At 63.5% G+C, this 57,671-nt stretch carries 38 protein-coding genes, 1 tRNA gene and 1 pseudogene (1 of these 40 cut by a window edge); 19 read left to right on the top strand and 21 right to left on the bottom strand.

Going from position 1 to position 57,671, the window contains the following annotated elements; translation table 11 throughout:
- Positions 1-1,803, top strand: the 3' portion of a protein-coding gene (locus I4X03_RS09025) for a Mur ligase family protein (RefSeq protein WP_223467881.1). Its footprint begins 498 nt before the window's first position; the window shows 1,803 of its 2,301 coding nt (coding positions 499-2,301); the start codon falls outside the window, past its left edge; its stop codon occupies positions 1,801-1,803.
- 20 nt (positions 1,804-1,823) lie between these two features.
- Here the strand turns inward: I4X03_RS09025 and I4X03_RS09020 are convergent, their stop codons facing one another.
- Positions 1,824-2,723: a cyanophycinase gene (locus I4X03_RS09020; protein ID WP_223467880.1), complete on the bottom strand. Its 900-nt coding sequence runs from the start codon at positions 2,721-2,723 to the stop codon at positions 1,824-1,826.
- A 664-nt stretch (positions 2,724-3,387) separates the two neighbouring features.
- Entirely contained in the window at positions 3,388-6,684 is a 3,297-nt protein-coding gene (locus tag I4X03_RS09015; RefSeq protein WP_223467879.1) for an amidohydrolase family protein, read from the bottom strand.
- Between the two features lie 247 nt (positions 6,685-6,931).
- Here I4X03_RS09015 and I4X03_RS09010 point away from each other — a divergent pair, with 247 nt between their 5' ends.
- Positions 6,932-7,828, top strand: coding sequence for a PilZ domain-containing protein (locus tag I4X03_RS09010; protein WP_223467878.1), 897 nt, complete (start codon positions 6,932-6,934; stop codon positions 7,826-7,828).
- 12 nt (positions 7,829-7,840) lie between these two features.
- Here the strand turns inward: I4X03_RS09010 and yiaA are convergent, their stop codons facing one another.
- Complete coding sequence (gene yiaA / locus I4X03_RS09005) at positions 7,841-8,269, bottom strand: inner membrane protein YiaA (RefSeq protein WP_223467877.1); 429 nt, start codon at positions 8,267-8,269, stop codon at positions 7,841-7,843.
- 45 nt (positions 8,270-8,314) lie between these two features.
- The gene (locus tag I4X03_RS09000; protein ID WP_223467876.1) at positions 8,315-9,364 is read right to left on the bottom strand and encodes a zinc ribbon domain-containing protein; all 1,050 of its coding nucleotides are present in this window, start codon (positions 9,362-9,364) and stop codon (positions 8,315-8,317) included.
- A 337-nt stretch (positions 9,365-9,701) separates the two neighbouring features.
- On the opposite strand from I4X03_RS09000, the gene I4X03_RS08995 reads away from it, so the two are divergent.
- Together I4X03_RS08995 and I4X03_RS08990 are read left to right on the top strand one after the other, a co-directional pair.
- Entirely contained in the window at positions 9,702-12,821 is a 3,120-nt protein-coding gene (locus I4X03_RS08995) for an alpha-1,6-glucosidase domain-containing protein (protein ID WP_223467875.1), read from the top strand.
- A gap of 64 nt (positions 12,822-12,885) precedes the next feature.
- Positions 12,886-14,928, top strand: a complete 2,043-nt coding sequence (locus tag I4X03_RS08990) for a glycoside hydrolase family 97 protein (RefSeq protein ID WP_223467874.1) — start codon at positions 12,886-12,888, stop codon at positions 14,926-14,928.
- A 43-nt stretch (positions 14,929-14,971) separates the two neighbouring features.
- Here I4X03_RS08990 and I4X03_RS08985 read toward each other — a convergent pair whose 3' ends face one another.
- Positions 14,972-16,054, bottom strand: a complete 1,083-nt coding sequence (locus tag I4X03_RS08985; RefSeq protein ID WP_223467873.1) for a porin — start codon at positions 16,052-16,054, stop codon at positions 14,972-14,974.
- Between the two features lie 159 nt (positions 16,055-16,213).
- Positions 16,214-18,406, bottom strand: a complete 2,193-nt coding sequence (locus tag I4X03_RS08980; RefSeq protein ID WP_223467872.1) for a GAF domain-containing protein — start codon at positions 18,404-18,406, stop codon at positions 16,214-16,216.
- Positions 18,407-18,658: 252 nt separating this feature from the next.
- On the opposite strand from I4X03_RS08980, the gene I4X03_RS23195 reads away from it, so the two are divergent.
- The gene (locus tag I4X03_RS23195) at positions 18,659-22,165 is read left to right on the top strand and encodes a bifunctional diguanylate cyclase/phosphodiesterase (RefSeq protein WP_307735351.1); all 3,507 of its coding nucleotides are present in this window, start codon (positions 18,659-18,661) and stop codon (positions 22,163-22,165) included.
- 40 nt (positions 22,166-22,205) lie between these two features.
- Here I4X03_RS23195 and I4X03_RS08960 read toward each other — a convergent pair.
- The 4 genes and pseudogenes from I4X03_RS08960 to I4X03_RS08945 form a co-directional block, all read right to left on the bottom strand.
- A pseudogene (locus I4X03_RS08960) lies at positions 22,206-23,084 on the bottom strand (sulfurtransferase); the annotation flags it as partial.
- On the bottom strand, positions 23,081-25,315 hold the full coding sequence (locus I4X03_RS08955) for a TonB-dependent receptor domain-containing protein (protein ID WP_223467871.1): 2,235 nt from the start codon (positions 25,313-25,315) through the stop codon (positions 23,081-23,083). The gene I4X03_RS08955 and the pseudogene I4X03_RS08960, both read right to left, overlap by 4 nt.
- 48 nt (positions 25,316-25,363) lie before the next feature.
- The gene (locus tag I4X03_RS08950) at positions 25,364-27,565 is read right to left on the bottom strand and encodes an NADP-dependent malic enzyme (protein ID WP_223467870.1); all 2,202 of its coding nucleotides are present in this window, start codon (positions 27,563-27,565) and stop codon (positions 25,364-25,366) included.
- Between the two features lie 77 nt (positions 27,566-27,642).
- Complete coding sequence (locus I4X03_RS08945) at positions 27,643-29,922, bottom strand: sensor domain-containing diguanylate cyclase (protein WP_223467869.1); 2,280 nt, start codon at positions 29,920-29,922, stop codon at positions 27,643-27,645.
- A gap of 351 nt (positions 29,923-30,273) precedes the next feature.
- On the opposite strand from I4X03_RS08945, the gene I4X03_RS08940 reads away from it, so the two are divergent.
- Positions 30,274-32,304 carry a hybrid sensor histidine kinase/response regulator gene (locus I4X03_RS08940; protein ID WP_223467868.1) on the top strand — a complete coding sequence of 677 codons (2,031 nt, stop codon included), beginning with the start codon at positions 30,274-30,276 and terminating at the stop codon, positions 32,302-32,304.
- Between the two features lie 115 nt (positions 32,305-32,419).
- Positions 32,420-33,127, top strand: coding sequence for a hypothetical protein (locus I4X03_RS08935; protein WP_223467867.1), 708 nt, complete (start codon positions 32,420-32,422; stop codon positions 33,125-33,127).
- 29 nt (positions 33,128-33,156) lie between these two features.
- Here the strand turns inward: I4X03_RS08935 and I4X03_RS08930 are convergent, their stop codons facing one another.
- From I4X03_RS08930 to I4X03_RS08920, 3 genes are read right to left on the bottom strand one after another with little or no spacing between them, the layout of a single operon-like run.
- Complete coding sequence (locus I4X03_RS08930) at positions 33,157-35,523, bottom strand: heavy metal translocating P-type ATPase (protein ID WP_223467866.1); 2,367 nt, start codon at positions 35,521-35,523, stop codon at positions 33,157-33,159.
- Between the two features lie 59 nt (positions 35,524-35,582).
- A complete protein-coding gene (fdx, locus tag I4X03_RS08925) occupies positions 35,583-35,921 on the bottom strand; it encodes an ISC system 2Fe-2S type ferredoxin (RefSeq protein ID WP_223467865.1) in 339 nt (112 codons plus the stop codon).
- Entirely contained in the window at positions 35,914-36,153 is a 240-nt protein-coding gene (locus tag I4X03_RS08920; RefSeq protein ID WP_223467864.1) for a hypothetical protein, read from the bottom strand. Before I4X03_RS08920 ends, fdx begins: the two co-directional genes overlap by 8 nt.
- 349 nt (positions 36,154-36,502) lie before the next feature.
- Between I4X03_RS08920 and I4X03_RS08915 the strand changes: the two genes are divergently transcribed.
- The 3 genes from I4X03_RS08915 to I4X03_RS08905 all read left to right on the top strand — a co-directional run bounded on the left by I4X03_RS08915 (position 36,503) and on the right by I4X03_RS08905 (position 40,704).
- Complete coding sequence (locus I4X03_RS08915; protein ID WP_223467863.1) at positions 36,503-38,128, top strand: methyl-accepting chemotaxis protein; 1,626 nt, start codon at positions 36,503-36,505, stop codon at positions 38,126-38,128.
- A 410-nt stretch (positions 38,129-38,538) separates the two neighbouring features.
- The gene (locus I4X03_RS08910) at positions 38,539-40,095 is read left to right on the top strand and encodes a DUF4331 domain-containing protein (protein WP_370660499.1); all 1,557 of its coding nucleotides are present in this window, start codon (positions 38,539-38,541) and stop codon (positions 40,093-40,095) included.
- A gap of 24 nt (positions 40,096-40,119) precedes the next feature.
- A complete protein-coding gene (locus I4X03_RS08905) occupies positions 40,120-40,704 on the top strand; it encodes a PEP-CTERM sorting domain-containing protein (RefSeq protein WP_223467862.1) in 585 nt (194 codons plus the stop codon).
- A 283-nt stretch (positions 40,705-40,987) separates the two neighbouring features.
- Here I4X03_RS08905 and I4X03_RS08900 read toward each other — a convergent pair whose 3' ends face one another.
- Entirely contained in the window at positions 40,988-41,959 is a 972-nt protein-coding gene (locus I4X03_RS08900) for a MerR family transcriptional regulator (RefSeq protein ID WP_223467861.1), read from the bottom strand.
- 199 nt (positions 41,960-42,158) lie between these two features.
- On the opposite strand from I4X03_RS08900, the gene I4X03_RS08895 reads away from it, so the two are divergent.
- Positions 42,159-42,626 carry a glycoside hydrolase domain-containing protein gene (locus tag I4X03_RS08895; protein ID WP_223467860.1) on the top strand — a complete coding sequence of 156 codons (468 nt, stop codon included), beginning with the start codon at positions 42,159-42,161 and terminating at the stop codon, positions 42,624-42,626.
- 241 nt (positions 42,627-42,867) lie between these two features.
- On the opposite strand, the gene I4X03_RS08890 is transcribed toward I4X03_RS08895, so the two are convergent.
- The 6 genes from I4X03_RS08890 to cysS form a co-directional block, all read right to left on the bottom strand.
- A tRNA-Ser gene (locus tag I4X03_RS08890) sits at positions 42,868-42,960 on the bottom strand.
- Between the two features lie 94 nt (positions 42,961-43,054).
- On the bottom strand, positions 43,055-44,302 hold the full coding sequence (locus tag I4X03_RS08885; protein WP_223467859.1) for an aspartate kinase: 1,248 nt from the start codon (positions 44,300-44,302) through the stop codon (positions 43,055-43,057).
- A 130-nt stretch (positions 44,303-44,432) separates the two neighbouring features.
- Entirely contained in the window at positions 44,433-45,839 is a 1,407-nt protein-coding gene (tilS, locus tag I4X03_RS08880; RefSeq protein WP_223467858.1) for a tRNA lysidine(34) synthetase TilS, read from the bottom strand.
- Positions 45,836-46,813, bottom strand: coding sequence for an acetyl-CoA carboxylase carboxyltransferase subunit alpha (locus I4X03_RS08875; RefSeq protein WP_223467857.1), 978 nt, complete (start codon positions 46,811-46,813; stop codon positions 45,836-45,838). Before I4X03_RS08875 ends, tilS begins: the two co-directional genes overlap by 4 nt.
- Before the next feature lie 56 nt (positions 46,814-46,869).
- The gene (locus I4X03_RS08870) at positions 46,870-47,529 is read right to left on the bottom strand and encodes a DNA-3-methyladenine glycosylase family protein (RefSeq protein ID WP_223468110.1); all 660 of its coding nucleotides are present in this window, start codon (positions 47,527-47,529) and stop codon (positions 46,870-46,872) included.
- A complete protein-coding gene (gene cysS / locus I4X03_RS08865; RefSeq protein WP_223467856.1) occupies positions 47,529-48,926 on the bottom strand; it encodes a cysteine--tRNA ligase in 1,398 nt (465 codons plus the stop codon). The genes I4X03_RS08870 and cysS overlap by 1 nt, the downstream gene beginning before the upstream one ends.
- 283 nt (positions 48,927-49,209) lie before the next feature.
- Between cysS and I4X03_RS08860 the strand changes: the two genes are divergently transcribed.
- From I4X03_RS08860 to I4X03_RS08845, 4 genes are all read left to right on the top strand, one after another.
- Complete coding sequence (locus I4X03_RS08860; protein ID WP_370660498.1) at positions 49,210-49,809, top strand: peptidylprolyl isomerase; 600 nt, start codon at positions 49,210-49,212, stop codon at positions 49,807-49,809.
- 50 nt (positions 49,810-49,859) lie between these two features.
- Positions 49,860-50,348: a peptidylprolyl isomerase gene (locus tag I4X03_RS08855; protein WP_223467855.1), complete on the top strand. Its 489-nt coding sequence runs from the start codon at positions 49,860-49,862 to the stop codon at positions 50,346-50,348.
- A gap of 35 nt (positions 50,349-50,383) precedes the next feature.
- Positions 50,384-51,142: a UDP-2,3-diacylglucosamine diphosphatase gene (locus tag I4X03_RS08850; protein ID WP_370660497.1), complete on the top strand. Its 759-nt coding sequence runs from the start codon at positions 50,384-50,386 to the stop codon at positions 51,140-51,142.
- Between the two features lie 79 nt (positions 51,143-51,221).
- Positions 51,222-52,241, top strand: a complete 1,020-nt coding sequence (locus I4X03_RS08845; protein ID WP_370660496.1) for a Fe(3+) ABC transporter substrate-binding protein — start codon at positions 51,222-51,224, stop codon at positions 52,239-52,241.
- A 97-nt stretch (positions 52,242-52,338) separates the two neighbouring features.
- Here the strand turns inward: I4X03_RS08845 and I4X03_RS08840 are convergent, their stop codons facing one another.
- The gene (locus I4X03_RS08840) at positions 52,339-53,985 is read right to left on the bottom strand and encodes an ABC transporter permease (protein WP_223467853.1); all 1,647 of its coding nucleotides are present in this window, start codon (positions 53,983-53,985) and stop codon (positions 52,339-52,341) included.
- Positions 53,986-54,064: 79 nt separating this feature from the next.
- Between I4X03_RS08840 and I4X03_RS08835 the strand changes: the two genes are divergently transcribed.
- The 4 genes from I4X03_RS08835 to I4X03_RS08820 all read left to right on the top strand — a co-directional run bounded on the left by I4X03_RS08835 (position 54,065) and on the right by I4X03_RS08820 (position 57,488).
- Complete coding sequence (locus tag I4X03_RS08835; protein WP_223467852.1) at positions 54,065-55,114, top strand: ABC transporter ATP-binding protein; 1,050 nt, start codon at positions 54,065-54,067, stop codon at positions 55,112-55,114.
- A gap of 183 nt (positions 55,115-55,297) precedes the next feature.
- Entirely contained in the window at positions 55,298-55,666 is a 369-nt protein-coding gene (locus tag I4X03_RS08830) for a GntR family transcriptional regulator (RefSeq protein ID WP_223467851.1), read from the top strand.
- Entirely contained in the window at positions 55,663-56,520 is an 858-nt protein-coding gene (locus tag I4X03_RS08825; protein WP_223467850.1) for an ABC transporter ATP-binding protein, read from the top strand. Before I4X03_RS08830 ends, I4X03_RS08825 begins: the two co-directional genes overlap by 4 nt.
- Positions 56,517-57,488 (top strand): hypothetical protein, encoded by a 972-nt coding sequence (locus I4X03_RS08820; protein WP_223467849.1) that lies wholly within the window; start codon positions 56,517-56,519, stop codon positions 57,486-57,488. Before I4X03_RS08825 ends, I4X03_RS08820 begins: the two co-directional genes overlap by 4 nt.
- Positions 57,489-57,671: the final 183 nt, after the last annotated feature.

The raw sequence follows: 57,671 nt of genomic DNA, 5'->3' as shown, positions 1-57,671 counted from the left end.
CCCGCCAACCGGATCACCGAACACGATGCGCTGTACCAGCTCGGCACCGGCAGCCGCCAGCGCCGCTACCATCCGCGCCTGCCAAACGATACCCCGTTGATGGGGCCATGGATCGCACAGGACAGGCAGCTCACGCGTGCGCTGCTCGATGAGGCATGCATACCGATACCGCAGGGAGGCACGGTCGACAACCTCGACGACGCGCTGCGGGTGGCACGCCGCCTCGGCGAACGCGTGCTCGTGATGCCAGGCGATGCCGGGGCCGGCGATGGCGGCATCAGCGAATGCAGCGGCGACCGGGAACTGGCGCAGGCGTTCGCCGCCGCACGCCAGTTCGGACGCCGCGTCACCATCGAACGGCTGGTGGCAGGCGCGCGCTACGTCGGCGAAGCCGGCGCATCCTCCGCCGGCGATGGCCTGGCCGCCCTGTGCGCGCGCGCCAGCGCCAAACTGGGCCTCGAGCAAGGCGCGATTGAGCTGGCCTACGATGAAGCCGACCCCGGTGCGGCATCGGTGATTGCCGTCAAGGCGCCGCCGCCGCTGCGCGGGCATGCGCGCGACATCGAGGTCGACGAATTCCTGGACATGGCCGGCGCCGGCGACGCCGCCCGCATTCCGGTTATCGCCGTTACCGGCACCAACGGCAAAACGACCACCACCCTGATGATCGCGCACGCCGCCGCGCTGGCCGGCCGCCGCACCGGGCACGCCTCGACGCACGGCATCTTCATCGGCGGCAGCATGGTTGCCGAGGACGACTGCACCGGCTACTGGTCGCACCGCGCGGTGCTCAGCGCGCCGGAGGTCGACATGGCCGTGCTGGAAACCGCACGCGGCGGCATCCTCAAGCGCGGCCTGGCCTATGACCAGTGCACAGTCGGGGTGGTGCTCAACGTCTCCGACGACCATCTGGGCATGGAAGGGGTTGATACGCTCGAACAGCTTGCCCGGGTCAAGGAGCTGATTGTCGCCTGCGCCAGCGGCGCGGCCGTGCTGAACGCCGACGATGAGCACTGCGTCGCAATGGCGCGCCGCATCGGCCACGGCGCCGAGCTGATCTACTTCTCGCTCGACCCCGCCAACCCGGCGCTGCGCGATCACCTGGGCGGCGGCGGCCGCGCGCTGGTCCTTGACGGCGCCAGCATGGTGGTGGCCGACGGCGCCGGCAAGCGCATCCTGATCGGCGTCGCCGACATACCGTGCACCCTCGGCGGACGCGCGCGCTACAACATCGCCAACAGCCTTGCCGCCGCGGCGGCGCTGCTGGGCGCCGGGTTCCACGACGCCGAGATCGTCGCGGGACTGGCCAGCTTTGTCTCGGACATCCAGTCCAATCCGCTGCGCACCAACCTGTTCCACGTGCGCGGCATGACGGTGATCGCCGACTACGCGCACAATGCCGCGGCATACGCAGCGCTTGCCGAAGCCGCGCGCGCCATGACCCGGGGCGCCGTGGTCGGCGTGGTGACGTCGCCTGGCGACCGGCGCGACGAAGAGCTGCACCGCACCGGCCGCATTTGCGGCATGGGCTTCGATAAACTGGTGGTGTACGAGTCGGCCAGCCGCGGACGGGTGTACGGCCAGGCGGCCGCGATCATCCGCCAGGGCGCGCTGTCCGCGCGCGCCAGCGCGGATGCGGTGGAAGGCGTCGACGACCGCGTGCTGGCCCTGCGCCGCGCGTTCGCACTGTGTTCGCCGGGCGACGTGCTGGTCTACTGCGGCACCTCGGTCGGCGCGCTGGTTGAAGCGCTCGAGCCGATCGACCCGCAAGCGGCACGCGCGATCGCCGGCCAGGCCAGCTGAGTACATCGCGCTGCGGCCCGCTAGGCGTGCGGATGCGGATTGATTACCTTGCGCAGGAAATCCAGCATCGACGCCGGCAGCGCATCGGCGCGGCCGCCGGTGGGCAGCGCATAGCGCGAGCCGGCCGGCAGCACGTGCAGGCGCACATCGATCATCTCGGGGTTTTCCCGGTCGGCGATGTGCGCGAGATTCGAGTGCATGTGGCGGCCGTCGACAACCGTCACCGCGCCCTCGCCCACCACCTCGATGCCAACCCCGCGTTCGATGACCAGGGCGGTATCCTCATCGATGCCGACGCCGTGCAGGCAGGGATTCTGCGCGACCGCCGTCAGCAGGCGGCCGAGCCGATGCCGCTCGGAGAAATGCTGGTCGATCAGGATGTGCTGGAGCAGGCCAAGGCCGGCCGCCATGCTGACCGCGCCCTTCTCGGGCTGGGGAACGGCTGCGCCGCTTGCCAGCATCTGGCCTGACATCGCCGACGCGCCGGCGGACGTGCCGCCAATGATGGCGCCGCGCTGCCTGAACGCCGCGTGCAGCGCGCGGTCGGCCTCGGTGCCTCCGATCAGCGCCAGCAGGCGCTTCTGGTCGCCGCCGGTCATGAAGATGCCGTCCGCGCGGGATAACATGCCGACCGTGCGTTCACTGTTGGCGTCAGCGCGCGAACTGATCTCCACATGGCTGACGTTGATGACGCCAAGCTCGCCGAACGCCTGCCGGTAGACCTCCCACATCTGGTCGGACAGCCCGCTGGCAGCGGTGATGACGACGATGTCCGCTTGCGAACCGCCCGCCAGTTCGGTAAACCGGGCAAGGATCTTTTTGCCGTAGATGCGGTCTTCAGCGCCGCCGATAATCACCAGGTGGCCGTTGCGCTCACCCATCGCAATGGCCTGCGCGAATGCGCGAAGGTGCACGGTCATTCATTGCCAGCATTGGTCGTCCCCTGGTTGTTGTCACGCGTCGCACTGCTCGGCCAGGCGACACCAGAAAATTACGGGAAGGGCCGACAAATTGCCATATGCGCACGGAAATAAAATGACAATATTCCCGGTTCGATCGCCTCGTCACGGTGACAATGCCAAAAAAAACGCTAAACCAAGGCCACCGTCACGTCGTGCCCGCGCAGGCGGGCACCCATGCCACGGATGCTGAAACCGCGAGAACCCGATCCGCTACCCGGCGTCGTTAGGATTTCCGCCTGCGCGCATACTGTCCGCGACATGCTGCTTGACACGAATCGCTCGGCAGCCAAGCGTCGTTTTAGAAGCTACGGCCGCAACGAAATCGGCAATGCAGGCCAACGTCGCCCCTGCGAAAGCAGGGGTCCATACGAAACATGCCGAGTAGCGACCCCTGCCTTCGCACGGGCGACGTTGAATCTTGCATTCCAAGTTTCCATGTCCCGATTTCTGTGAGTGCCCCGGCTCCGATTGATGCAGCGGCATTGTCAACATGATTATTCCGGACAGCAGTGCGCCTGCGCAGGAAGGACGGAGTGAATTCCATACTTCACGGTGACAGCGCCAAAAAAAACGGCCCGGACGAGAAACTCGTACCGGGCCGCCTTGCCGCTAACGACTGCGGTTAGTGCTGGTCGGTGCCGTGGCCGTGGCTGTGGCTGTTCGTCTGCACCGGCGCATTGGCGCCTTCCGCGCCTTCGAAGAAGAACGGCTTGCGCTGCTTCGGCGTGGCGCCGACTTCGTTCATCGTCGCCGACTCGTACAGGCGGCCGTTGATCATCACGTGGGTGATGCGGTCGGACTGGCGGATGTCCTTGACGACATCGCCGTCGATGATGGCCAGGTCGGCCAGCTTGCCCACTTCGAGCGAGCCGACATCCTTGTCCAGGCCCAAGTACTGGGCGCCGTTCAGGGTTGCCGAGCGGATCGCCTCCAGCGAAGTCATGCCGCCGCCAACCAGCGACCACATTTCCCAGTGCGCGCCGAGGCCTTCACGCTGGCCGTGGGCGCCGATGTTGACCGGCACGCCGACCCTCTGCAGTTCGGTCGCCGTGCGGGCCACGCGGAACACGTTGAAGTCCTCTTCCGGCGCGGTTTCGCGGCGGATGCTGCGCGGCTCGAGCACCGACTTCGGCACGTATTTCGACAGGATCGGATGCTTCCACACATCGGTACGGGCGTACCAGTAGTGCTCGCCGTCCAGGCCGCCGTAGGACACCACCAGCGTCGGCGTGTAGCCCACCTTGGTTTGCGACCACAGCTGCTTGACGTCGTCGTAGGCTTTCTCGACCGGGATCGAGTGCTCGATGCCGGTGTGGCCGTCGACCACCATCGTCATGTTGTGCTGGAACAGCGAACCGCCCTCGGGCACCACCATCATGCCGGTCTGGCGCGCAGCTTCGAGAATCTGCTGGCGCTGTTCGCGGCGCGGCTGGTTGTAGCTCTTGACACTGATGGCGCCGCCGGCCTTGAGGCGGCGCACGTGCGTCATCGCATCGTCCAGGCTGTTGACCGGCGCGGCAAAGTTGCCCTTGGCGCCGTACAGGATGGTGCCGGTCGAGTAGATGCGCGGGCCGACCAGCTGGCCGGTACGCTGCATTTCGCTGTGCGTGAAGATGGTGCCGGTGTCGTTGGATGGATCGTGCACGGTGGTGACGCCGAACGCGAGGCCGGCGTAGTCGACCCAGCTCTGCTGCGGAACGATGCCGTCTTCGCCCATGGCGCCGTGCCAGTGCGCGTCGACCAGGCCCGGGATCACCGTCTTGCCGGCGGCATCGATGCGGGTGGCGCCAGCAGGCGCTGCCACGTCGGAGGCCTTGCCGATGGCGGCGATGCGGTTGTCCTTGATGACGATGCGGCCGTTGTCGATGACTTCGTCGCCCTTCATCGTGACGATGCGTGCGCCGTCGATCACGACCGTGCCGCGCGGTACCGATGCCTTGGCCGCGAAACCGATCTTGACGCCGGCCTGCTTCATCACCGCTTCCGCACGCAGCTTTTCCTTCTTGGCGTCGGAGTCGCTCGGCGCGAACGCCAGCTTCATGTCGCGCGTGAACAGCTGGTCGCCCAGGGTGAAGTGCAGCGCGCTGCTGTTGCCGTTCCAGTGCAGGTATTCACCGGCGTCGACGTCGAGCTGGCGCACCGGCAGCGATTCGGTCTTCTCGCCGATGGTGACGGCCTTGCCGGCCATTGGCAGCGGCGTGACCCAGGTGTGGAAGCGTTCGCCGTAGGCGAGCCACTGGCCGTCCGGCGACACCGCGAAATTGGTCACGAATTCGCCCTTGGCGACCGCGTGCTCTTCGTACTTGTCGAGACGGATGCGTACCAGCGAGGTCATCGAATCGACTTCGTTCGAGCGCGCCACGCGGGTGACGTAGACGTGGTTGCTGTCGCTGGCGAACTGCGGCGCACGGCCTTCCTCGGTGATCAGCACCGGCTTGGCCTTGCCATCGGCCGGCGCCTTGTACACGCCTGGCTCGAGGCTGTGCCATGGCGTCATCAGGTGGCGGCCCTCGCTCTTGACGTAGACCACGTCCTTGCCGTCAGGCGAAAACGCCGGCTCGATGTATTTGCCCGGCACGTCGCTGACGATGGTTTCCTTGCCGCTGCGCAGGTCGATCGTGCGCACCGAGCCGAGCTTGTCGTCGTTCCAGGTGGTGAAGACGATGCGCTGCCCGTCACGCGAGAACTTGGGGAAGTATTCCAGGTGATCGGACTGCTTGGTCAGGCGCTTTGGCTCGCCGTTCGGCAGGTCGCGCACGTATAGGTGGCCCAGTGCCGAGTAGACGACCTTGTTGCCTTGTGGGGCAACATTGGTCCAGCGCAGCTGGCGCACGTCGAACGATTCCGGCGCGACCGCGTGGCTGAAACGCACCGCTTCGCGGATGTCGCGGGTGTCCTTGACGTGGAAGGCGATTTCCTTGGCCGTCTTGGCGAAAGGATCGAGGCGCCAGATCTTGCCCTTGGCCCAGACCACGATCTCTTTGCTGCCCGGCATCCAGCTGAAGGCCGGATACACGCCGTGGATCGCCCAGGCTTCCTGCATGTCACGCTCGAGTTCGCCCCACACCGGCGTTTCCTTACCAGTGGTCAGGTCTTTCAGGAACAGGGTCGACTGGTTGCGCACGCGGCGCACGAATGCCAGGTATTTGCCGTCAGGCGAAGGCGTCGGACGCACCGCGCCGCCGGCGCCGCTGACGAAGGCTTTGGTCTTTTCGCTCTTCAGGTCGCGGCGGAAAATCTTGTAGATCTCGCCGTTCGAGTTCTTGTTGTATTCAAAGACGTTGCCTGGCGTGGTGTCCTGCGAGTAGTACACATAGCGGCCGTCCGGCGAGAACGCCGGTTCGCCCAGGTCTTTCTGCCAGTTCGGTTTTTCGTTCAGCTGGACACCGCCGCCGCCCTGCACGTGGTACATCCAGATTTCGCCCGAGCCCAGCGAACGGGTGCCCGAGTAATGCTTACGCGCGGCAATGTAATTGCCGTTCGGGTGCCACACTGGGTTGTTCAGCAGGCGGAACTTTTCCTTGCTTACTTCGCGCGCGCCGCTGCCGTCGACATTCATCACCCAGATGTTGTCGCCGCCCGCCGCGTCAGACATGAAGGCCAGCTGCTTGCCGTCCGGCGAGAAGCGCGCTTGCATCTCCCACGCCATCGAATGCGTCAGCGGTTTCGCTTCGCCGCCGCCGATCGGCAGCAGGTACAGGTCGCCCAGGAGATCGAACACGATGTTCTTGCCGTCAGGGCTGACGTCGACACTCATCCAGGTGCCGGTGCGGGTATCGATGTTGACCTTGCCCGCCGCGCCAGGCGGATTGTTGACGTCCCATTTTTTCTTGTCGTCCGCTGGCGCATCGGCCGCGAACGCAACGGATGCGGAGGACGCGAGGAATGCAGCGATGGCCGCTGCGCGCAATGTAAACATAGGGCTCCCTAAACTCGTTTTTATGGCGGCAATACTTGCCGATCCACATTCTACTGCTGTAGAGGAAGGGAATCGAGCGATTGCGGACGATGGCATCAAAAATCGACCGAAGCGGGTCTTTTGGGCGTACGTACAGTGCGTTGCGATGACGGTCAAGCGGATCGCGGCGGCCAAAAGCCATTGAGAAATTGCATAAAAGCTATTTACTCGGTAACATCCGGCGCACTTGATCCTTAGGCTCACACCAATGGCAGTCACCCAGCTGGTCTATCTGTTCGAAAGCGATATCCCGGTTGGCAGCGCCCTATCGTGGCCGATTTTCCTCGCCTCGGGCGACTTGCTGGCGCCGGCGGGCTTCATGGTCGCGGACGAGTTCGTGCAAGACCGGCTCATCATGGCCACGCCGGTGCGCATCGGCACAGCCGACGACCGCGGCCGGCCGTCGATCGAGATGGACTCGGACCAACTCAGCACGATGATGGCCTCGCAGGCGAACGACCCGCTGAAGTATTTCCGGCAAAACGCCGAAACCGTCGTGCTCACTTTCAAGTTGCCCGCCGAGACCGCCACACGCAGCGTCAATGCGGACTTCTACGGCCGCATTGGCATGTCGTCGATCATCGTGTCGGCGCCGGCGCTCGGCCTCGGCGACGACAATAAGTGGAAAAATTTCGAAGGCATGCCCATCACGGTGCAGGTGCTGTTCGGCCGCACCCTGTGCATGTTCAAAACCACGCTGCTGCGCTATGCGGTGGTGCCGAACGGCCATTTATTTTTGCGCTATCCGCAAAAGGTCGTCACCAAGGTATTCCGCCAGGCGCTAAGGGTCACCGCGCGCCTGCCGGCATCGATCACCATCGACAAAGGCTATGTGCTGCCTGCCCTGATTACGAACCTGTCCGATTCTGGCTGCGCGCTGGAAACCGGATTGCTGCTCGGCCAGCCCGGTGCGCCCGTGACCGTGACATTCCAGGCCAGGATCGCCGAAGCAAACCAGACGATCTCGGTGCCATGCGTTATCCGCAGCGTCAAAGGCAAGCCGTCCGAACAGATGCGCTACGGCGTCGAATTCGCCGACACCATCTCAGAGCCGGTGTCGCAGGCGCTGAAGGCGTTCATCTACGAGCAGCTTGCCGAAGCCTGAGGAAGGATTTCCTTACTCGGCAACTGCGCCGCTCAATCCCGGCCCGGCGGACGCCGTATCGCGCACGTTCTTCTGGACCGCCACCGACGCGAACAAGCTCAGCACAAATGACATCGCATAGAAGCCTTTCTCGCTGCTGGCGATCGACGCATTCCACAGGCCCGTGGTGATCAGCACCAGGCACAAGATCAGCGAGAACCAGCACAAGCCGTAGTAGATGCCGGTCACCCTGGCGCCCTCGATTCGGTCGCGCACCGCCTTCTGCACCGAGATCGCGGCAAACAAGCCATACATCAGGATGATGAAGTAGTAGCCTTTCTCATTCAAGGCCATGCTGGCATTCCACAGGAAGGCCAGATACGCGCCCATGCCGGCGACCAGGGCGGCCCAGGATGCGCCTACAAATGCGCTTGAAGGTGGTTGGATCTGAGGTGCAGCCATGTTTAATCTCCTTGATGGAAAAGCGACGAGACCGGATGCGCGCTGTCAGGCCAGGGCGTTACGCTGGTCGGGACAACCGCAAGCAAGACAGAACGGCGCAAATACGCTTTTGCGCCCGTGGCAACTGGTGCAGTCGGTGGCGATGCCCATGCCGCAGTGCGGGCAAAAGCTCAGCTCTTTCATTTTCACGTCGATCGACCGCTCGCATCCCGGGCACACCGACTTCGCCAGCCTCGCCAACGCCTTGTCGTACGACAGCGTGGCGCGGCGTTCGGTATCGGGAAGCGCTTCGGCGGCCTGCTGCCGTTCGCGGAAGCGCTGCAGGTAGCGGATCGCATAACGGCCCGCCACGATGGTGAGCACGATGCCGACACCGTAACGGACATAGCCACCGAAGCTTGGCAGGTAAGGCACCAGCTCGACGAAGAAGGCGAACAGCGCGAACAGGATGAAGCCCCAGGCAAATGGCCAGTATGATCCCTTGCGCTGGCGCGCGAACAGCCATCCGGCCACGCCCAGCAAAGGCAGCGTCAACGCCAGGCGGTACCCAAATACGCGCAGCGCGCGCATTTCGTCGGCATGGTAAGCGGCCTCGATGGCAGGGCGCTCCAGCGCGGACCACTCAGCACTGGCCCTTTCCAGCGCCTGCGAGGCATTCAGCTTCGCTTGCTGCTGCGCCTCGACGGCCCCGAGCGCGGCACGTTCAGCCGCTTTCAGAGCGTCGAGGTCGCGGGTCCGGTCCAGCAGTTGGCCGTCGTGCTCCTTGCCCGCCGTTGCCATCCGTGTCTTGACCCAGTTGTTGAACGTGTCCTCGGCGGTGCTGGAGTTCGCTGCCGCCTTTTGATGGGCCAGCCTGGCCTGATCCAGCGCATCGTCGGCATCGGTATGCGCCTGCTTCGCGGCGCGGTAGGCTGCCAGCACCTTCGGACCGCGAACAGGATCGATGAAATCCGATACCGACGCCGGGTCCTCGGCAAAGTCCAGGTTATCGACCACCTTGCCGCCCAGGCCGATCAGGAAACCCGCGAAGGCCAGCGCGACCAGCCAAAGACACAGGTGCATCCACCGCTCGGTCAGTCTCATTCCTTTGCTCATGGCGCCTCCCAATGAAACAGAAAAGCTGCAGGGTATCTTCGAACACTACAACGGACAAAGCGATGCGGAGGAAGTATTGGTTGGCGCTACCGGCCGTAGCGCCGTCGAAAGATTGCTACTGTAGCCCGGCAAAAACGCACGGCTTTGCGCCAGATTCAGTTGACGCTAAGAAACCATCGAATCCGGGCACGACTTTTCCTCGAATATATGTAAATTTCTACAATTTCCTGTAGTAATATTACAGCCAGCACCACCCATTCATGGCCACCCGGCGCCGCAATAACCAATATTAAGGACAAGGCGTCGTGTGCCGCACTCACTCCAAAGGAGTATCAACATGAAGTCTCTTGGTAGTATTACTTCGCGCCTGACGCAGATTCTGACTGCTGGCGCGACCGGCATCCTGCTTTCCGCTTGCGGCGGCAACAGCGCAGAACCGGCCGCACAGACAACACAGCTTTTCACCCAGTCCGCCACCCGTGGCGCCGTCTCCGCGCCAGCGCCCGGCACCATCCGCATGCACTTTCACCGCGCGCAAGGCGATGAGAGCGACTGGGGCGTGTACTCCTGGTCCGGCCCGGCGAACCCGAGTTCGGCGTGGATCACCGACCGCTTCATGATGACCGGCAGCGATGACTTTGGCGGCTACGTCGACATCCCGCTCAATACCAGCAAGACCGCCATCGACTTCCTCGTCACCGACGGCTACGGCAACAAGAACTGCGGCAACGACCAGCGCACCGACTTGCGTTCGGACATTGCAACCGCGGGCCAGGAAATCTGGCTGCTGGAAGGCGACTGCACGATCTACGCATCCGCTCCCCCGCTCAGCTTCGGCAACCTGGCCAACGCGTCGGCGCACTGGCTCTCGGCCGAGACGCTTGCCTGGCCGGGCGCCCCTGCAACCGGCAGCTACAAGCTGTACTACGCCGCCAACGGCGGCCTCGGTTCATCGACCGAAGGCGTTACCGGCGCCGACAGCGGCATGGACCTCGCCATCAGCGGCGAGCTGTCGGCCGCGCTGAAAGCGCAGTATCCGCACCTGGCCGGCCTCACCGCGCTCAAGCTGTCGCCGGCCGACGCCGCCGGCCTCGCCGCGAAAGCCAGCGGCCAGTTCGCCATCGCACAATTTAGCGCGGCCGGCAAGCTGGTGCAGGTCACCTCGCTGCAGGCCAGCGGCATGCTGGACTCGCTGTTCGCGGCAGCGGCAGCCGATGCAAAACTTGGCGCAACCTTCACGGCATCGGGCGTGCCGACTTTCCGCGTCTGGGCGCCGACCGCCAAATCGGTGTCGCTCAATGTATATGCGGACGCCACCAGCGCAAGCGCAAGCACCGTCGCAATGTCCAAGGACGCCGCCAGCGGCGTGTGGCAGTACACCGCGCCCGACGCGCGCTGGACCAACCGCGCCTACTACACCTACACCGTCAGCGTGCTGTCGCGCTGGGCTGGCAACCAGCTGGTCAGCAATGTCGTCACCGATCCTTACTCGCTCAGCCTGAACGCCAACGGCCAGCGCAGCTTTGTCGCGGATCTCGACAGCCCGCTGCTCAAGCCGGCCGGCTGGGACGACCAGCGCATCCCGCGCCTGGACAGCCCTGCCGATATCGCCTTGTACGAACTGCAGGTGCGCGACTTCAGCGCCAATGACCTGTCAGTCCCAAGCGCGCACCGCGGCAAGTTCATGGCGTTCACCGATACCGGCTCGAACGGCATGCAGCACTTGCGCATGCTGCAGCGCGCGGGCCTGACCCACATCCACCTGCTGCCAACCTTCGACATCGCCAGCGTCAACGAAACCGGCTGCGCCACCCCGGTCATTCCGGCCGCCGGTCCAAACTCCGATGCGCAGCAAGCCGCAGTAGCGGCGACCGAGAACAGCGACTGCTTCAACTGGGGTTACGATCCGGTCCACTACACCGCGCCTGACGGCAGCTACGCCACCAATGCGCAGGACGGCGCGGTGCGCGTGCGCGAGTTCCGCGCGATGGTCAAGTCGCTGCACGAACAAGGCCTGCGCGTGACGATGGACGTCGTCTACAACCACACCAGCGGCTCGCAGCAGGGGCCGACGTCGGTACTCGACCGCATCGTGCCGGCCTACTACTACCGTTTGAACGCCAAGGGCGACATCACCAACGACAGCTGCTGCGCCGACACCGCCGCCGAAAACGCGATGATGGAAAAGCTGATGATCGATTCGGCCGTTACCTGGACCAGCCAGTACAAGGTCGACAGCATCCGCTTCGACATCATGGGCATGCACCCGCTGCCGGTGGTCAAGCGCCTGCAGGCTGCCGTCAACAAGGCTGCCGGCCGCGAGATCTACCTGTATGGCGAAGCCTGGAACTTCGGCAACGTCGCCAACGACGCCCGCTTCGTGCAGGCGCGCCAGTCGAACATGGCCGGCACCGGCATCGGCTCGTTCAACGACCGCCTGCGCGACGCGGTGCGCGGCGGCGGCTGCTGCGACGGCGGACAAGCGCTGATCAACCAGCAAGGCTTCATCAACGGCGTGTTCTACGATCCGAATGCGGCCAGCACCCAGACCAAGGATGACCTGCTGCGCCTGGGCGACCTGGTCAAGGTCGGCTTGTCGGGCACCCTGCGCGACTTCAGCTTTACCGACCGTTTCGGCCAGCTGCGCAAGAACGCGCAGATCGACTATTTCGGCCAGCAAGCCGGCTTCGCGGCCAGCCCCACCGAGACCATCAACTACGTCGAAGCGCACGACAACCAGACCCTGTTCGACCTGAACGCCTACAAGCTGCCGCAGGCGACCAGCCTGGCCGACCGCGTGCGCGTGCAGAACCTTGGCGCGGCCATCAACATGCTCTCGCAAGGCATCCCGTTCTTCCATGCGGGCCAGGAGCTGCTGCGCTCGAAATCGATGGACCGCGACAGCTACAACGCTGGCGACTGGTTCAACCGCCTCGACTTCACCTACCAGGACAATAACTTCGGCGTCGGCTTGCCGATGGCCGGCCCCAACAGCGGCAACTGGGAGCTGATGTCGCCGATCCTGGCGAACCCGATGATCAAGCCGACCCAGGCCGCCATCATCGGCGCGCGCGACTACTTCATCGACATGCTTGAAATCCGCAACGACACGCCGCTGTTCCGCCTTCGCACCGCGCAGGACGTGATGGAGCGCGTCCGCTTCCACAACACCGGGCCGCAGCAGGTCGCCGGCGTAATTGCGATGAGCATTGACGGTCAGCGCTACCCTGGTGCAAAGTACAAAGGTGTGACGGCATTCTTCAACGTCGACAAGGTGGCCAGAGACGTCACCATCGCCGAGATGAAGGGCCGCAAGCTGTCGGTACACAAAACGCACCGCAAGTCGTCCAGCGATGCGCTGGCCAGGACCGCCGGCTTCGATGCGGCCAGCGGCACCTTCCGCATTCCGCCGCGGACCACCGTGGTCTTCGTCGAGAATGGCGGCGGCAACGATTAATGAAATACAGACGTCGCTCCCGCGAACGCGGGAACGACGTGCTTACGTCAACGAGAAAACATCAATGCATATCAAAGCCGGCCTCATTATGGCCATTCTTGCCGCCTCCTGCGCCGCACCGGCAGTGTGGGCGGACGAGCTCATCGCAAGTGCCGCCTCACCCAATAAAATACTCAACGTCGATGTCCGCATCGAGACCGGCGGCAAACTCTCGTATGCGGTCAAGCGGCGCGGCGAAGATGTCATCAGCTGGTCGCGACTGGGCTTCATCCTGACCAACGCGCCCAAGTTCGATGGCGGCTTTTCGCTCGACAAAAAAACCCTGAGCGCGCACGACGACACCTGGGAGCAGCCGTGGGGCGAACGCCAGTTCGTGCGCAACCATTATCAGGAACTGCGACTCGACCTGGTTCAGAAGGATTACAAGAATCGCCGCATTGCGGTAGTGTTTCGCGTCTACGACGACGGCGTCGGTTTCCGCTACGAGTTCCCGAAACAGGAGCAGCTCAAGGACGTCAAGATCAGCGACGAGCTGACCGAGTTCGTCGTCGCCAAGCCGGGCAGCGCGTGGTGGCAGGTCGCCGGCGAAGTGACCGCGCTCGAACACCCGGTCATCAACACCCCGGTGCGCGAAGTGGGCACCGCCAACACGCCGATGACCGTCAAGCTCGATGGCGGCACCCACATCGCCTTCCATGAAGCGGCGCTGGTCGACTACGCGTCGATGTGGCTGCGCCGTGTGGAAGGCCGGAAGTTCCGCGCGCACCTGGCGCCATCGGCCATCGGGCCGGCGGTCGAGCGCCGCGCGCCCTTCACCACGCCGTGGCGCACCATGCAGATCGCCAGCGACGCGGCTGGCCTGTACATGTCCGACCTGATCCTGAACCTGAACGAGCCAAACAAGCTTGGCGACGTTTCCTGGGTCAAGCCATCGAAGTTCGTCGGCGTGTGGTGGGAAATGCACCTCAATAAAAGCACCTGGGGCAGCGGCGCAAAGCACGGCGCCAACAACGCCAACACCCGCCGCTGGATCGACTTCGCGGCCGCCAATGGCTTCCGCGGCGTGCTGGTCGAAGGCTGGAACCTGGGCTGGGACAGCAACTGGGCCGGCGGCGGCGCCGACTTCAGCTTCACTAAATCGACTCCCGATTTCGACCTGCCCGCGCTCAGCGCCTACGCGATTGCCAAGGGCGTGCGCCTGATCGGCCACCACGAGACCGGCGGCAACGTCGCCCACTACGAAAAGCAGATGGATGCCGCCTACAAGCTGTATGCGCGCCACGGCGTCGACAGCATCAAGTCAGGCTATGTGACCGATGCCGGCGCCGCGCTGTTCGCAGGTCCCGGCAAGAGCACCCATTTCGCATTCACCGATTCGCAGGAAGCGTCGCGCCACTTTTTGAAAGCGGTGCAGGAGGCGGCCCGCTATCGCATCGCCATCGACACCCACGAGCCGATCAAGGACACGGGCCTGCGCCGCACCTATCCCAACTGGGTCACCCGTGAAGGGGCGCGCGGCATGGAATGGAACGCCTGGGGCAACCCTATCAACAGCGTCGACCACGAGGCGAACCTGGTCTTCACGCGCATGCTGAGCGGCCCGATGGACTACACGCCGGGCATCCTTAGCCTGGAAGGCGTGGACGGCAAGCCGATCCACTCCACCCAGGCCAAGCAGCTGGCCAACTTTGTCGTGATCTATTCGCCGCTCGTGATGGCGGCGGACCTGATCGAGAACTATGAAAAGCACCCGGTGCCCTTCAAGTTCATCAAGGATGTGCCGACCGACTGGGCCGACACCCGCGTGATCCACGGCGCGGTGGGCGAATACGCCACCATCGCCCGCAAGGACCGCCGCTCGGACGACTGGTACGTGGGTTCGGTGACCGACGGCGAAGCGCGCACCCTCGCGCTGCCGCTCGGCTTCCTCGACCCCGGCAAGCGCTATGTCGCCGAGATCTACCGCGACGGCGACCAGGCCGACTACCGCACCGCGCGCCGCTTCGACCTGGTGGCCGAACAGCGCACGGTGGCGTCGAAGGATGTCCTGCAGCTCAAGCTGGCGCCGGGCGGCGGGCAGGCGATTCGGTTCAGTCCTGTGCGCTGACGGCATGGCCGGCGGCGTTGGCGCACTGGCAGTCCAGCAACGCTCAGAAGTTGTGCCGCACGCCGAGATTGAAGGCGCGGTCGCCGGTGCCCGACTCCGAGTTGTTGGCGACGGTATAGCCGGCGCCGTTCTCGTTGTCGATGCTGCCGTACACCGCATACAGGTTGGTACGCTTGGACAGCGGATGCAGGTAGCCCACGCCCCATGACCTGGCGTCCTGGTTGAAGCTGGTCTTGTCATCCTTGCGCATGACCGAGGCCAGCAAGGTGCCGGCGCCGACCGGGGCCGACAGGCCCAGCAGCATCTCGTTGCCGTCGGTCGACGCGGTCGGCGGCACGCCGCCGAACGGGTTGCTATTGTTGCCCAGCGGCGCGCTGTTGAAGCCTTCGTCCTTGCTGTACGCGAAGTAGGCCTTGACCACCTTGAAGTCGTAGTTTGCCGCCAACAGCAGATTGCGGCCGACGCTGCGGTTGACCGGGGTGACGCCCGGCGCCGCGGCAACGTCCGAGTTTTTGTGGTTGTAGGCGAGCCGCACATTGAGCGGCCCGCTGGCATAGCCGACCGACGCGCCGGCCTGCTCGCCGGCCGAGCTGTCGCCGCCCTGCTCGCCTGCGCTGTAGGCAATGTCAGCCGTAAAGCCCGCCGTCGCCGGGGCCGCGTACATGACCGTGTTACTGGCGCGGACGTTTGAACCGAAGTCAGGGAACAGGTTCTTGGCGCCGCCGGCGTAACCGGTCGAAAACGGGTCCCCGACCTGTGTGAGGGCCTGGTGCCATGGCGTGTACTGGCGCCCGACCGTCAGCGTGCCAGCCCTGGTCTTCAGGCCAACGAAGGCTTGCCGGTTGAAGATGGTGCCGCTGGAATCGACTTCGCCGGTATCGAGCCGGAACCCGGTCTCGAGCGTAAACAGCGCGGACATGCCGCCTCCCAGGTCTTCGGTTCCGCGGAAGCCGATGCGCGACGCGGCAGCGGCGCCGCTGGTGATCTTGTTCGACGTGCCTGCCGCACCGCCGCTCTCGCGCACATACGCCGCGTCGACGGTGCCGTAGATGGTGACCGCGCTTTGGGCAAACGCGCTGCCGGAACCGCATGCCAGGAGGGCGGCTGCAATCATGGTTTTTTTCATGTCTTTTCCTTGTTATATCGGCGTGCACCCGTGTTGAATGCGATCGCGCTGACCTGTCCATACAAGCTCCGACCGCCGCCCTTCAAACAAGTTCAGCGATCGCGTGTGGGTCAGGTTCGGGTCAGGTGACGACAAGGGTCCGGAAATCCATGATTAACGTCAGCGTAACAATCGCCCATCCGCCGGAGGACCTGCCAACGGCACCCGCACCGTGAAGATAATGGCTGGCGCGACATACTCGTAGGCCAGGCTGCCGCCGTGCCCGACCACGATCTGGCGCGCGATATACAGGCCAAGCCCGACGCCGTTGCGGTTGCGCGGATTGTTGCGCGAGGTGTGCTTGAAGGGATCGAACAGCTTGTCGGCCACCTTCGCCTCGATCGGCGCGCCGATATTGCGCACTTCGATGACGGCGTCGCCGGCGGCCGCGTACAGGCGCACCCCGATTTCCTGGCCCAGCTCGCCGTGGTGGCGCGCGTTGCTGAGCAGGTTGGCCAGCACCTGGACGATGCGGTCGGCGTCGACCACCGCCGTTACCGGCGCGGCAATGTCGAGCTGGAAGGACGCGCCAGGATGGGCCGCGCCGTGTTCCTCGACCAGTTCGGTGACGATCGCGCCCAGTTCGGTGGGCACGGGCGCCATGCCCAGTCCGATGCCGCCGTTGATGCGGCTCATGTCCAGCACATGGCCGATCAGGCGCTGCATGCGGTTCGATGACGACTGGATGCGCCGCCCGATGGCATGCGAGCTCGAGCCGCGTTCGATCAGCGCGCCAGCCATGTTGATGACGTTGAGCGGGTCGCGCAGGTCATGCCCGAGCATCGCCATCAGCTCGCCGCGGGCACGCTCGATGTCGGCGTTGCGCGCCGCCACCGAGCTGGTGATCCGCGCCAGCAGCTGGGTGGCGATGGCCAGCGCGGTCGGGTCCCACGGCTCGGCCTTGCCGCGCACCGTTTCGCGCCATTCGTCGAACGAGCCGCGCGGCGTCAGGCGCGGCCCCAGCGGGCCATGGGCGATCACCTTGTCCGGCTTGCCGGCCCAGCGCACCACTTCGAGCTGCTCGAGGCGCATCGCCACCACCATGCCTTGCGCAGGCGGATCGAACTTCATGGCCAGCATGCCAACCCAGTTGCCCAGCCTTGCGCGGATCGGCTCGGGCCAGTCGGCCAGCTCGCTGTACTGGAACAGCAGGTCGCCGCCGTCGGCTAGTGTGTGGACGATCTCGGCGGCCAAGCCCTGGTCGAGCGCGCCGTGGACGATCAGCTCGCCCATTTGCGACACGATCAGCGCGTCCGCGCCGAGCACCTGGCACACGCTGGCGGTATAGGCATCGAGCGTGGCGACGACGCTGTCTTCCTGGCTGATCGATTCAAGGATGCGCGAACCGAGTTCGGCGGCGTTTTCGATGCGCGCGGCCTGGCTGCGCGCCTCGAGGCTCTGCACATTCGACGCCACCACCTGCGCCAGCACGTCGGCGGCCATGCGGATCGAATACGGCACCTGCAGCGGCGCCATGTGGTGGCACGCCAGCATCCCCCACAGCCGCCCATTGATCACGATCGACACGCTCATCGACGCTTGCACGCCCATGTTGCGCAGGTATTCAACATGGATCGGCGACACGCTGCGCAGTACGCTGTAGCTCAGGTCGAGCGGGGCGTCGCCGTCGCGGCCGTGCAGCGCCACCGGCTGGTAGGCAACGTCCGAAATGATGCGCAGCGTGTTGATCAGATACAGCCGGCGCGCCTGGGCCGGAATATCGCTGGCCGGGTAGCGCCGGTCGAGGTAGGGTTCGATGTTGTCGGCGCGCGCTTCGGCGACCACGTCGCCGCTGTCGTCGTGGCGGAAACGGTAGGCCATCACACGGTCGAATCCGGTCAGCTGGCGCACCTGCTGCACCGCCATGTTCAGCAGCGCCTCGGTCGACTGCTGGCGCTTCAGCCGGTCGATCGCGGCGTGCGCCTTCATGGCGAATGAGGCGACCGCGTCCGAAGGCAGCGCGCGCCGCTCGAATTCCACCAGCAGGCGGCCCTGGTGGGCGTGCGCGACGCAGTCGAATGCTGCCTCGCCGATGACGATTTCGCATGCCGCGGGCGGCGCGGCGCCCGCCTGCATGTCGGATTGCACCAGTTCGATCAGTTCCAGCGCTTCCGGCAGCAAGCCGAGCGCGCGGTACGAGGTACCCAAGGCTGGGGTGCAGCCAAGCATGCTGGCGGCGTTGGCGCTCCAGGCGATCAGGCAGAGGCCGGCGTCAAACGCCAGCAACGCGCCATGCGGCTGGATCGAGCCGGGAAGATGGATCGGCTCATCGGCACAATTGGAAAGGGTAAATTCCTCGGAAGCTGGCGCCATGCGTTGTCAAGGTAAGCAAAAGGCCGGGACGTGCAGCGGCGTTTGACCGCGACGTGAAAACCGGACAGGAGCAGGAATTATATCCGAAGCATTTCGCGCCACCGCTCTCGGCAGGCGCGTGCTGTGGCCTGGGAGACGCACGCAGCCGCAACATGTCAATAAAGCATTTCTCTAAAACATTTTTTGTGCGAGCATGGGCCTTTTGGGGCAGCCTGAGCAAACCCGCTGACGCCTCGCCTCTTCGGAGCATCAATGTTCGACCTTGACCTTGTCTTCGGCACACCGGACACGAGCTTGCTGTATGCAGGACAATTCGACCCGTTGCTGGTGATGCTCTCGGTCGCCATCGCCGTTTTCGCGGCCTATGCGGCGCTGCTGGCGGGCACGCAGCCTGGCGTCGATACCAGCATGCCCCGGCGGGCGATCTGGCTGTTTGCAGGGGGCCTCTGCCTTGGCCTTGGCACCTGGGGCATGCATTTCGTCGGCATGCTGGCGTTCGCACTGCCAACGCCCACCTTCTACCATGGCGGCCTGACGCTGCTCTCGAGCATTCCCGGCGTGCTCGCCAGCACCCTGGCCTGGCACGTGATCAGGCGGGGACCGCCGAGCCCGCGCCGCCTGTGTGGCGCAGGTGTGCTGCTTGGCGCAGGTATCGCCGCCATGCACCATACCGGCATGGCGGCGATGGAATTTGGCGGCGTGATCCGCTACGACCTGCGCTTGTTCCTGCTGTCGATCGTGCTCGCCGTCGGCCTGTCAACGCTGGCGCTGTGGCTCAGGTTCCACCTGGTGCGCCCACAGGCGCGCTGGCGCCGCGGCGCCAGGGCGTTGAGCGCGCTGGTCCTCGGGCTGGCCGTCGCGGGCATGCATTACGCCGCGATGGCGGCGTCCCACTTTGTGCGCGGCAAGGACAACCCGGGCAGCGCCCTGATGGTCAGCCCGGGTGAGCTGGCAGCGGCCGTACTGGTGTGTACCAGTCTGCTGCTCGTGGTCGCCATCGTCGCGACCTACCTCGACAAGCGCCGCCTGTTTTCGCTGCAGCGCTCCTCCTTGCCGATCGGCCTGCTGGTCGCCGCTTGGACCGCCGCGGCCTGGTTTGGCGCCGGCTACCTGCAACTGCGCATCGAGGACGCAGACTACCAGCGCGAGCGGCAACTGGCGCTCGAACAGGCGGCCACGACCGCCAGCTTCCTCGAACAGACCACCATCTACCTCAACGGCCTGTCGCTGATGCTGGCGCGCGACGCCGACATGACCCGGGTGGCGCAGGTCCATCCGCCAATCCGGCCTGACGAGCGCGCAGTCACGCAGGCCAGGTGGCAGAACGACCCGGCGTTGCAGCGCTTGAACGCATCGCTGGCGCGGGCGGCCGCATCCCTGCATGTGGACAGCATGTTCGTCCTGAATGCCGCTGGCGACGGCATCGTCACCAGCGACCTGGCCAATGCGGCCATCCACGTCGGCAACAATTTCGCCAACCGCGACTATTACAAGCTGGCCATCGCCACGGGCCAGGGCCAGCAGTTCGGCAAGAGCCTCGATGGCACCGGCGCCCTGTTCTTCGCGCGCTCGATCGTGGTTGACGGCCGCACGATTGGCATCGCCATTATCAAGCTCAACATGGCCCGGCTGGCATCGGCGGTGGCGCCGGGCCAGTCATGGATCGCCGACGCAGCCGGCGTCGTCATCCACGCCACGGCCCCGGGCATGCTGCTGGCCGCGATGCCTGATGCGCCGTTAGCGGCGATGAGCCAGGAGCAGCGGCTCCAGCGCTACGGCCGCGCCAGTTTCGACACGCTCCGGCTGGCGCAATGGCAGACCCAGGCGGTGAATGACGTCGTTACCATCGGCGCCCAGGACATGCCGCAGGTCCTGGCCAAAGTGGGCGTACCCGGCAAGCTGAAACTGGTCGTGTACACGCCGCGTCCGCTGCCCGCGCTGCTGCACCATGGGGCGCGGCGCTTCTGGCTGTTCCTGGTGATCGAATTTGCCGGCGGCGTCGTCATCGCCGCGGCCACGGCGACCTTGCTGTACCTGCGCCAGAAACGCAAGGCCGATGCCGACCTGCGGGTCGCCGCCACCGCCTTCGAATCGCACGAAGGCATGGCGATCACGGATGCGGCGAACATGGTGCTGCAGGTGAACCAGGCGTATCTTGCGATCACCGGGTTTTCGGAAAGCGATTTGCTCGGCCGCCCCTTGTCCGTGTGCGACCCTGACAGCCACGACGAGGCGTTCATGCGATCCCTGTGGATAGCCGTGGCAACCGATGGCGCGTGGCAAGGCGAAGTCTGGCAGCGCCGCAAGGACGGCACGCTCTTCCCGAGCGGCATGGTGATCACGGCGGTGCGCGACGCCGCCGGCCAGATCACCCAGCACGTCTGCGCGATGACCGACATCACCGAACGCAAGGCATCGGAACAGGAAATCCGCAACCTCGCGCTGTATGATTTCCTCACCCAGCTGCCGAACCGGCGCTGCCTGATGGAGCGGCTTGCGCACGCGCTGGCGGCCAGCGAGCGCGCCGGCCAGTGCGGCGCGCTGCTGTTCATCGACCTCGACAACTTCAAGGACCTGAACGACACCCTCGGGCACAATGTTGGCGACCTGCTCCTGCAGCAGGTCGCGCGCCGCCTGGTGGCCTGCGTGCGCGAAAACGACACTGTGGCGCGGCTGGGCGGCGACGAATTCGTCATCATGCTGGAAAACCTGGCCGACGACCCGCGACTGGCCGCGGAACAGGCGCGCGAGATCGGCGAGAAGCTGCTGGCGCGCCAGGGAGAACCCTACATTTTCGGGGCATACCAGCACAGCTGCACTTCCAGCATCGGCATCAGCGTGTTCCGCGGCAAGCAGGCCAGTGTCGAAGACCTGCTCAAGCAGACCGACCTGGCGATGTACCAGGCCAAAGCCAACGGCCGCAATACCATGTGCTTCTTCGACCCGGCCATGCAGGCGGTGGTCAGCGCCCGGGCCGCGCTAGATGGCGACCTGCGCCTCGCCCTGGCGCAGCGCCACTTCGAATTGCACTACCAGCCGCAGGTCGATGCCGAGGGCCGCATCACCGGCGCCGAAGCGTTGCTGCGCTGGCAGCATCCACAGCGCGGCATGGTGGCGCCGGCCGAGTTCATCGGCGCGGCCGAATCGTCCGGTCTGATCGTGCCGCTCGGGGCGTGGGTGCTGGAACAAGCCTGCGCGCGCCTGGTGGCATGGCAGCAGCAGCCGCGCCTGGCCCAGCTGAGCCTCTCGGTCAACGTCAGCCCGCGCCAGTTCCACCAACCCGATTTCGTCGAGCAGGCGATGGCCGCGCTGGCGCGCAGCGGCGCCGATCCACGGCGCCTGAAGCTGGAACTCACCGAAAGCCTGCTGCTCGATGACGTCGAGGCCTCGATCGAAAAAATGAGCAGGCTCAACGCCGCCGGCGTGGGCATCTCGCTGGACGACTTCGGCACCGGCTATTCCTCGTTGACCTACCTGAAGCGGCTGCCGATCTACCAGCTCAAGATCGACCGCTCGTTCGTGCGCGATATTGTGACCAGCCCCGCCGATGCAGCAATTACCCGCACGATCCTGACGCTGGCCGACAGCATGGGCCTGTCGGCGATGGCGGAAGGGGTGGAAACGGAAGAACAGCGGCATTTCCTGAACCGCCAGGGATGCCGTGCCTACCAGGGCTATCTGTTCGGCAAGCCAGTGACGGCGCAGCAGTTTGAACAACAGCTGCTTGACGTCGCCTCAATGGCGGCATGTCCAAGCTGACCCGGCGCAGCACCGGGTTGGCGGCGTCCCTGCTCCATTCGCACCAGCCGCCGTCGTAGACGGCGATGCGCTCCCAGCCCATCAACCAGGCATAGAAGAATGCCAGCGACGCGCGCCAGCCGGTGCCGCAGTAAAACGCGGTGTCGCGGCCGGCGTGGATGTCGTTGGTTTCCCACATCCGGCGAATCTGCGCGGCGGGCAGCATGCGCCCATTGCTGTCGTGGTAAGCGGCCATGCTGTTGACATCGTCGCCGTCGCCGGCGCGACCCCAGCGCGCGCCGGCGATATCGCCGCGCGCTGCGATGTAGTGGTAGCCCGACGTCCTTCCGCTAAATTCGTTCCAGGTGCGGATGCTGGCCAGCGTGCCGTCGTGCGAGGCCAGCAGGCTGCGCGCCTGCGTCATGCCGATCAGGTAATCCGGGCGCCCCGGGAAGGCGGCGCCGAAGCTGGCGGCTGCACCATGCTTGCGCTGCACACCTTGCCCGACCGCCAGGCCGGCGCTGTTCCATGCGCTGAAACCGCCGTCCAGCAGGCGCACGTCTTCCACGCCTGCGTACAGTAGCAGGTGCGCGGCGCGGGCGGCGGCCAGGTTGTTGCGGCCATATAACACCACCGTGACGTCGTGGCGGATGCCAAGGCCGAGCAGCAGCTGTTCCAGTTCCGCGTCCGCCACCTTGTTCCACAGCGGACCACCTTCAAGCCGGCTGGTATCGATGTACCCGGCGCCAGGAACATGGCTGTGGGCGAATGCCTCGGCGCCGCCGAAGCCGACTTCAAACAGCAGCCAGCCATTGGCCGGTGCCGCAATGACGGGCGCGCCCGCGACCAGCGCGGCTAACCACGCAGGCGTGACCAGCTGGCGCCAGCGCGGCAGGTCGCGGCGAAAGCCGAAGCCGGCGCTGGCGGCAAGGCCGTTCAACTGGACGGCGGCCGTGGCCCGCTGCCGCCGCCGCCCGGACCTGGCCGGCCAGGCCCGCCCGGTCCACCCGGCCCACGCGCTGCGGCGCCGCTGAACGATCCGAACCGGTACGACAGGCCGGCAAACACCGTGCGACCGCCGAAGCGCCGGATGCTCTGCTCGCGCAGGCGGTCGGTCTCGGTGACGGTTTCCATTTTCTGCGAGTCGAACACGTCATTGACGTTGAGCACGAAGCTCAGTGCCTGCGTCACCTTGCGGCGGTAGTTCAGGTCGGCGGTGCGGGTCGGCTTGCGGTAGCCCTCGCCGAACAGCTGCTTGCCGGTCGCGTTCAAGGACATGCCGAACTGGTTGTTGGCATCCATCTGGTAGCCGATGCGCCCGCGCCCGGTGACCGACACCGCGCTGCGGCGGTCGTCGCCGGGTAGCTCGCGTCCAAGGACCGACTGGTCGCTGTAGCCGATGTTGCCGCTGGCGTTGAGGGTCAGCTTTTCGGTCGCCCTGCCGCCGAAGGTGAACTCGACACCGGCCGAGCGGCTGTCGCCGGCATTGTCGCGGGTGGTGAGGAGCACGTCGTTGGCCTGCAGGATGCGGCGTTCCGAAATCAGGTCCGCATCGCGGCGTGCGTACAGGCGCACGGTCGTCTGCACCTTGCCCAGCTTGGTTTCCACACCCAGTTCAAGCGAATCGGTGCCGCTCGGCTTCAGGTTCGGGTTGCCCGACGAGATGTTCAACTCGTCGCGGTAAATCACGAACGGGTTCAGTTCGCCCGCGTTGGGACGGCGGATGCGGTGCGCGTAGCTCAGCCGCAGCGTGGTGTCGTCCGACAGTCCGTAGGTCACGAACGCGCTGGGGATCAGGTCGGTGGAGCTGTTGCTGGCGCGGATGCTGGTCGTCACCTGGTGCATGTCCAGCTCGTTGTATTCGGCGCGCAGCCCGCCCAGCACGCTCCACTGGCTGTCGATGCGGTACTGGTACGAGCCGTACACCGCGGCGGTGCTGTCGTCCAGCTCGAAGCGGTTGGTGCGAGCGCGGTTCACCGACTCGGCCAGCGTGCCGCTGTCGATATCGAAGAAGCGGGTGTCGAGGCTATTGCTGGTGCGCGCCAGCTTGAAGCCCAGCTTGACGAGGCCGGTACCAAGTGGACGCTCGTAGTCGCCGGTGAGGTCGGCAACCCGGGTATCGCTACCGTTACCCAGCCGCGTCATGCTATCGAGCGCGCCGGATGGACGCACCGTGTACAGGGTGCCGTAGCGGGTGTCGTTGCCGGAATCGCTGCTCGAGACGCGCAAGTCGAGCTTGAACAGTTCGCCCGGCCGCTCGCCCTTGTGATCGAGGCGGCCGCCCAGGCTGACATTCTTGTTGGCGCCCATGCCCTGGTTGGAGCGCAGGTAGTCGTTGGTCACGCTGCCGGTTGCGCCCGTGCCGACGTAGCGGTCGCGCGACGCCGATTCCCTGTTGAACTCGTTGTAGCTGGCGGTCATGCCCACCACATCGCGCTCGCCCAGGTTGTAGCTGATCGAGCCATTAAAGCCGGTGGAGTCGTTCTCGTTGCCGCCCAGCGACGACTGGGTGCTGCGCGCCGCTTCCCCCGTGACCGGGTCGATACGCTCGCGCACGGTCTCGCCGCTGGTGCCGCGGGTGTCGTAGCGGCGCGAGAGGCTGCCTTGCATGCTCATGCGTCCGGTCGTGTAGTTGCCGAAGACCGCCGTGTTGTAGCGGCCGTTTGTCCCGAGGTTGGCGTTGACGCTGGCGAAGCCGCCTGGCGTGCGGTCGCGCCGCATGACCAGGTTGATGATCGGACCGCCGCCGCCCTCGTTGCCGAACTGCGCACCCGGATTGTTGATCACCTCTACCGATTCCAGGTCGGCGGCCGGCAAGCCGCTCAGCGCGGCGCCCCGGTTCTCGCCCTGCATCATGGCCGATGGCTTGCCGTCGACCAGGATCTGCACGTTGCCCTTGCCGCGCAGGGTAACGGCGCCATCGCCGTCCACCGCCAGCGACGGCACCTTGTTGAGGGTGTCGGCCACCGAGTCGTTCGAGGTGGCCGGATCGGCCTTGACGTCATACACCTGGCGGTCGATGCGGTTGGACTGTTTGACGGCGGTGACGGTGACGGTTTCGACTGGCGCGCCTGGCTTCGGCGCGGGCGCCGGCTGCGCGGTGGGCGTCGCGACGGGCTCCTGGGCCTGGGCCGGCACGGCGAAAACAAGCGCGCCGGCCAGGAATGGCATCAGCTGGGTGGGGTAACGACTGCATGGCGGTGCGATGGAAGCTCTCCTTCAGTTCAGGCCGGCGACCGCGACTGCGGTCATGTTGACGATGCGGCGCACGGTCGCGCTTGGACTCAGGATATGCACCGGCCTGGCCGCGCCGAGCAGGATCGGGCCGACGGTCACGCCCTTCCCTGCGGCCACCTTCAGCACGTTAAACAGGATATGCGCGGCGTCGAGCGACGGCATCACCAGCAGGTTGGCGCTGCCGGCGAAGCCGCTGTCGATCTTGTAGATGTCGCGGATGTCCTGCGACAGCGCGGCGTCGCCATGGACTTCTCCGACCAGCGGCAGTTCGGGCGCCTGCTCGGCGAGCAGCGCGCGCGCTTCACGCATGCGGCGCGCCGAAGGACGTTCGGACGAGCCTTGCGACGAATGCGACAGCAGCGCCACCTTTGGCTCCAGGCCGAACTGGCGCAGCGTGGCGGCGGCCAGTTGCGTGATCTGGGCCAGCTGCGCGGCGCTTGGCTGGTCGTTGACGTAGGTATCGGTGATGAACAGCGTCAGCTTGTCGAGTACCAGCGCGTTCATCGCGGCCAGCACCTCGACGCCAGGCGCGGTGCCGATCTCGTTCCTGACGTGTTCAAGATGGCTGTCGTAGCTGCCCTTCATGCCGCAGATCAGCGCGTCGACCTCGCCCGACTTGAGCATGCGCGCACCATGCAGCGTGGCGTCGCCGCTCGTTTCCACCAGCGTATAGTCGACGTCGCGGCGCAGGCGCAAGCCGGCGTCTTTGATCGCACGCTCGACGCTGCCCGCGGGTCCGATCAGGACCGGGCTGGCCAGGCCTTCATCGACCACGGTCTGCACCGCGCGCAGCACGCGCACGTCGTCGCTTTCGGCGTACGCCACGCGGCGCGCCTGCGATTTGGCCTTGGTGAACACCGGCTTCATGAAGAAACCGGTGTGGTAAATCATCTGCGCCAGCTTGTCGCGGTAGGCCGCCATGTCCTCGATCGGACGGGCCGCCACGCCCGAGTCGGCGGCAGCCTGCGCCACCTTCGGTGCGATCGCCGCCAGCAGGCGCGGGTCGAACGGCTTCGGGATGATGTATTCGGGGCCGAACGTCAGGTCCTGGCCTTCGTACGCCGAGGCCACCATGTCGCTCGCTTCGGCTTCGGCCAGTTCGGCGATCGCCGTCACGCAGGCCAGCTTCATCTCGTCGGTGATGCGGGTCGCGCCGCAATCGAGCGCGCCGCGGAAGATGTAGGGGAAGCACAGCACGTTGTTGACCTGGTTCGGATAATCCGAGCGGCCGGTCGCGATGATGCAGTCGGGGCGCGCAGCGCGCGCGACTTCGGGACGGATCTCCGGCTCCGGATTGGCCAGCGCCAGGATCACCGGCTGCGACGCCATGGTCTTGACCATGGCGCCGGTCAGCACGCCCGAGGTCGAGCAGCCGAGGAACACGTCGGCGCCGTCGACGATGTCGCCCAGCAGGCGCGCCTCGGTGGCCTGCGCGTAGCGCGCCTTGTTCGCTTCCATGCTGGCGTCGCGGCCTACGTAAATTACGCCCTTCGAATCGGTGACGAAAATGTTCTCGCGCTTGACGCCGAGCAGCACCATCATGTCGAGGCAGGCGATCGCCGCCGCGCCGGCGCCGGACACGGCCAGCTTGACCTCGCCGATCTGCTTGCCAACCACCTTGAGGGCGTTCAGCAGTGCCGCGGTGGAGATGATCGCGGTGCCGTGCTGGTCATCGTGGAACACCGGGATGTTCATCCGCTCGCGCAGCTTCTTCTCGATGTAGAAGCATTCGGGCGCCTTGATGTCTTCCAGGTTGATGCCGCCGACGGTCGGCTCCAGCATGGCGATCGCGTCGACCAGCTTGTCCGGGTCCATTTCGTCGAGTTCGAGGTCGAACACGTCGACGCCGGCGAATTTCTTGAACAGGCAGCCCTTGCCTTCCATCACCGGCTTCGAGGCCAGCGGGCCGATATTGCCCAGCCCGAGCACGGCGGTGCCGTTGGTGATCACGGCGACCAGGTTGGCGCGCGACGTGTATTCGGCGGCCATGTTCGGATCGGCGGCAATTTCTTCGCAGGCGTAGGCGACGCCAGGCGAATACGCCAGCGACAGGTCGCGCTGGTTGGACAATGGTTTGGTGGCCACGACTTCGATCTTGCCGCGCGTCGGGCTGCGGTGGTATTCAAGCGCGTCGGCGCGCAGCTGGATGTCTTTATCGTTATTGTTGTTGCTCTCGGTGCTCATTTGCTTCTCCACTAGTGTTCTTTGGCAGAATGATAGCAAACCTACCGTCCGGCAAAAGCTAATAGGAAAATGCATGCTCAGCCGATCAGTTGCCCCGCGCTTGCACTGCTTGCCACTTCATACCGGTCGCGGCCGGCACGCTTGGCGCTGTACATGGCCTGGTCGGCGCGGCGGATCAGGTCGTCCGGTCCCATGCCGGCCTCGAAGAAGGCGATGCCGATACTGGTGCTGACGACAACGCTGCGATCGCCCAGCCGGAACGGGCGCCGCACCGCCGCCACCAGCTTCGCGCCGATGCTGGCGGCGACCGCGACGTCGGCTACGTCGTCGAGGATCAGCGCGAACTCGTCACCGCCCAGGCGCGCGAAGATGTCCTGGTCGCGCACCGTGTCGCTGACCCGCCGGGCGAATGCGCGCAGCAGCGTGTCGCCGCAGTCATGGCCGTACGAGTCGTTGATTTCCTTGAAGTGGTCGATGTCGAAGTACATCAGCGCCAGCGGCGCGTGGCGCCGGCGCCGGTTCGACACCGCCCGCTCCAGCAGGCTCAGGAAGAAGGCGCGGTTGGTCAGGCCCGTCAGGGTGTCGTAATGGGCCAGCTCGCGCAGCTTGTTTTCCATCTTCTTGCGTTCCGAAATGTCCTCGTACAAGCCGAGCAAGGCGATGGTGTTGCCTTCCATGTCGGTCAGCGGAATCTTGCTGGTCCGCAGCCAGCTGGAGCTGCCGTCGTCGCGATCCTGGGGTTCCTCGTAGTTGACCTTGGCGATCCCGGTACGCAGGGTTTCGATGTCGTCCTGGCGGTACTGGTGCGCATTCTCGCTCCAGGCCAGTTCGAAATCGGTGCGTCCGATGATCTCGTCAGGATGCGCCAGGCCGGCGTCGGTGGCGACGGCCTTGTTGCAGCCGAGGAAGGCGAAGTTGGTATCCTTCCAGAACACCCGCTGCGGAATGTTGTCGATCACCATTTGCAGCATCTTGCGCGACTCCTGCATGCGCCATTCGCGCTGCTTTTGCGCGGTGATGTTCTGGACGATCGCCAGCACGCTGGCCACCGCGCGGCCCGCCTTTACCGGGATCATGATCACGCTGATTTCCACCTGGACACCGTCGCCGTCGGCCACCGCCGAATTGAACGACACGGCATTGCCGCGCAAGGTTTCCTCAAAGCGCGCACGCGCAGCTTGCTGCTTGTCCTGCACGATGAAGCGCTCGAACGGCCGGCCGATCACATCGAGTTTCCGGGCCTTGAATTCGCTCAAGGCCTGGGCATTGGTGTTGAGGATGTGGCGCTCGACATCGAGCGAATACACAGCCGCCGGATGGTTCTCGAACACCGTGTCGAATTCCAGCTGGGCGCTGCGCTGGTTCCAGCGCGCCTGGGAGCGCCGCGTCCAGCGCAGCATGCCAGCTGCCAGCGCCGCCGACATGACGAAGCCAAACACCAGGATGGCCGCGCCAATCCAGCTGTTGTAGCGCTGCACATACACCGGCTTGGCATAGAACAGCAGTTGCCAGACGCGCCCGCCGATATCGACACCGGCGCGGTGCGCCAGCGGCATTCCCGTATCGCGCTCCAGGGCATGGGCCTGGCGGTCGCCGTCATACAGGATGTTCTCGGCGCGCACCTCGCCGTCGTAGACTTCGAGGTCGAACAGCGCGTGAAACTCCTTGCCCATGACCTGGTCGATCATTTCGCCGATGTAGTAGATCGAGAACACGTAACCGCGCAGGGCGAGCCGCCGTTCCGCCACTGTTGAACTCGGGTGCTTGGGATCGTAGATCGGGGTGACCAGGACCACTACCGGACTGCGCGATACCTTGGCGAGCGGCAGGTGGCTTGGCGTCACGACGCTGCGCCCGCTATCGCGTGCCTGCTGCAGCGCGCGCCAGCGCTCGGGAAACGTGGCATGGTCGAGCGAGGCGACGCTGCGCGCGCGCGCGTCGTGCGGGAAAATGTACAGGTACGGATAAGTAAACGCCGGATCGGGAACGGCTTCCGTCACCGGCGCGGTGCGCGCAGTCGGACGGATATAGCCAAGGTAACTCATCCCAGGGTTGTGGCGCAGTCCGTCGGCCGAGCGCATGTAGGCGTCGAACGAGGCGACGCCGGCCTCGCCGGGGGCCTCGTCGAGCGCGCTGAAATGGGCGGCCAGGCTGTGATTGCGTGCCAGGTAGGCGTCGATCCCCTGTTGCAGCGAACGCTGGAACTGGGTCGCATCGGCCGACGCGTGCATCGCGGCGCGCTCTTCGGCGTGATGCTGCTCGAACAGGCTGGCCATGATCGTGACGATCATGCACACCAGCAGGACGGCAATCGCCGGCGCATGGGGCCGCACTTTGGCAAGGATGGAATCGTTCATCTCGACACCTGGACAATACGGATCGCTGCGGAAGAACGGCTTCAGCAAGGACAGTAATGGGTTGCGCGCCAGAGTGCGATTTTTGGGACAGGAATGGGGCAGCAAGTTGTCAACGCGCGCCGGCAGGGTCCGTTGATTGGGGAGGCGACCTGGAGAAAATCCATTCGCTGCCATGCGGGGCGGAGCGTTATTGACCTAATAGTCTCACGCCTGTTCAATAAGTGCTTTCAATCAAAAACTTTTAGTTTTAGATGTTGTTGCAATATTATTGCTCCGTTGTTAGATGGCGACAGGCAACGCCGGTTTGTGGCAAGCTTGCATTTTTTCCATTCGAACATTCTCTCTCGCCTCATGTCCGACACCCATCATCAATGCGAGGCATTCGCAAGCGATGCGCGCTACCGCGCGCTGGTAATGGCCAGCTGTGCCATTCTCTGGGAAGCCAGCGCCGACGGCGAATTCACCGCCGAGCAGCCGGGGTGGACCGCGTATACCGGCCAGCGCTTCGACCAGTTGAGCGGATGGGGCTGGCTCGATGCGATTCACCCCGATGACCGCGAGCGCACCGCCGCGCTGTGGCGGGAAGCGCTTGCCGGCAGGACCATGTACCAGGTGGAACACCGGGTGCGCGGCCGCGACGGCTGCTATCGTTACCTGAATGGCCGCGCGATGCCGATCATGAACGCGGACGGCGTCCTGGTGGAATGGATAGGCGCGCACGCCGACATCGATGAGCGCAAGCGCGCCGAGGAGCGGCTGCGCCTGCTCGATGCCATGAGCCAGGCCACCCGCAACGCTGACGATCCGATCTCCGTCATGGCGGTGACCACGCGCATGCTGGGCCAGTACCTCGACGTCACGCGCTGTCCCTACGCCGACGTCGAGCCGGACAACGACCGTTTCACGATTCGCCACGACTGGACCGCCGAAGGCGCGAGCAGCACGGTCGGCGTCTATTCGCTCGAGCTGTTCGGCAAGCGCGCCACCGCCGATATGCACGACGGCAAAACCTTTTGCATCACCAACGTCGACCGCGAGCTGGGCGAATCGGACGGCGCCGCCATGTTCAATGCGATTGCCTGCAAGGCGATCATCTGCTGCCCGCTGGTCAAGGACGGCCGCCTGGTGGCCATGATGGCCGTGCACCAGGACCGCCCGCGCAACTGGACCGACCGCGAAGTGGCGCTGGTGGAAGAAACCGCAGAACGCTCGTGGGCCCACATCGAACGGATACGCGCCACCGAAGCGCTGCGCGACGCCGACCGCCGCAAGACCGAGTTCCTGGCGATCCTGGCGCACGAGCTGCGCAATCCGCTGGCGCCGATCCGCAGCGGCCTGCAGCTGCTGCGCGAGACGCATGACAAGCCGGCCACGGCAGCGCGGGTGCGCGACATGATGGAACGACAGGTCAACCAGATGGTCGACCTGGTCAATGACCTGCTGGACGTGGCCCGTATCAACCGCGGCAATTTCGAGCTCAAGCTGGCGCGTGTGGCATTGGCGGACGTGGTTGCCATTGCCGTGGAAACGACAATGCCGCTGATCGAATCGAGCGGCCACACCTTGAACATCGACCTGCCCGCGCATGAGACGCTACTCAATGTCGACGCCACCCGCCTGGCCCAGGTGATCGGCAATGTGCTCGGCAATGCTGCCAAGTACACGCCGGCCGGCGGCCATATCGATATCGTCGCGCGCCAGGAAGGCCAGTCTGTGCGCATCAGCGTGACCGACAACGGCATCGGCATCCCGGACGACGCGGCCCATGCAATATTCGACATGTTCGCCCAGGTGGGCACGTCGACGGAGCGGGCCCAGGGCGGACTGGGGATCGGCCTGTCGCTGGCGCGCCGCCTGATGGAGCTGCATGGCGGCACCATCGAACTGGCCCCCCGGCCCGGCGCCATCGGCAGCACCTTCGATATCCGGCTGCCGCTGGCCGACGTCGTCGTGAAGGACACGCCGCCTGCAGCAATGGACGGCGCCGGTGTGCCCCGGCGCGCATTCCGGGTGCTGGTGGTCGACGACAATGAAGATGCCGCCGACATGCTGGCGACCTTGATGGAAATGAACGGTCACACGACCCGTGTGGCGAACGATGGCGCGCAGGCCCTGCTGATCGCGAAGGAATTTTTTCCCGAGGTCGCTTTTCTGGATATCGGCATGCCAGGCATGGATGGCTACCAGCTGTCCGAGGCACTGGGCCGCATGCCGCAACTGGCAGGCCTGGTGCGCATCGCCCTGACCGGCTGGGGCGACGAGAACGCACGCGCGCGCTCCCGCGACGCCGGCTTCGACCATCACCTGCTCAAGCCTTGCACGCTGGTAGCGGTAGAAGCGCTGCTGCAGGAAATCGCGCAGCGCCAGCGCGCAACAGCCTAGCCCGGCGGGCCGGGCCGCGCGCCCGGGTCTTACAATTCTTCGACAATTGTTGACTATTTCCTGAGCATGAACTGGCCTACTCTTCCAGCTCCCATCATGCTTAACAGGTAATCCGATGAAACTTCGCAGCATACTTGTGGCTGGCGCCGTTGCGTCAGCTTCACTGCTCGCCGCCTGCGGCGGCAGCTCCCTTGACGAACAGACGCCGCAAATCCTTACCACCTTCGCCAGCAGCGTCGACGGCTGGCAAGGCGCGTATGCCGACTACGACGCGGCGACCGAGCCGACCGATGTGGTGTGGCAGACCCGCGCGCTGCCGCTGCCGTTGTCGGGCAACGCCTACTACACCGGCGGCACCAACCGCAGCGACGACCTGTTCATCTATAGCAAAAAGAAATTTGGCGGCTACAAGCCATCCTCGCAATACAAGCTCAGCTTCGAGATCGAGATCGTCACCAACCAGTCGTCGGGCTGCGTCGGCGTCGGCGGCGCGCCAGGCGAAAGCGTCTACGTGGTGGCCGGCGCGGCCCCGAGCGAGCCGAAAACCGTGCTGGCGAACGGCAGCTACGTGGTCAACCTCGATCGCGGCAACCAGGCCACGCCAGGGCCGGCATCCCAGGTTCTCGGAAATGTCGCCAACACGGTGCCGGATTGCGGTCCGCAGGTCTACCAGCCGAAGATCCTGAAAAGCTCGGCCCCGTTGACGGTCAAGAGCGATGCCAGCGGAAACATCTGGATCTACTTTGGCATCGATTCCGGTTTCGAAGCCAAGAGCACCGTATTCTACAAGTCGATCAAGGTAGCGGTCGCCCCCATGCCGTAAGTTGCGCGGCCCCTCTGCGGTTTGCGTCGTCAGGGCCGGTTCGGCGGCTGCGTCGAGGTGGCCTTGCCGCGTAGCCGCAAGGCGTTGCCGATCACTGAAACCGAACTCAGACTCATTGCCAACGCGGCGATCATCGGTGACAGTAATTGCCCGGTAAACGGATAGAGAACGCCTGCGGCCAATGGAATCCCCATCGCGTTGTAGACAAAGGCAAAACCAAGGTTTTGCCGCATATTGCGTACGGTCTCGATGGACAGCAGCCTGGCCCTGGCAATGGCGCGCAGGTCGCCTTTGACCAGCGTTACATGCGCCGAATTGATGGCGACGTCCGTACCGGTGCCCATCGCGATGCCAACGTCGGCCTTTGCCAGTGCGGGAGCATCGTTGATGCCATCACCGGCCATCGCCACCACGCGTCGCTGCTGCTGGAACTGCTCGACCAAGGCCAGCTTGTCCTGTGGCTTGACTTCGCCGTAGACGTCAGCAATACCAAGCTTTGAAGCGACTGCTTTTGCGGTCGTCACGCCGTCGCCCGTCGCCATCACCACCCGCATTCCCGCCGCGCGCAGCGCGGCCAAGGCGTCGGCCGTGTTTTCCTTGACCGGATCGGACACCGCGATCAGTCCGACCAGCCGCCCCTGCTGTGCCAGGTACATGACGCTCGCACCGACGTGCCGGAACTCTTCCGCCGTTTGTTGCAGCGGCGTCCAATCGACCTTCTCGACGTCCATAAGGGCGGTATTGCCCAACGCTACCGCCTGCCCTTGTAGCGTGCCACGCACACCGATTCCACTGGACGATTCGAAGGCGTCGGGCTTGTCCAGCACCAGGTTGCGCCGCCGGGCTTCGGCGACGATCGCGTGGGCCAGCGGATGCTCGCTGCCCTGGTCAATGCTTGCAGCAATCCGCAGGACATCGGCCTCATCGAATCCGGCTGCGGCGACCGCGCGGTCGAAAGTCGGTTTGCCTTCAGTCAGCGTGCCGGTCTTGTCGACGATGATCGTATCGACCTTGCGCATCGCCTCGATCGCTGCGGCGTCGCGAAACAGGACGCCCTGCGTGGCCGCGCGTCCGGTTGCGGCCATGATCGACATCGGTGTGGCCAAGCCCAGGGCACAGGGGCAGGCGATGATCAGGACAGACACCGCGTTGACGAAGCCATACACCCAGCTCGGCTGCGGACCGAACAAGCCCCAGCCAAATAGGGTCAGCAGTGCGATCGCGACGACGATCGTCACGAAGTAGCCCGCGACGACGTCGGCCAGTCGCTGCATTGGCGCCCTTGAGCGCTGCGCTTGCGCGACCATCTGCACAATCTGCGACAGCACCGTTTGCGCCCCGACGCGCTCCGAGCGGATGACCAGGCTACCGCTCGCGTTGATCGTTGCGCCAATCACCGTGTCGCCGGGCCGCTTCGTCACGGGAAGCGGCTCGCCGGTCAGCATCGACTCGTCGACCGCGCTCTCGCCTTCGAGAACCACGCCGTCCACCGGAACCTTCTCCCCTGGCCGCACCCGCAACGCGTCGCCGATGTGCACATGCGCAAGCGCGACATCTTCTTCAATGCCGTCGGCGCGAATCCGCCGCGCGGTTTTTGGCGCGAGGCCGAGCAAGGACTTGATCGCGGCCGATGTCTGGGAGCGTGCGCGCAGTTCAAGGATCTGGCCTAGCAAGGTCAACGACACGATCACGGCAGCGGCCTCGTAATACACGCCGATGCGGCCGTGCATCGCGAACGTGGGCGGGAACCAGCCAGGCGCCAGCGTCGCAATGACGCTGTAACTGTAGGCGGCGGCGACCCCGGCACTGATCAAGGTCCACATGTTGGGATTGCGGTTCTTGATGGAGCGGGCGCCGCGCACGAAGAATGGCCAGCCGGCCCAAAGGACCACTGGAGTGCTCAGGGCGAGCTCGACCCAGCTCTGATACGCAATGCCATCGCTGAAGATACGCTGCCCCGCCATCGCGAGCACCGTGACCGCGACCGTGAGCGGCAGCGTCCAGCGAAACCGCCGGCGGAAATCGACAAGCTCAGGATGTTCATCGTCTTCCAGCGACGGCATCAACGGCTCGAGTGCCATGCCGCAGATTGGACAGTTGCCCGGTGTCGCTTGCCTGATTTCCGGATGCATCGGACAGGTGTAGATGGTTCCAGCAGGCGCCTCGGGGATCTTCGTTGCTTGCTGGTCATTCAGGTAGGCGGCGGGGCCGGCACGAAACTTATCCATGCACTTCACACTGCAGAAATGGTAAACGGCGCCTTCATGCTCAATGCGGCGATCGGGGTCATCTGCGACTTGCATGCCGCACACTGGGTCGGTATGGGGCTTTTCGCGCGGACTGGCAGGATGATGGTGCGTCGCGGAATGAGAATGTTCGTGCGGTTCGAGTTTCATGTCGCCTCCGGCAAAAGGTGGTCGGCCCCGCACCGCCAGTTTGGCGGGTGGACCTCGGGTTATTCGTTTTCTTTTGCGTGATTGATCGAATAGCGCGGGATGTCGACGGTCAGGTCAGCGTCGGCTACGATTGCTTGACACGCCAGCCGGGAGTGTGGTTCCACGCCCCATGCCCGGTCGAGCATGTCTTCCTCGTTCTCGCTTGCGTCGCCGAGGGACGAGAAGCCACGACGAACGACGATATGGCATGTCGTGCAAGCCCCTACTTTCCCGCATGCATGCTCGATGCCGATTCTGTTGTCCAGAAGCGCATCGCAGATGCTGGTCCCTGCAGGCACGGTCACTTCAGCACCGGCTGGAGCAAGTTCAATATGGGGCAACAACGTGATTTTAGGCATCACCGCCCTCCTTCGCCAGGATGACTGGCCGTCGAAATTTGCAGATGAGACACTTGCTTGCCGGTGCTGGCGCCGGTGTCGCGAGCCTTGGGTCCGGTACGGCACCGCGACGCTGTTCAAGGTCGATCATCCGCTCTTGCGCCGCGCCTGCCGAACGACCGGAGGTGTCCGCGGCCTTGTTGGGCATGCCGCGATATCCCCTTGCGGTACGGACGCGATTGACTTTTTCCATTGCGCTCTCCTTGATGTGGACAGGCTCAGATTGATCTTTCCAACGATGGGAAGGTCAAGAAGAAAATCATGCGGCATGTTTTTCGAGAGGAGCGGGCCGGCCCGCCACACGTCACCCACGACCACTGGTAATCGGCCACGAGACCCTCTCGGTAGTGCGTTGTTTTGATGCGATGCCGACGTCGAATGTCTTTACATGTTTATTTCCGTGGATATACTTCTCAGTGAACCCTCGTCCTCGGTTCCCGTCCCGCGCCAGCGCTTTCGCTGTTCTCTCGCCGCTGGTGCACTTCGATTGGCCCCTCCCCCCCGGCCATCACAATCGATTTTTCCATTCGCAGGAGCGCCACATGCGCCTCAACACGCCAGTCACCAACAAGGAATACCAGCTCGCCGAAGGCAAGACCATCGTTTCGACCACGGACCTGCAAGGGAACATCCGCTACGCGAACCCCTACTTCATCGAGGTCAGCGGCTTCACAAAAGATGAATTGATCGGCGCGCCGCAGAACCTGGTGCGCCACCCGGACATGCCGGTGGAAGCGTTTGCCGACATGTGGGCCACGATTCGCGACGGCATGCCATGGACCGGCATGGTCAAGAACCGCTGCAAGAACGGCGACCATTACTGGGTCCACGCCAACGTCACGCCGGTGATCGAAGCGGGCAAGGCGGTCGGCTTCATGTCGGTGCGAACCAAGCCGACCCGCGAGCAGGTAGCCAGCGCCAGCGCGCTGTACAGCGAATTCAAGGCAGGCAACCCGCGCAAGCTGGTGCTGCACCGTGGCCGCCTCCGTCATTCGGGGGTTGCCGATAGCGTTGCCGCGCTTGGCCGCATTTCATTGCGCGCACAAATTAACGGCGGCATGGGGCTGCTGACAGCGACCCTGGTCGCCATGCTGATGCTGACATGGCAAGCGGCCCTGTCGCCGTGGGCAATCGCGGCGATGGCGCTGTCGGTGGCGGTCTCGCTCGGCCTGTGGACGATCCTGCATCAGAAGGTGCTCGCCCCGCTGGACGACGCCATCCTGTTCACCAGGCGCCTGGCCGGGTGCGACCTGACCGGGCGGATCGACCACGACAGTGACAACGAGATGGGCCACCTGGTTGCCGCACTGCGCCAGACCGCCGTCAACCTGTTCAGCGTGATCGGCGACGTGCGCGGCAATTTCGACGAGATCCGCCAGGCCACGGGTGAAATTGCGACCGGCAATATGGACCTCTCGGGCCGCACCGAAGCCCAGGCGTCGAGCCTGGAAGAAACCGCGGCCAGCATGGAGCAGCTCACGCAGAACGTCGCGCAAAGCAGCGACAACGTCAAGACTGCCAACGAACTGGCCATGTGCGCGTCGGATATGGCCAGCCGCGGCGGCAACACGGTCAGCGAAGTGGTCAGCACGATGCAGGCGATCAGCAGCTCGTCGCACAAGGTGCTCGACATCATTGGGTTGATCGATGGGATTGCTTTCCAGACCAATATCCTTGCGCTGAATGCCGCCGTCGAGGCCGCGCGTGCGGGCGACCACGGCCGTGGCTTTGCCGTCGTGGCGACGGAAGTGCGCAACCTGTCGCAGCGTACCGCGACGGCCGCCAAGGAGGTCAAGCAACTGATCGATGTGTCGATATCGAATGTCGATGCAGGCAACCGGCTGACGGCCGCCGCCGGCCAGACGATGGGCGAGATCATCGGCGCGGTGGACAACGTGAAGCGGGTGATGGAAGAAATTGCTGCTGCAACGCGCGAACAAAGCACCGGCATTGTTCAGGTGAATCAGGCGGTCAGCGAGCTCGACTCGATCACGCAGCAGAATGCGGCACTGGTGGAGGAAGCGGCGGCTGCCGCCGGATCGCTGGCCGAGCAGGCTGACAGCGTTGCCAGCGCGCTGGCGGTGTTCCGGCTTCAGGGTAGCGGGCGTTCTCCGGGGCCACGGCACGCGCCGGTAGTCAAGGCGGGTGCGTTGCAGCTGGCGGTGTAAGGTACCGGCGACATGCAAGTGAGGCGATGCGTTTGCCATCGCCTCGCGAGTGCGGCTGGCAGTAGCGCACCGCGGCTGGCCAGCCTGTTCGAATTACCCTACAACGGCGCCCGTGTCCGAATGTCGGCTCTGACCCCTTGCCCTTCCACGTATCGCCGCGCAATACATCGTTCTTAAATGCATAGACCGTAGCATTTGTTACGTCGAGCTTCCTTACATTTCACCTTCTATCTGATCTGGCTCAACCTGCCACGTCATAGCGTGGATTGGTGCACGGCACGGTTCCTGCTAGATGACACCTCGAAGTTCATTCAATTCGGTCTGCCGGATTTCCAGCAACGTCTCAAAGCTTCTTGGTGACTTGCTGCGTCGGGCGCGAACCGATCCATCTACTCATCAGGAGACTCGTCATGCATCTGTTACCGTTCCGCCGCACTAGGCTTTTATCGCTCACGCTTGCCGCGGTCGTTCCGATGTTGCTGCCGGCCGCTTCCGCGTTTGCCTCCAGCCATCGCGAAGCGCCCTTCATCACGACCCAGCCGAAAGTCGACGGCACGGATTTTTATATGTTCAACAGTTATGAAAACGGACGCTCCGCCTACGTCACACTGATTGCCAATTATCAGCCGCTGCAGGATCCGTACGGCGGCCCGAATTACTTCAAGATGGATCCGAACGCGCTCTACGAAATTCACATCGATAACAATGGCGATGCGCGCGAAGACCTGACCTTCCAATTCCGCTTCCAAAACAATTTCAAAGGCATCACCTTGCCGATCGGGTCGCAGAATGTCGCCATCCCGCTGACCCAAGCGGGCCAGGTCAGCGCGCCGAATGCGCCAGCGTTGAATGTGAACGAGAAGTTCACGGTGAATGTCATCAGGGGCAATCGTCGCACCGGACAATCGGCGGCCATCACGCGCTTTGGTTCCGGCTCGGCCAGCTTCGACAAGCCGTCCGATAACATCGGCACCAAGACCATCCCGAACTACGCCGCGTATGCGGGTCAGCACATCTACTCGGTGAACATTCCGGGCTGCGCCACGCCAGGCCGCGTCTTCGTTGGGCAGCGCCAGGAAGGCTTCGCAGTCAACCTGGGCACGATCTTCGACCTGATCAACGCGCCACTGTCGACCATCACCAACCCCGCGCTGATCAACGCGGCGCCAAATATGCTCAGCACCAAAAACATCACGACCCTGGCGCTGGAAGTGAGCAAGTCCTGCCTGCTGTCGACGACCACGGCTGACCCCGTCATCGGCGGATGGACCTCTGCCAGCGTACGCCAAAGCCAGCTGGTCAATGCCAACCCGCCACGCGGACACCAGACCACCGTCACGTACGGCGGCGCCTTTGTCCAGGTGTCGCGCCTCGGCATGCCGCTGGTGAACGAAGTGATCATCGGACTGCCGGACAAGGACCGCTTCAACAGTTCGATGCCGTCGGGCGATGGGCAATTCGCGTCGTATGTCACCAACCCAACCCTGCCGCGCCTGGTCGAGATTGCCTACAACCTGCCAGCAGGCGGCGCCGCGCCGACCAATCTGCCAAGAAACGATCTTGTCATCGCATTCCTGACCGGCATCACCGGGATCAATCGTCCCGCCAATGTGACGCCGTCGGAGATGCTGCGCCTGAACACATCGATTCCTGCGGTGCCGTTCGCACAGCAGAACCGCCTCGGCATCGTCGGCAATATCCTCGCCGGTGGATCGGATAACGCAGGTTATCCAAACGGCCGGCGACCGAAGGATGACGTGGTCGACATCTCGCTGGTGGTTGCGATGGGTGGCCTGTGCATGGCAAACGGGAACAACAATGCGTTTGGCTTTGGTACCGAGTGCAACCCAAGCAAGGTGCCGCTGAAAGCCACTTCGTTTAATCTCCACGACGCAGTCGACCAGGCGGTGCAGCCGTTCCTGACTGGCTTCCCTTACCTGAACACGCCTTTGCCTGGCGCCCAGTAACCATCATTTTCTTGGAGAGACAATATGACTCACGCTTTATCAAAGTTTGCCCTCGCGGCCCTGCTGTCGGTGTCGGCGCTGGCCCAGGCGGAAGTGCTCAACTTCAACACGCCGGGTATCGTCGACATCAACAACGACACGAACGTAGCGACTTACACGGAACAAGGCTATGCCTTTACCGGCGAGGCCGCGACCTTCCTGCCACTGGATGGCGTCGGCGCCAGCGGCACAGGCGGCCTGTTCGTATTGCCGGGCTCAATGCTCGTGCTGCGCGCGGAAACCGGGCTGTTCAACCTGCTGTCGGTCGACTTCGGGCTGTTCGATATCGAGGGGTTCGGCATGCTGACCGTTACTGGCCTGCTGGGCGACAGCACGGAGCTGATGCAAACGATTGAACTGGGCGAGCTGACCACCTTCACGTTCGAGAACTGGACTGGGCTCAGCCAGGTCAGCTTCATGTCGGATATTGAATTCGTCATCGACAATGTCGAGGCGGTGGCAGATGGGACAGCGATCCCTGAACCTGGAAGCATTGCCCTGATGGGACTGGCGCTGGCCGGCCTGATCGGGTCGCGACGCCGTAATAAAGTGCGGGCGTCCCGGACCTAGTTGTATCGTTAGCCTGCTGGCCGCGAAAGCGGCCAGCACAGTGCCCCCCTCCTCCTGCGCGCAGCATCCACCGCGGCGGCATCGCCCCTTGGCGCGCCAACCAGTCACTCGCGTCTTGCCAGGGCAAATGCCTTGCGGTAAAACTCGCCGCAGCATGGTCCTTGACCGTGGTATGTCGGCGATCCGATACAGGTTGCTGGGAGCCTCTACCAGCGGTGGCTTGGCGCCAGCGTGATGGTCAAAATCGTCCGCAGTGCAGCGCCGTTCGACTCCCCCATGGCCGTCAGGTGCCGTACGCTCCATCTGGCCAGGTGGCAGATTCCTCGCGCCACCTTGCAACGGTGTCGCCGATACCCGTGAGGTCCAACGTGCAATCATCGCCTATCCTTCGCCTGACCGAGGCAGCGTCGCTATGAGATGTCGAGACGAGTATCTTCCTGCCCAGTTCCTGCTGCAAACGTTTGGTATTCTCGATGACTGCGCGCGGCGAGATCCTTTGCGAGCAGCACATGACTGCGAGGTCGACGTCATCTACCCGCGACCTCGCAACGAGATCGGTCAAGTTGATCGCGCCTAGCGATTGGCACTGCGCGCCTTCCAGCGTAAATAAGGCTTGAACAAAAAGTAAGCCGAGGAGTGACCGATCCTGCGGCGGTGTGGCGAGCACGACTTTCGGCCCGGTCAAGTGACCGCTTTCGGCGGCGGCCCTGGTGATGGCATTGCGCATCAGAGGCTCGAGCGCGGCAGTCAGAAGGTACGTCTCTGACACCGTAAACTGATTGGCAATCCACCCCGTCTGCACCAGGCTTGTCAATGGAGCGCTGGTGTAGATCACGAAGTCGCGCAAACCATTGCTCATCAGTTGGCCGTTCAGCATCGACCGCAGGTTCGCTCCGTTATGCGCTTTTATCGCGGCCACGCATAGCTGAAGCAATTCCTGCTTGTCCTGCGGTACAGGCGGAGCACCAGCACCAACTTTGTTGCTCAGCGATATCAGATCGTCCATTTCGAGCCGAATGATTCGTCCCGGGCGGTAGCCTCGATCCAGCAACCCCTTGATCAGCCGGAGCCTCGCAATGTGGGCCTCGGAATATTGACGTTCGCCGCTTGCGTTTCGACTTGGGTTCGGGAAACCGTACCGTCGCTCCCACGCGCGCAGGCTTTCCGTCATCACGCCCATCATGTCGGCGACTTCTTTAATCCCCATGAGCACATCGGAGCGGTTTGGGATGTCTGAATGCATATTTTCGGTCATATCAAAAGCTAGGTTCGCAGCTGGAATAATCAGCCGCGGAACACGCGTGTTCGACACTAGTTACGCAATGCCGACCGATATGGATTCAACGCAGAGCAAAAAAATTGGCAACGAATAGAGGCGCCGTTTTTAAACAGTCAGCGCCTTCCCGTAGTGCGCTGTTTGTCGCGAAGCACTACCAGGAAATGTGATCGGAGCGGTGGCATCGTTCAACGGCCTGTCGGGCAACGACGACCTGGGCCAAATGCCGGCCTGGTTCGTCTTTACCGCACTCAGCCCCCATCCGGTAGCGCCCGGCAGCAATGAGTACGCGATCGGCCGTCCCTACCTCGACAAGGCGGTGCTGAACCTGCAGGCGGCAAACGCTTCACCGTGCGCAGTGGTGGCGCTGAACGGCAAGCCGCTCCCGCGCACCTTCCTGCGCCATGACGGAACGGGTGCCCGAGTCGGTGAAGGTGATCTCGCCGGCGCCACGGGCCGGGATGAACTCGGCGCGCACTTCGGCACGGGTCAGGCGCGAAGGCTGTGCGGCAATCGAGAACGCCGGAGTCGGTTCGTTGATCTCCAGTTCGCCATGTGGACGGTAGGCATATCGGGAATTGAAGAAGCTGCCGGCCAGTCCTGGGACGGGGCGGCCAGCCGAGGTGGCGTCGCGATGCGGCGATGACGGTGCAAGTCGGCCCCACGCGCCCGCGTCCCTCGATTGAAATAACCGGACTGAAATGAAAAAACCCGCCGAAGCGGGTTTTTATTAATACTGGCGGAGACGGTGGGATTCGCCTACGTGCCGCAGGCCGCCCGATCGCGAGTACGCGATCGTCTTCGAATCTCACCCGCAAGCCCCGCAGGGGGCTTGCTCGTCTCCGCTTAAAATGAAAAAACCCGCCGAAGCGGGTTTTTATTAATACTGGCGGAGACGGTGGGATTCGAACCCACGATACAGGTATAAGCCGTATGCATCCTTAGCAGGGATGTGCCTTCGGCCACTCGGCCACGTCTCCTTTCCCGGTCCAGCAACGCCAGATCAAGAGACCGGAATGTTACAGTTCACCAGCAGGTTTGGTCAAGGGAACCCGCAAAGTTTTTCGAAAAAAATTATTCTTTTTCCAAATCAAAGGCCTTGTGCAGGGCGCGCACCGCCAATTCCATGTACTTCTCGTCAATCAGCACCGAAATCTTGATTTCCGAGGTCGAAATCATCAGGATGTTGATGCCCTCTTCCGACAGCGTGCGGAACATCTGCGAGGCCACGCCCACGTGGCTGCGCATGCCTACGCCCACCACCGACACTTTGGACACCTTGGCGTCGCCAGAGACGCTGGCAGCGCCAATCTCGGTCTTTACGCCTTCCAGCACGCCCATCGCCTTCTGGTACTCGCCGCGCGAGACGGTAAAGGTGAAGTCGGTCTTGCCTTCCACCGACTGGTTCTGGATGATCATGTCGACTTCGATGTTCGCGTCAGCCACCGGCCCCAGGATGTGGTACGCCACGCCCGGCTTGTCCGGCACGCCGAGGATGGTGATCTTGGCTTCGTCGCGGTTGAATGCGATTCCGGAAATGACTGCTTGTTCCATTTTTGTATCTTCCTCAAACGAGATCAGGGTGCCCGAGCTGGCTTCTTCTTCAAGCGGCATCAGGGGATCGGTCAGCGACGACAGCACGCGCGTCGGTACGCGGTAGTTGCCTGCGAATTCGACGGAACGGCTCTGCAGGACCTTCGAGCCCAGCGAAGCGAGTTCCAGCATTTCCTCAAACGTGATGGTCTTCAGGCGGCGCGCTTCTTCCACCACGCGCGGGTCGGTCGTATATACGCCGTCAACGTCGGTGTAAATCAGGCATTCGTCGGCTTTCATCGCTGCGGCGATCGCTACGGCCGAGGTGTCGGAGCCGCCGCGGCCGAGGGTCGCGATGTTGTCTTCATCATCCACGCCCTGAAAGCCGGTGATGATGACAATCTTGCCAGCGTCGAGATCGGCGCGCACTTTGGCGTCGTCGATCGACTGGATGCGTGCCTTGGTGAACGACGAGTCGGTCTTGATGGCCACCTGCCAGCCAGCGTACGAGACCGCTTGCTTGCCGATCGCCAGCAGCGCCATCGCCAGCAGGCCGACGGAGACTTGCTCGCCGGTCGAGGCGATCATGTCCAGTTCGCGCGGATCTGGCTGGTCCATGATTTGTTTGGCGAGGCCGATCAGGCGGTTGGTCTCGCCCGACATCGCGGATGGTACAACGACGATTTGGTACCCTGCGTCATGCCATTTGGCGACGCGGGCGGCAACGTTCTTGATGCGATCCGTCGAGCCCATCGACGTACCGCCGTATTTGTGGACGATTAATGCCATAAGTGTGAGTAAATCCGCGCAAAAGGTGTAGAAATGAAGATCTTTACTCTACATGTTGCGCTGCAAAATCTCAAGTCATAAGGCGAATATTCCTATAACAAACTGGAATATCGTTATATCCAAATAACGTTTATTCGGACGACTGCCAACGCAGCTTGATCCGCTTTCCCGGCCCTTGCTGGATGTGATGGCAGTCCATGCCAATGCCGGCGGCAAACAGCAGCTCGCGGCCTGCGAACACAATCGGCAGGCGTCCGCGCTCCCACGCCGGCACGTTGCATGCCTGATAGTGGTACTTGAGTCCGCGCGTCGGCCGGTTGTGCGCCGGCTTGAGGCGCTCGCCGCCTTTGCGGAAATCGATCATCAACTTCTGGGCGCGCAGCCATTCTGCATCGAACCCCTCGTCCGCGTCGTCAAAATGCACCGTGCCGCCATAGTCGGGGAACGCCATCTGCGCTTCGCCGCTCCAACTGAACGAGTGCCCTGCCTTGAAGAAGATGCCTTCATCGTCAGGGTCGCGCATGCCAGCCAAATCGGCCAGCTTTGGCGTGATGTGCAGGCGATCGCGATGGCGGCGGATCTGGCAGTCAGGGTGCGTAACAAGCAGCTGCGCGTCGTGGCGCGCCTCAACCAGCTGCGTCACCATCTCGGCCAGCCATGCGGTTGATGGCATACGCAGCGCGCGCGTGTGGAACCAATGGCGCAGCATGTTGTAGGCGCGGTCCTGGCTCATCGTGCGCAGCTTGGCCACGTCGATCGAATCGCCGTCAAGGCACTGCGCCAGGTCTTGCACGGCCAGTTCGTTCAACAGGCGCTGGGCTGACTGATTGTGCGCCGCGCTGCGTGCAAAGCGCTCCTGGTATCCTGGGAACGCCTGCGCGAGCGCAGGCATGACCTGGTGCCGCAGTGCGTTGCGCGCGTAGCGTGGATGGGTGTTGGATTCGTCCTCGACGTAGCTAACGGCGTTGGCAGCAACGTACGCCTCGAGCTCGGTGCGCGAGACCGGCAGCAGCGGGCGCGCCATCACGAGGTCTGCATTGCCGAGCAGTTCAGGCGCGGCGTTCGCGCTGTCCATGCCTGACAAGCCCGCTGTGCCGGAACCGCGCAGCAGCTGCAGCAAGACCGTTTCGGCCTGGTCGTCGAGGTGGTGCGCCGTCAGCATCAGGCGCACGCCGTGTTCGCGCGCCATGTCGCCCAGCGCGGCGTAGCGCAACTTGCGGGCCGCGGCTTCAACCCCGGATTTGGTTTTTGTCAGTGTGACGCGGCGTGCCGCGAACTGCACGCCGAGCGCGGCGCAGGTACGCTCGCAATGCGCCAGCCAGGCATCGGCGTTGTCGCTGATGCCGTGGTGAACGTGGAAGGCATGTAGCGCAATCTCGTGCTCGCGCGCGTAGGCGGCCGCCAGATGCAGCAGCGCCGACGAATCGAGGCCGCCACTGTAGGCGATTGCGATGGAGGTGGGAGCCACATCCGCGCGCAGCGCATCAAGCGCCCGCGCGAATGTTGCCGGGAGTGTCCCGCTTTGCTGCCGACTCACTCTTCTGCCGGCGTCGTTTCTTTGAATTTGCCGTAGCTCATCAGCTTCTGATGGCGGGCTTCGATCAGGTCCTTGGTTTTCATGCCATGGAACTGGCGCAGCGAATCGGCCAGCGCGCGCTTGAGCAGCACGCCCATTTGCTTAGGATCGCGGTGCGCGCCACCGAGCGGCTCGCTGACGATCTTGTCGATCAGGCCCATGGCCTTGAGGCGGTGCGCCGTCAGGCCCAGTGCGTCGGCGGCGTCGGAAGCGCGCTCGGACGTTTTCCACAGGATCGATGCGCAGCCTTCCGGCGAGATCACCGAGTAGGTTGCGTATTGCAGCATCAGCACATTGTCGCCGACCGCAATCGCCAGCGCGCCGCCGGAGCCGCCTTCGCCGATGATGGTGGCGATCAGCGGCACTTTGAGCTCCGCCATCACGTACAGGTTGTGGCCGATTGCTTCGGACTGGCCGCGCTCTTCGGCGTCGATGCCTGGGAATGCGCCCGGGGTGTCAACGAAGGTAAAGATCGGCAGGCCGAATTTTTCCGCGACCTTCATCAGGCGCATCGCCTTGCGATAGCCTTCCGGCTTCGGCATGCCGAAGTTGCGCAGTGCGCGCTCTTTGGTGTCGCGGCCTTTCTGGTGACCGATGACCATGCATGCCTGGCCGTTGAAGCGCGCCAGGCCGCCGACGATCGACAGGTCGTCCGCGTAGGTGCGGTCGCCGTGCAATTCGTGGAAGTCGGTGAAGATCTCGTTCACGTAGTCCATCGTGTATGGACGTTGCGGGTGGCGGGCGATCTGCGACACCTGCCATGGCGTGAGCTTGGCGTAGATGTCTTTGGTCAGCTGCTGGCTCTTTTTGGCCAGGCGGTCGATCTCTTCGGAGATGTCGACGGCCGAGTCGTCCTGGACGAAGCGCAGCTCTTCAATCTTTGAATCGAGCTCTGCGATTGGCTGTTCAAAATTGAGGAAGGTTGTTTTAGTCATTATTACTCCGTGTTATTTCCAGGCCGACGCCAATAAGCCGGGCGGCCGAATTTTCGCTATTCTACCGGAACAGGATCCAAACTACGCCATAAATACCACGTAGCAACGGTCCGCCATGGCTCCCAATTGGCCGATACCTCGCGCGCATCGCTGCGGGATACTGGTTCGCCCGAGAAATAATTCTGGCTGATTCCCTGAATTAAACCGGGGTCGTCGAGCGGCAGGACATTTGGCCGGAGCAGATTAAATATCAAGAACATCTCCGCTGTCCAGCGCCCGATGCCGCGAATCTGGACCAGTTCGGCGATGACGGCCTCGTCTTCCATCTGGTCCCACTGGTTCGCGTGCACGCGCTTGGCCTTGAAATGGTCGGCCAGGTCGAGGATGTATTCGGTCTTGCGCTTGGACAGGCCGCAGGCGGACAGCTGCTCGGCGCCGGCCTTGATCACTTGCGCGGGGGTGATCTTCGGGCAAACGATCAGCAGCTTGTTCCACGCCGCGTCGGCCGCCTTGGCGGTGACCTGCTGGCCAACGACCGAGCGCGCCAGCGTGGTGAACGGATCGCCGTGGCCGACCAGGTGCAGGTCGCCAAACTGGGGAATCAGTTTCTTCATGATGCGGTCGCGCTTCATGAGCTCGGCTTTCGCCTCTTCCCAGTACGACGGCACCTCGAGAATCAGCGAGGTCGTGCCCGCCGTGTCCTTATGTAGCGCCATCATGCACGGCGCCAATTGGTGGTGCCGTCAGGCTTGTCTTCGAGGACGATGCCGGCCGCCAGCAAGTCAGCGCGGATCTTGTCGGACTCGGCAAAGTTGCGGGCCTTCTTGGCAGCGGCGCGCTGTTCGATCAGCGCGCCAATGGTGGCTTCGTCAAAGCCGCCCGCATCAAGCACGCCAGATTGCAGGAATTGCTGCGCGGTGCGGCCGAGCAGGCCGATGACGCCAGCGAGCGCCTTGAACTGGCGTGCGTGCACCGGCGACTTGGTCCGGTTGACTTCAGATGCCAGGTCGAACAGGGCTGCGACGGCGAGCGGGGTATTGAAATCGTCATCCATCGCATCGCGGAACCGCACCGCGTGCGCCTCGTTCCAGTCGACCGTGCATTCGCCCGAGCCGATGTCGACATCGGACAGCGCGGTGTACAGGCGGGTTAATGCCATGCGCGCGTCGTCGAGGTGGGCGTCGGAATAATTGAGCGGGCTGCGGTAATGCGCGCGCAGGATAAAGAAGCGCACCACTTCGGCATCGTACTTTTTCAGGACGTCGCGGATCGTAAAAAAGTTACCAAGCGACTTGGACATCTTCTCGTTATCGACGCGCACAAAGCCGTTATGGATCCAGTAATTGGTCATGGGCTGGCCGAACGCGCCTTCCGATTGGGCGATCTCGTTTTCATGGTGCGGGAACTGCAAATCGGCGCCGCCGCCATGAATGTCGAAATGCTGGCCGAGCGTCGCGCACGACATCGCCGAGCATTCGATATGCCAACCCGGACGGCCGCTGCCCCACTTCGACGGCCACTTTACTTCGTCCGGTTCGGATTCTTTCGACGACTTCCACAGCACGAAATCGAGCGGATCGCGCTTGCCTGTATTGACGTCGACGCGTTCGCCGGCGCGCAGGTCGTCGAGCGATTTGCCCGACAGCTTGCCGTAGCCAGGGAAATTGCGGACGGCGTAATTGACGTCGCCGTCCTCGCCCTGGTAGGCCAGGCCCTTTTGTTCGAGCAGTTCGATAATGCCGAGCATTTGCGGCACGTAGTCGGTCGCGTGCGGGATCACGCTTGGCGGCAGGATGCCGAGCGCGGTCGTGTCTTCGTCCATGAATTTTTCGAAGCGCGCTACCAGCTGGGTGATCGATTCGCCGTTTTCCACCGCGCGCTTGATGATCTTGTCGTCGATGTCGGTGACGTTGCGAACGTACTTGACGTCATAGCCGGACGCCTCGAGCCAGCGATAAATCACGTCGAACGCCATCATCATCCGCGCGTGCCCGATGTGGCAGTAATCATAGACCGTCATGCCGCATACGTACATGTTGACCTTACCGGCCTCGATCGGGATGAAAGTCTGCTTGTCACGCGCCAGCGTGTTATAGATCTTTAATTGGCTCATCGGACTTTGCTTTATCGTGCTGTTTGTCGAGAGTGCCAAGCGCCCGGGCAATAACGAAACCGGGCGCAGTCACCGCATGGGCGTGCGCCGGTCAAACGTGGCTTGCGTCGAGATCGTCGGTACCCTCTGTATTGTTCTTCTTGATAGAATGGGACGTTCTGCGCAAAGTATAGCATTGATAAAATACCGGCTGGCCCCAACCGCGGCAGGTTTATTTTTCTGCGAAAGGCTTGACAGCCCACATGCGCGGCTGCAGCCCGCCCCTCAACTGAAGGAAAACAAAATGCAAAAAACGCTGATGTTCCGTACGCCCCTGCTGTCGCGCCTTGCCATGTTTTGCGCCGGGATGACCCTCGCGGGCGCCGCACTGGCGGCAAGCGCGCCGCAGGTGTCGATCAAGACCACCATGGGCGAGATCGTGCTTGAACTGGACCAGGAAAAAGCGCCGAAATCGGTCGCCAACTTCCTCGGCTATGTGAAAAGCGGCTTCTATAAAGGCACCATCTTCCACCGTGTGATCGACGGCTTCATGATCCAGGGTGGGGGCTATGACACCAAGCTGCAGCCAAAGCGCACCAAGAACGCGATTCCGCTCGAATCGAAGAACGGCCTGTCGAACCTGACCTATACCGTGGCCATGGCGCGCGCCGACAACCCGAATTCGGCAACCTCGCAGTTCTTCATCAACGTGGCCGACAATACGCCGCTCGACTACCCGGGCGCTGACGGCAATGGTTACGCTGTGTTCGGCAAGGTCGTCAAAGGCCAGGAAGTGGTCGACAAGATCAAGGGCGTGCTGGTGGACGACAAGCCAGGCTTCGAGAACGTTCCGGTGATTCCGGTGGTTATTGAATCGGTCAAAGTCGTCAAAGCTGTAAAATAACGCCTCAGCGCATTCACCGAATAATAAATTTAACTGACAGGAAAAATATCATGGCCGTACTGATCAAGACCAACATGGGCAACATCACCGTCGAGCTCGACGCAGAAAAAGCACCGAAGTCGGTTGCCAACTTCCTCGACTACGCCAACAAGGGTCACTACAACAACACGATCTTCCACCGTGTCATCGGCAACTTCATGATCCAGGGCGGCGGTTTCGAGCCAGGCATGAAGCAAAAGCCAGCCGACCAGACCGTCGAGAACGAAGCCAAGAACGGCCTCAAGAACGACGCCTACACGCTGGCGATGGCCCGCACCTCGGACCCGCACTCGGCATCGGCGCAGTTCTTCATCAACGTCACCAACAATACCTTCCTCGACTATCCAGGCCAGGACGGCTGGGGCTACGCCGTCTTCGGCAAAGTTACCGAAGGCAAGGAAGTTGTCGACGCAATCAAGAAGGTCAAGACCGGCCGCAGCGGCATGTTTTCGGACGTGCCTGCTGAGCCAGTGATCATCGAAAGCGTCGAAGTCATCTAAATGACGCTCGGGCATTTGATTCGGGTATCGTCACGATGACAATGCCCCGCACGCTTGCGCTGTTTATCTCAGACCTGCACCTGCAGCCCTCGCACCCGCATAACGCCGAAGCATTCCAGCGCTTCCTGGCCGAGCGTGCGATGGGCTCGCAAGCCCTGTACCTGCTCGGCGACCTGTTCGAGTACTGGGCCGGCGACGACGACCTCGACGCCCCGTTTCACCAATCAATCATTCACGCCCTGCGCACCGTCAGCGATGCCGGCGTGGCGGTCTACTGGATCGCCGGTAACCGCGACTTCCTGGTCGGACAACAGTTTGCCCACGCTGCCGGCCTGACCCTGCTGGCCGAACCGCACGTGACCAACATCGGCGGCCAGCAGGTCACGCTCGTGCATGGCGACGCCGAATGCACGGCTGACATCAAATACATGGAATTCCGCGCCCAGGTGCGCCAGCCTACGTGGCAGCAGCAGTTCCTGGCGATGCCGCTGGCGCAGCGCAAGGCCATCATCGCCGGCCTGCGCGAAGGCAGCCGCGAAGCGCATGGCACCAAGTCATACGAGATCATGGACGTCACGCCCGACGCGGTGAGCGACCTGTTTACGCGGACCGGCAGCGACATCATCATCCACGGCCACACCCACCGCCCCGCCCTGCACCGGCAAGGCGCGCGCCGCCGCTACGTGCTGCCGGACTGGGAAGTGGACGCCGCTCCGCCGCGCGGCGGCTGGATATCGATCGACAATGACGGCGCAATCACGCGTCACGGACTGGACGGCAAACCCCTGGCTTAAGCGCGTTCAAGAACGCGTGCGATGATAACGATTATCATTTATCATTCTGGTTTCGTTACTTCATCAGCCAGGATTCGCCATGACCATGTTCCGTCTCAGCGCCATCGCCGCCCTCTTCGCGGCCAGCGCCAGTTCCGCCTTCGCGCAGCAAAACGAAGTCAACCTGTACTCGGCTCGCCACTATCAAACTGACGAAGCGCTGTACGCGAACTTCACCAAACAAACCGGCATCAAGATCAACCGCATCGAAGCGGGCGAAAACGAACTGCTTGAGCGCATCAAGACCGAAGGCGCCAACAGCCCTGCCGACATCTTCATCACCGTTGACGCGGCGCGCCTGGCAAAGGCCGACGAACTGCAGCTGTTCGCGCCATGGAAATCGAAAACCATCGAAGCGCGCGTGCCGGCACACCTTCGCACCGAAGACTGGATCGCGTTCTCGACGCGTGCGCGCGTCATCGTCTACAACAAGGCGAGCGTGAATCCGGCCGACGTGCAGAACTACGAAGACCTGGCCAACCCTAAGCTCAAGGGCAAAGTCTGCGTGCGTTCCGGCTCGCACCCGTACAACCTGTCGCTCGGCGCTGCGCTGGTCGAACACATCGGCGCAGAGAAAACCGAAGCCTGGGCCAAGGGCCTGGTCGCCAATTTCGCGCGCTCGCCAAAAGGCGGCGACACCGACCAGATCAAATCGGTCGCAGCTGGCGAATGCGGCGTCGCGCTGGCCAACAGCTACTACGTGGCGCGCATGATGCGCTCGGATAAGCCTGAAGATAAGAAGATCGTCGCGAACTTCGGCGTGGTGTGGCCGAACCAGAAGGCTCAAGGCGCGCATGTCAACGTCTCGGGCGGCGGCATTTTAAAGCACGCGCCGCACAAGGAAAACGCGATCAAGTTCCTGGAGTACCTGACATCGGACCAGGCCCAGGTCTACTTCGCCGACGGGAATAACGAGTGGCCGGTTGTCGCCAGCGTCAAGGTCAAGAACCCTGGCCTGGAAGCGATGGGCGCGTTCAAGGCTGACACGATCCACGTTGGCAAGCTGGCGAAAAACCAGGCAGCGGTGCAAAAGATGTTCGACCGCGCCGGCTGGAAGTAACACGTAGGGCGGATAAGCGAAAGCGCATCCGCGTGCGTGCGTCACGTTGACGCTGGCACGCGGATGTGCGGGGGCGCCGAGCCGTTGCTTATCCGCCCTACGTCCTTCTGCTACGCGCGATTTGCCACGACATCAAAATCAACGGCAGCACGCCAACGACCACAATCGCCAGCGCCGCGGTCGACGCCTCCGTCAAGCGCTCATCCGACGCCAAGGTGAACGCCTGCGTCGCCAGCGTATCGAAATTAAACGGCCTCATTACCAAGGTGGCTGGCAGTTCCTTCATCACATCCACAAACACCAGCAGCCCCGCCGTCAGCAGGCTGCCCCGCAGCAGTGGCAAATGAACCTTGCGCAGCGTGGCCGCGTGCCCAAAGCCGAGCGAGCGTGACGCATCATCCATCGTCGGCGTAATCTTGGCCAGGCTGGTTTCCACCGTCTGCAGCGACACCGCCAGGAAGCGCACCAGGTACGCGTACACCAGCGCCCCGATCCCGCCGGTCAGCAGCAATCCCGGCGCGTAGCCGGTCCATGCCTGCACCTGGCTCGAGAGCCATACGTCGAGCCGCGTCACCGGAATCAAGATCCCCACCGCGATCACCGAACCCGGCACCGCGTACCCCAGCCCGACAAACCGGTTGATTGCCTTCGGCAGCAGCGTACCGGTCAGGCGCGCGGCGTACGCCAGCAGCACCGCCACCACCACCGCCGCAAACGCCGTCACCGCCGCCAGCACGAAGCTGTTACGCGACAGCTGGATGAAGCGCTCGCCAAACTGCGCGTCGCCCTCAGACAGCGCCATATGCAGCAAGGTCCCGCCCGGGACCAGGAACCCGAGCATCAACGGCAGCAGGCACACAAGCACCGCTCCGAGCGCCTTCATGCCATGCAGGCGATACCCAGGCATCGGCCGGTTGCGCCCGGTGGTGTTATGAAAGCGTGCGCGCCCGCGCGACAGCCGTTCGAGGAACAGCACCAGCGCGACAAACCCGAGCAGCAGCGCCGCCAGCTGCGCCGCGGCGACCCGGTCGCCCAGCGAGAACCACGCGCGATAGATCCCGCTGGTGAAGGTCGGCACGCCGAAATAGGTGACCGCGCCAAAGTCGGCGAGCGTTTCCATCAGCGCCAGCGCGGCGCCGGCGGCAATCGCCGGCCGCGCCAGCGGCAGCGACACGCGAAAGAAGTTGGCCCACGGCCCAAGTCCGAGCGAGCGCCCTACTTCGAGCATGCCGCTGGCGCGCTCCAGGAACGCAGCGCGCGCCAGCAGGTACACGTACGGATACAGCACGAACACGAACACCACGCAGGCGCCGCCAACGGTGCGGATATCGGGGAACCAGTACTGGCCCGGGCTCAGGTCAAAGGTCTCGCGCAACCATGTCTGCACCGGGCCGACAAACTGCAGCAGGTCGGTGTAGGCGTAGGCCATGACGTACGCGGGCACCGCCAGCGGCAGCACCAGCGCCCACTCGAAGATGCGGCGGCCCGGGAAATCATGGATGCTGACCAGCCACGCAGTCGACACGCCCACGACGACGACACCAATGCCGACGCCGACGCACAGGATCAGGGTATTGAGGATGTAATCGGGAAGGACCGTGGACGCCAGGTGGCTCCACGTATCGCCGGCGCCTGCCAGCAGCAGGTTGGCGGTAACGCTCAGGATAGGCACCGCGATCAGCGCGGCAACCAGCATGGCGGCGACAACCAGCGCCGGGAAACCGCGCCGCATGTGACGCTTCATGTTGAAAAGCCGAGGTGTTTGCAAGGTCAATCCCGAAAATGAGAATTATAATTGATTACTCATCAACTTCGGACCAGCCATGCCCCTACTCGAACTAAAGGACATCTCGTACGCGCACGGCGCCCACGTGGTCGTCGACCGCCTGTCGTTCCAGCTGGAGCCGGGCGAGATCGGCTGCCTGCTGGGGCCGTCGGGCTGCGGCAAGACCACCGTGCTGCGCTGTATCGCGGGATTCGAACATGTCGGCGCGGGCGAGATTTTCCTGGCCGGCGGCCTGATTGGCAGCGCCACCCACCATGTGCCGGCCGAGCAGCGCCGCATCGGCATGGTGTTCCAGGACTACGCGCTGTTCCCGCACCTGAGCGTGGCGGCCAACATCGGCTTTGGCCTGCGCGATCTGGGCGCGGACGCCAGCAGTGCGCGCGTGGCGGAACTGCTTGAAACGGTCGGCCTGGCGGGGCAGGATCAAAAGTACCCGCATGAGCTCTCAGGCGGCCAGCAGCAGCGCGTGGCGCTGGCCCGTGCGCTGGCGCCGCGCCCGCGCTTGCTGCTGCTTGACGAGCCGTTCTCGAACCTCGATGTCGATCTGCGCGAGCGCCTGGCGATCGAGGTGCGCGACATTTTGAAGGCCGAAGGCACCACCGCCATCCTGGTCACGCACGACCAGCACGAGGCGTTTGCGCTTGCCGACCAGATTGGCGTGATGTACGAGGGCCGGATCCAACAGTGGGACGCGCCGTACGAGCTGTATCACTGGCCGGTGAACCGCTTCGTGGCGGACTTCGTGGGCCAGGGGGTGTTCCTGCCGGGGACCATTGTCGAGCCGGGGCAGATCCAGGTCGAACTCGGCGTGCTGCCGTCCGATACCGGCACTGCCGAAGTGGGCGCGATGGTGAAGGTACTGCTGCGCCCGGACGACGTGGTGCATGACGATGCAAGCGAACAGCAGGCCGAGGTGGTGGCCAAGGCGTTCCGCGGGGCCGAGTTTATGTACACACTCAAGCTGCCGAGCGGCGAACTGCTGCTGTCGCTGGTGCCGAGCCATCACAATCACGCGATTGGCGAGCAGATCGGCATTCGGCTCGATATTGATCACGTCGTCGCGTTTCCGGCTCCGCCGCTGGATTAAATTCAATCCGGCGGGTCAGCGTAAGCGCACCCGCCGATCTTCGCCCCCTTCGCTTCTGCGTTCAAAAATAAGTTGACAACGTTTTTCTTGGTGTTATAGTTCACTACAACACCACTTAATCACAACACCTCAGCACCGGAGGAATGATGGTTCACCAAACAAACCCACCAAGGAGAGTCGGCGATGACTATCGGCTGGAATGACAACACCCCCATTTACCGCCAGCTCAAGGAGCGGGTCGTCGGCATGATGCTCGACGGCGTTCTCAAAGCCGGCGACGCACTGCCCTCGGTACGACAGATCGCCGCGGAATACCAGCTCAACCCAATCACCGTTTCGAAGGCGTACCAGGAACTGGTGGACGATAACCTAGTAGAAAAAAGAAGGGGAATTGGCATGTACGTTACCGAAGGAGCTAGTGAAAAACTGCTGGCAAGCGAACGCGAACGCTTCCTGAGCGAAGAATGGCCGGCCATGGTTGAGCGCATCCGCCGCCTTGGCCTGAACCTCGAGCAACTGCTGCGCCCTGCGGCACCGGGAGGTTCGGCATGAACGCCGTGATTTCCGCACGCGGCATGACCAAGCGTTACGGCAAGCGGGTGGCGGTCGACAATATCGACTTCGACATCCCGGCCGGCCGCATCGTTGGCCTGATCGGCCCTAACGGCTCGGGCAAGACCACCACGCTGAAAGCGGCGCTGGGACTGGTGCCGTTTGAAGGCCAGTTGTCGGTACTCGGTTTCGACCCGCGCACCCAGCGCGATGAACTGATGCAGGACGTGTGTTTTATCGCCGACGTGGCAATCCTGCCGAAGTGGCTGCGTGTGAAGGAAGCGATCGACTTCGTCGAAGGCGTGCATCCGCGTTTCAACCGCGGAAAGGCAGAACGCTATATCGCCGCGACCAAGCTGACGCCGGACATGAAGGTCAAGGCGATGTCGAAGGGGATGATCGTCCAGCTGCACCTGGCGCTGGTGATGGCGATCGACGCCAAGCTGCTGGTGCTCGACGAGCCAACCCTTGGCCTCGACATCATGTACCGCAAGCAGTTCTACCAGAACCTGCTGGAAGACTACTTCGACGAGAACAAGACCATCGTCATCACGACTCACCAGGTCGAAGAAGTCGAGCACATCCTGACCGACCTGATGTTCATCCGCGAAGGCAAGATCGTGCTGGCGGCATCGATGGACGAAGTCGGCGAGCGCTATACCGAAGTGATGGTACCGGGCGACAAGCTCAATGCGGCCAACGCGCTGCAGCCGATCGACCAGCGCACGGTGTTCGGCAAGTCGGTGATGCTGTTTGACGGCGTACCGCGCCACCAGCTTGCCGCACTCGGTGAAACAAGAAACCCAAGCGTCGCGGACCTGTTCGTAGCGACGATGAAAGGAAGCTACGCATGAAAACGATGAAATGGCTGGTCCAGCGCGAGTTCTGGGAACATAAGGGCGCGATCTTCTGGGCGCCGATCGTGGTGGCAAGCGCGATTGTCTTGTTTATCGGCGGCTCGATCGTCTACGCGATCAGCATGGGCAAATTTGGCGGCACGATCACCATCAACGGCCGCGACGCGAACATGACGATGGCCTTCAACACCTTGGCGCCGCAGGACCAGGAAATGTTCGTCAACGCCATGACGACTGGTTACCTGGCCGCAGCGGCGCCGCTGTACATCATGCTCAGCGTGGTCATCTTCTTCTACTGCCTGAACGCGATGTTCGAAGAACGCCGCGACCGCAGCATCCTGTTCTGGAAGTCGCTGCCGGTGTCGGACCAGCAGACCGTGTTGTCCAAGGTTGCCACTGCCCTGCTGGTGGCGCCAGTGATCACCATCGCGGTTGCGACGTTCGCGTCAATTCTGATCCTGCTGATTACCTGTGCCATCATGGGTTTCAACGGGGTCAACATAGCCGGCGCGGTACTGACGTCGTCGCAGGTCTACCTTGGCCCACTGCAGATCCTTGGCCTGCTGCCAGTGTACGCGCTGTGGGCGCTGCCGACAGTCGGCTGGCTGCTGATGGTGTCGGCATGGGCGAAGTCGAAGGTGTTCCTGTGGGCGGTCGGTACGCCGGTCATCATGATCCTGATCGTCAAGTGGGCTGAACAGCTGGTTGGCTCGGAGATGAACGTCGACTGGTTCATTCAGAACGTCGTCGCCCGCGGCCTGCTTGGCCTGCTGCCTGGCGCATGGTTCGGCTTCGAACAGGTCCACCCGGCGCTGTTGACCAACGGCCGTGCGATGGACTTCGGCAACGTGTTTGCACAGTCGTGGATGACACTGGCAGCGCCTAGCGTCTGGGTTGGCGCAATTGCCGGCGGCCTGATGATCTTTGCCGCGATGCGCCTGCGCCGCTGGAAGGACGAAGGCTAAGGGTCAAAGTCCGGCGAGCCATGTGGCGGACATGATTCTCGGTTGCCGGCGTGAAAAGACAATCCACCGCCACCCGTCGTTCCCGCGCAAGCGGGAACCCATACCCAGTCCGTATTGGCCAAGACCACCAGCTCTCCTCTGGACGGCTGCAGTATAGGTTCCCGCCTTGGCGGGAACGACGTG

This window comes from Massilia soli (genome assembly GCF_016809835.1).
Taxonomy (GTDB): domain Bacteria; phylum Pseudomonadota; class Gammaproteobacteria; order Burkholderiales; family Burkholderiaceae_D; genus Telluria_A; species Telluria_A soli.
The sequence above is the reverse complement of the archived record's forward strand: the minus strand, read 5'-3'. Positions and strand labels throughout refer to the sequence as shown.

Coding starts and splice junctions, on each gene's coding strand:
- I4X03_RS09020 (WP_223467880.1), bottom strand. CDS start 2,723: ATGACCGTGCACCTTCGCGCATTCGCGCAGGCCATTGCGATGGGTGAG.
- I4X03_RS09015 (WP_223467879.1), bottom strand. CDS start 6,684: ATGTTTACATTGCGCGCAGCGGCCATCGCTGCATTCCTCGCGTCCTCC.
- I4X03_RS09010 (WP_223467878.1), top strand. CDS start 6,932: ATGGCAGTCACCCAGCTGGTCTATCTGTTCGAAAGCGATATCCCGGTT.
- yiaA (WP_223467877.1), bottom strand. CDS start 8,269: ATGGCTGCACCTCAGATCCAACCACCTTCAAGCGCATTTGTAGGCGCA.
- I4X03_RS09000 (WP_223467876.1), bottom strand. CDS start 9,364: ATGAGCAAAGGAATGAGACTGACCGAGCGGTGGATGCACCTGTGTCTT.
- I4X03_RS08995 (WP_223467875.1), top strand. CDS start 9,702: ATGAAGTCTCTTGGTAGTATTACTTCGCGCCTGACGCAGATTCTGACT.
- I4X03_RS08990 (WP_223467874.1), top strand. CDS start 12,886: ATGCATATCAAAGCCGGCCTCATTATGGCCATTCTTGCCGCCTCCTGC.
- I4X03_RS08985 (WP_223467873.1), bottom strand. CDS start 16,054: ATGAAAAAAACCATGATTGCAGCCGCCCTCCTGGCATGCGGTTCCGGC.
- I4X03_RS08980 (WP_223467872.1), bottom strand. CDS start 18,406: ATGGCGCCAGCTTCCGAGGAATTTACCCTTTCCAATTGTGCCGATGAG.
- I4X03_RS23195 (WP_307735351.1), top strand. CDS start 18,659: ATGTTCGACCTTGACCTTGTCTTCGGCACACCGGACACGAGCTTGCTG.
- I4X03_RS08955 (WP_223467871.1), bottom strand. CDS start 25,315: ATGCCATTCCTGGCCGGCGCGCTTGTTTTCGCCGTGCCGGCCCAGGCC.
- I4X03_RS08950 (WP_223467870.1), bottom strand. CDS start 27,565: ATGAGCACCGAGAGCAACAACAATAACGATAAAGACATCCAGCTGCGC.
- I4X03_RS08945 (WP_223467869.1), bottom strand. CDS start 29,922: ATGAACGATTCCATCCTTGCCAAAGTGCGGCCCCATGCGCCGGCGATT.
- I4X03_RS08940 (WP_223467868.1), top strand. CDS start 30,274: ATGTCCGACACCCATCATCAATGCGAGGCATTCGCAAGCGATGCGCGC.
- I4X03_RS08935 (WP_223467867.1), top strand. CDS start 32,420: ATGAAACTTCGCAGCATACTTGTGGCTGGCGCCGTTGCGTCAGCTTCA.
- I4X03_RS08930 (WP_223467866.1), bottom strand. CDS start 35,523: ATGAAACTCGAACCGCACGAACATTCTCATTCCGCGACGCACCATCAT.
- fdx (WP_223467865.1), bottom strand. CDS start 35,921: ATGCCTAAAATCACGTTGTTGCCCCATATTGAACTTGCTCCAGCCGGT.
- I4X03_RS08920 (WP_223467864.1), bottom strand. CDS start 36,153: ATGGAAAAAGTCAATCGCGTCCGTACCGCAAGGGGATATCGCGGCATG.
- I4X03_RS08915 (WP_223467863.1), top strand. CDS start 36,503: ATGCGCCTCAACACGCCAGTCACCAACAAGGAATACCAGCTCGCCGAA.
- I4X03_RS08910 (WP_370660499.1), top strand. CDS start 38,539: ATGCATCTGTTACCGTTCCGCCGCACTAGGCTTTTATCGCTCACGCTT.
- I4X03_RS08905 (WP_223467862.1), top strand. CDS start 40,120: ATGACTCACGCTTTATCAAAGTTTGCCCTCGCGGCCCTGCTGTCGGTG.
- I4X03_RS08900 (WP_223467861.1), bottom strand. CDS start 41,959: ATGACCGAAAATATGCATTCAGACATCCCAAACCGCTCCGATGTGCTC.
- I4X03_RS08885 (WP_223467859.1), bottom strand. CDS start 44,302: ATGGCATTAATCGTCCACAAATACGGCGGTACGTCGATGGGCTCGACG.
- I4X03_RS08875 (WP_223467857.1), bottom strand. CDS start 46,813: ATGACTAAAACAACCTTCCTCAATTTTGAACAGCCAATCGCAGAGCTC.
- I4X03_RS08870 (WP_223468110.1), bottom strand. CDS start 47,529: ATGGCGCTACATAAGGACACGGCGGGCACGACCTCGCTGATTCTCGAG.
- cysS (WP_223467856.1), bottom strand. CDS start 48,926: ATGAGCCAATTAAAGATCTATAACACGCTGGCGCGTGACAAGCAGACT.
- I4X03_RS08860 (WP_370660498.1), top strand. CDS start 49,210: ATGCAAAAAACGCTGATGTTCCGTACGCCCCTGCTGTCGCGCCTTGCC.
- I4X03_RS08855 (WP_223467855.1), top strand. CDS start 49,860: ATGGCCGTACTGATCAAGACCAACATGGGCAACATCACCGTCGAGCTC.
- I4X03_RS08850 (WP_370660497.1), top strand. CDS start 50,384: ATGACAATGCCCCGCACGCTTGCGCTGTTTATCTCAGACCTGCACCTG.
- I4X03_RS08845 (WP_370660496.1), top strand. CDS start 51,222: ATGACCATGTTCCGTCTCAGCGCCATCGCCGCCCTCTTCGCGGCCAGC.
- I4X03_RS08840 (WP_223467853.1), bottom strand. CDS start 53,985: ATGAAGCGTCACATGCGGCGCGGTTTCCCGGCGCTGGTTGTCGCCGCC.
- I4X03_RS08835 (WP_223467852.1), top strand. CDS start 54,065: ATGCCCCTACTCGAACTAAAGGACATCTCGTACGCGCACGGCGCCCAC.
- I4X03_RS08830 (WP_223467851.1), top strand. CDS start 55,298: ATGACTATCGGCTGGAATGACAACACCCCCATTTACCGCCAGCTCAAG.
- I4X03_RS08825 (WP_223467850.1), top strand. CDS start 55,663: ATGAACGCCGTGATTTCCGCACGCGGCATGACCAAGCGTTACGGCAAG.
- I4X03_RS08820 (WP_223467849.1), top strand. CDS start 56,517: ATGAAAACGATGAAATGGCTGGTCCAGCGCGAGTTCTGGGAACATAAG.